This is a genomic window from Wolbachia endosymbiont (group A) of Campoletis raptor (assembly GCF_964026755.1).
Lineage (GTDB): Bacteria > Pseudomonadota > Alphaproteobacteria > Rickettsiales > Anaplasmataceae > Wolbachia > Wolbachia pipientis.
In genome coordinates this window covers 1,037,798-1,095,468 of sequence record NZ_OZ034695.1, presented here as the reverse complement: position 1 = coordinate 1,095,468, position 57,671 = coordinate 1,037,798, and the positions used below count along the sequence as shown (strand labels likewise).

Sequence of the window (57,671 nt, the reverse complement as noted above, 5' to 3'; positions counted from 1 at the left end):
CTGATCTGCTATCTTGAATATTTATAAACCCGGATGAAGGTTGGTTCATAATTTCTAGAATTTTCTCTGCTGCTAAATTCAAACTGGATACACTCCCGCTGAGGTTAATTTGTATTGGCTTGTCAGCCGACGGTCCTGGCTTTTCCTCTTGAACATTAATTATTATTCCTTTCATGTCTTGCACACTGCTCCTTATATCATTTAGTATGTGCTTAGCTTTGCGCCTGAAGCGCCAATCCATAAGTTCTAGTTGTATTCTGGCGATAACGTTGTCTGAAAATGCTCCTGATCTAGCATAAGAAACATGAATTTCTTTTTCAATGCTCAAAATGCGTTCTTCCACTTCTTTGAGTATCAGATCTCGTTCTTTGGCTGATAAGCTTTCTTTTGCTTTAACACTGATTAAAATATTATCTGAATCCACTTTCGGAAAAAACTTTACTCCAGGACCAAAAGTAAAGTACAGCACACTAAATGAAAACAAAACGAATACAGTAGCACATACGAATTTTTTAGGATTATCCAAAACCTTCTCTAGCATGCGTACGTAAGCTCTTATTATAGGCCCAGCATTTTTTATTTCACCACTTTCTATAGCACTCATTTTTTTTATTTCTTTTTTTGAAGTTATCGAAGGCTTACCAAATATTGCACCAAGTGTTGGTATAAAAACCAAAGCCATAATGAGCGATCCAGTCAAAGTTAGAATTATTGTAATTGGTATGTACTGCATGAATTTACCAACAGTATCAGGCCAGAATAATAGAGGAAAAAACACTGCTAATTTAGTTAACGTTGATGATAGAACCGGATAAAACATATCACGAACTGAAGTGTAAAAAGCTTCTACTTTATCCATTCCGCAGATCATCTTTCTATCGGCATATTCGCTGATCACAATTGCATCATCAACCAGCATGCCAACAGCCATAATTAAACTGAAGAGCACAACGATATTTAAGGTTATACCCATAAAGTAAAGAGCTATTATCCCAATGAGAAAGGAACCGGGTATCGAGAGTGCCACAAGAATAGCAATCCTTGTTCCCATAGAAAGCATCATTATGATCAATATTAACAACACAGCAAATATTATGCCGTTTTCCAAGTCATCAAGCACATCGCGGACGTTTTTTGACTGGTCGTTTAAGTACACCACTTTTAAATTTTCAGGTAATTGATCTTTTGCCTTATCCATTAAGTATTTTACTTGATTTACTGTGTCTATTATGTTTTTTCCGTTACGTTTTGAAATTTCTAGCATGACACTAGGTAATCCATTAATGCGAGCAAATCCTTGGTGATCCTCAAACCTAGGGTATACTTTTGCTATATCTTTGATTCTCAAAACTGCATCGCCTTGAGATCTAATAGGAATATTCATAATATCTTCTATATCTTTTAATAACCCTGATATTTTAATCGAATATTTACCGGCCAGTGACCCAGCTCCCACTAGTCTATTATTGCTTGATATAGCTTGGAATATTTCGTTTGATTGAATGTTATATTTTGTTAGAACTGTGGGCTCAATTATAACTTCCACTGTTTCTTTACGAATACCTGCCACTTCAACTTTGAGAACATTTGGCAGAGATTCTATTTCTTTCTTTAACTTGCGTGCTATTTCAGTTAAGGCTCTTTCTGGCAGATTACCAATTAAGCCAACATTTAATATGGGAAATAGACTCAAGTTTATTTCATTTATTATTGGAGATTCCGCTTCAACAGGTAACTTCGATTTTATGTTTGAAAGCTTTGAACGGACATTATCGAGCACTTCTTTATTATCATACTCTGTTCCAAATTCGAGTATCATGTGAGCACCATCATTAGTTGCAAAAGCTCTCAATTCTCTTACACCTTCGATGGATCTTAGTTCATTTTCTATAGGAAGCACTAATAGCTTTTCACTATCTTGAGCAGAAATCCCAGGAAGTCCAACAAACACGCTGATTATAGGAATCTGTATATCAGGATTGCTTTCCCTTGGCATTTTTACATAAACGTATGAACCGAAGATAAAAATTACTATAAGTAATAATACCACCGCCCTGTTTCGCTCTATGAGTAAGCTCTGCATGTTGAATGTTAGCTGAATATGTGTGTTTGTACAATATTATAGTCGAGATACATTGCATATTAATTAATCCTTGTGTAGCTTTAAAACTTTATGCAAATAATTAAAATTTTCGCAAAATTGCAAGTATAAGAAAATTCCTGTATAATAATTCTAGAACAGCATTTGAGAGGTTATTATGGTGGCAATTCTAAATGTAACAAAAGGCAAAAATAAAGTTATTGTGTCTGGATTAGCTGGAGCTTTATCAGCTTTAATATTTTTAACAGCAATCCACATTGCCGCAAAGATAGCCATTATCGTTTCTGCTGCTGCAGTTACTTACTTATTACTTTCGCTGATTCATAAAATAAGAACTAAAGCTGAAATTACTCGTGTTTCAGGAGATAAAGTTTCAGAAGATGAAGGTGAAGAAAAAGATACCGTAAAAGAACCAAAAAGAACTGAAACTGAGCTAGAAGAAGAATTAAAAAATAAAAGAGCAGAAGAAGAAATGAAAAATGGACTACCTAAACATATGGATTTCAAAGGTAATTCACTTTCTAAAAGCGCTGATACTAAAGATAGTCATTCCGTTTCTAGTGCTACAAATATTGTTATGGAACCTTTACCTAAACACATGGATGCGCTTGGTAATCCACTTCCTGAAGGACCAAGTGCAAATATTAGTATAGAATCTAAACCTGAGAGAAAACTATCTCCTGCAGAGTGGCTATTACAGTGCGGGAATGTAAATAATGATGTGAGGGAAGTGCTAAAACAGCCAATTATCCAACAGCCATTTAACGGGTTAGGGTTTTAGATGTAGTTGCTATATCAAACTCTCCATCTTATATTGAGGATCAGATGCAATGCCATACACTCTATTTGGCGGAGCAATTTTGTTCTCTATACCAAAAACTATACCTTCAATTATTGCTGTGAGTACTTTTTCAAGGTTGCAATCTGCTCCAGGAACACGGTGCTCTAGGCGGCATCTTTTGGAATCGTTGCCAAAATAGGGAATTCTTATTGCAGCAGTTCTGTTATTTATTCCCCAACTAATCGTAGTTGGAGTGTGAATATCCGGGTACTGAAATCTTAAATATGAATCATCATTTGGAGCAAAAAACAACATATGTTTTTTCATCATTGCACATAATCCACCAATACTATGAATCAGATAGTCACTGTACTTTTGCTCATTGATATAAAATAAGTTATCGTTATTTGAATTCACGAGATTAACATGCACATTTAATGCACTGCCTGCTCTATCCAAATAGGGCTTTGCTTTAAAAGAAATATTCCCACCTAGTTTTTGTGCTGTTTCAGTAAGTGATTGTTTTGCTAACTCAAAATGCTTAATTAAATTGTCGGAGTTCGTATAACAACCACTTTTTATCTCATACTGATGTGTAGAATTCTCCTTCTCGCAAGAAAATTCAAGAGATGCTATTTTATTTTTGATGCTATTCAGAAATAAGTATTCTTTTTCTATTCCTTCAATGTAAAACTCTAGTTCAATACCGAATACAGCATAACAACTCAAATTACTTAATATAATCATAAATTTGCTTCAGTAAATCTATATTAGGTTAGCTATATTTATATGAATACTTTACTTATTTGCCAGTAAATTTAACATCTTATTTATACATAATGTATTACTGTTTTTAATAGCATGCTTCTAATCCTCGATACAAGCGACATTTACAAATTTTTCATTTTTTTGAAATAAAAATGATCAATTTTAATGTTTTTATACCCTTTACAACCCATCAAAAAATCACCATAATTTTTAGTATGTATTAAGTAGTATTAGCTTTTCATTTTGCAGTAAGCTATTGATTATCTTGTATTTTTCTAATTATTGCTTTTTTCTTGGTGTGGTATATGAACTTAACTAGCCCTAAGGTTTCTACTGTGTTTTTTGATCAGATTATTACAGTAACGGATCACAATGTTACTTGGGAAAAAATCCAAAATTGTCTTTATAATCTTTATGGAGAAGCAACATATAATAGTTGGCTGAGTTCACTAAAATTTGTCAGTAGCAGAAATGGGGAAGTTCTTTTATCCGTGTCAACAAGGTTTATAAAAGAGTGGATTACAGTTCATTACATGAAAAAAATATTATCATTATGGCAAAGCGAAGATAAAAGTATACGTTCTATTGATATTCAAGTAATTGAGGAGAGGAATTCAAATTTTAATGTTATACTAAAAAACAGAGAGGAAAGTAATCATAATCTTGGTTCGCCGCTGGATCCAAGGTTCACCTTTGATAATTTTGTAGTGGGAAAGCCAAATGAATTAGCATTTACGGCGGCAAAGCGTGTGGCAGAATCTATAGATCCAATATTAGGCAGCAATCCTTTGTTTCTATATGGTGGAGTGGGACTTGGTAAAACACATCTAATGCATGCTATAGCTTGGCACATAGTCAATTCCCCATCAGCAAAAAGAAAAGTGGTGTATTTATCAGCAGAGAAATTCATGTACCAATATATTACAGCGCTGCGAAGCAAAGATATTATGTTATTTAAAGAGCAATTTAGATCAGTAGATGTATTGATGGTAGATGATGTGCAATTTATCAGTGGTAAAGATAGTACACAAGAAGAATTTTTTCACACTTTCAATGCATTGATAGACCAAAATAAACAATTGGTTATATCAGCTGATAGGTCTCCTAGTGATCTTGATGGAGTGGAAGAAAGAATAAAATCACGACTCGGTTGGGGGTTGGTGGCAGATATTAATGAAACAACTTTTGAATTAAGGCTTGGTATATTGCAGGCAAAAGTGGAGCAGATGAATATGTATGTTCCGAAAGATGTCCTAGAGTTTTTAGCAAGGAACATAAAATCTAATATAAGAGAATTAGAAGGAGCATTAAATAAGGTTACCCATACCTCATTAATTGGAAGAAGTATGACGGTAGAATCAGCTAGTGAAACCCTAATCGATCTTCTTAGGTCAAATCATAGGTCAGTCACAATAGAAGAAATACAAAAGAAAGTAGCTGAATTTTTCAATATAAAGGTTGCAGATATGCAATCCAATAGAAGGCTTCGCAGTCTTGCAAGGCCAAGACAAATAGCTATGTATTTTGCCAAAAAATTTACGCAAAAAAGCCTACCAGATATTGGGAGAAACTTTGGTGGCAGAGACCATGCTACTGTTATACATGCAGTAAAACAAGTAGAAAATTTTATAAAGACCGACTCAAAATTTGCTGATGAAATCAATCGATTAAAAAAAATGTTTAAGTAGCGTTTTTAAAATAGCTAATAACAAATCCTAAAATGAATCGACTATAGTTTTAATCCGTTTAAGTTTAAAATCTTCTGTTAGCTTCGCAGAATACATTTCCTTATTGTGTTGATTATAGAAGGTAAATTCGTGATCATCTAAATTTAGTATTGCAAAGCCAAAGCCAAAAAAGTTTCTAACCTCGTGTGCTAAGTAGTTTTTACCATTTAAATAGTCAAATTCTACATTTTGATAAACAGATTCTTGATCTTGAGCGTGTAATGATGCACCACCGTTTCCAACTATAATTTGGTCTGGAACATTATCCATTAATAAAATCTGGGCTATATGAATGTGGCCAGAAACTATGGTAGTAACATTGCTTGGAAATTTATCTCCAAAAGCTTCGATTTGTGTAAGATTACCATGGCTTTTTAATGTCAAAAATTCTTTTTTTGGAGATCTCCAAAGCGGTTTATGAGTTAAAAACCACATGGGCTTGTCAGAACTATTTTGTATCAATTTATCAAATTGCCTCTCAAAAGCATCAATTGTGCTTTGGGTTGTAAAAATATCCTCACCGGATGAAGAGTCGAAGATAAAAAATTTCATCGGTCCAGCATCTAAGGACCAACTAGAAACGAAGTTTCCACATTTTTCAGACGAAAAGGGGTATGAATCTAGATACCTGAACCATCCTTCATAAGCTCTATCACAACTCTCATGGTTTCCACGAACAAAAAGGAAAGGGGATTGTGATAAAATATCCTTTGCAGGCTCAAACCAATCAGCGTACCAAACTTCTTTATTATATCCATAAATATCGCCACACTTTTTTGTATTTCTACATTTTGTTTGTCTATAATGATAATCACCAACATGGATAATTAAATCTGGTTTATGAAGGGCGATTGAATCTAAATTTTTTTTTAAAGGCCAGCTATCTACCGAATTACATTCCTGCTGAAATAACATATTTATTCTACAGCCCGTGTCACCAATGAAAGCAATTTTATTAACCTTTTTTGGTAATATAGGAACCCGTAGATCCTCAATACTAATGTTTTTGGCACTTGTTTGTACTTTCAGTTCACAAACTGTTTCGTTATGATCACCATTGTTAATTGAGCTGCGATTCAGCATTTCTGTTTCCTCGCCATCAACATAAACAATGGGACACATGTCATTGTCCGTAATTGCGCGTATGCTTAGTTTATTTTCTGGGATAACTTGAGACCATGTGTATAATATTTGTGCATGGACGAAATGAAAGCTAGTTATAAGAGAGAGAGCTAAAAAAATAAAGATATTAGCTATATTCATTTGTATAAAAACCTAAGTTAAAAATTAGTAGTAAGGTTATCTTAAATGATTAAAATTTATAATCACAAAATTCATAATCAAATTATACAAACAATTTCTAAATTATTCTAGTATCAGATTGACACTCTAGATGAAAAATTCTAAAATGATTAAGTAATTTAAAATAATTATATAAAAACTAGAATATAGTGCGGCCGTGGTGGAATTGGTAGACACGCAGCGTTGAGGTCGCTGTGGCTCATAAGGCCTTGGAAGTTCAAGTCTTCTCGGCCGCACCAGTTTTTATCGCTGTTTAATATGGGTAAAAATGTTTATAGGAAATCAGAGTAGCAATAAGGTAGAAAGAGCTATCAGCGAAATCAGGCGCGGTCGGCCAATTGTAATATATGATGAAAGTAATTACCTATTGTTTGCTGCTGCTGAGGCTTTAGAAAGAGATTTATTTAATCAATACAAGTTTACATCAAGTAATGTATATGTTACTTTAACTTCAAGTAAGGTAAAATACATATCTCAGAATAAAGAACATAACAGCAAACGTCTGTTGGTGAATAATTTTGATGAACTGCTCTATTTAATAAACTGTTCAAAGGAAGATTGCATAAAAGAGTTGCAATGCTCAAAGACAATAGATGAATGTGCTATTGCCTTGCTTAAGTTGTCAGAATTATTGCCATACGCGTTAGTGGCTGATATGACTTTTGAGAATAACCATGAAATGCGAAATTGGTGCGAGAAAAATGACGTTATTGCACTGGACACGTCATTCATAAATAATTTTCAAGAAAATCAGGATGTATATGAAGTGTGCAAAACATCATTATTTTTAAAACAGACTCAAGAAGTAAATATCATATCTTATAGAACCGAAAGTGGTGGAAGAGAACATCATGCAATTATCATTGGCAATCCAGATAAAGATGACGAACCATTAGTGAGAATTCATTCTTCGTGCTATACGGGTGACTTGTTAGATAGCTTGTCATGCGATTGCAGAAGTCAGTTACATCAAGCAATTCAAATGATAGCTGACTCTGGAAGTGGTATTATATTGTATTTGATGCAAGATGGAAGAGGCATTGGTTTAACTAATAAGTTAAGAGCGTACAGTATGCAAAGAGGACATAATCTTGATACTGTTGATGCAAATAGAATATTGGGTTTTGAAGATGATGAAAGGAGTTTTGCTGTTGCAGCTAAAATGCTTAAGAAATTGAACATTAACAAAATCCAATTACTTACAAACAATGATAGGAAATTGTCAGAATTGGAAAGTAGTGGTATAGGAGTTACAAAGTGTCTACCACTTATTGTGGAACGTAATAAATATAACGATTCATATATGGAGACAAAGTTTGGTAAATTAGGCCATAGATTAAGAGTTTTTTAGCTTTTTTGCTGTAACTACTTTGTTAATTTGCTATGTTTATTAACATAAGTTAAGATTTTTAGGAATACTAAAATGCTAAGATTTTTTAAGCGAGAAAAAAATACTGAATCCTTAGATAAGGATATAAATTGGAATTCAAACCGCTACAGCACAGTTATTGCTCAAAGGAATATTCTACTTTTATTTGCATTAATATTATTAGCAACGATCTCTATCAGCATATTAGTCGTATTTAAAATTAGCACAAGTAGCACTATTGAGCCATTTGTTATAGAAATTGACAAGAAATCAGGAATAGTGCAATTGGTTGATCCTGTCACAGTAAAACAGTATTCTGCAGATGAAGCGCTAAACGATTATTTTATTTCAGAGTATGTAAAAGCAAGGGAGGTTTTTGATCCATATCATTATAATTATAACTATTATACAAAGGTGAGGTTGTTTTCCTCACCTAATGTGTATAATGAATTTAGAAATTATGTAGGATCGCAGAATATGGATGATCTTTTTAATTTATATTCAGATACCAAAAGTGAATTTAAAATTCGCTCAATTCAAAAGTTAGGTAACGATGCTCTTCAGGTGAGATTTTTTGTGGAATTTACACGGAAAGATGGAAGTTCTACGAGAAAAAATAAGATAGTTATTATGTCATATAGATATGCATCGCTTGAAATGGATGATCAGCAAAGATATATTAACCCATTAGGATTTCAAGTTATTTCATATAGAGTAGATGATGAATATGTATAGGATATTATTAGTTTTAGCTTTACTTGTAAGTGGCAATTTAAACGCATCCATTAATTATAATGAGCCTATTTCTATAGATAGTAGAATAAAGACTTTTGTGTATAGCCCTAATGAAGTATTTACGGTGGTTTTTAGTCAGGGTTACTATTCTTATATTGAATTTGCGGAAGGAGAAAAAGTTAAAAATATCGCTGTTGGTGATGCATCAAGTTGGAAAATTAATCCTTATGACAATAAATTGCTTATCATGCCATTTGAAGTTAGTAGTCGCACTAACATGATTATTACGACAACTAAAAAAAGAAATTACATTTTTGATTTAATCTCAAGGCCAAACTACGATAAATACCCGGGTACTGATGCTAAGAAAGTGGATCACGATTATTCTGCTGAAAAGGATATATCTTACGTAGTACGTTTTTATTATCCTCAAGAAGAAGGTGAATTTGATGTTGATTTAGATGAGGTTTCTTTACCTACTCAAATGCAATATACTACAGACAAGCTAGAAAAAATAATACAAGAAAATGATACGAAGTACAATTATACATATATTGATGAAGGTGGTAATGCGGATATAGTTCCGATTGAGTTATTTGATGATGGTTATTTAACCTATTTAAAATTTAGAAATAATAATAAAATACCTCAGATTTTTGTAGAAGGGGAGGATAAACCTTGTAAAAGGCTGTTATTTGATGATTATGTTATAATAAAAGGAGTACATAAAAAGCTATTTATGCGTTATGAAGATGGTGAAGTTGAAATTATAAATAGGTCACTTTAGCTGTGGTACATGCAATATGAATAAAGAAAGGCGTAACAATTCAGAAGATGAATCAGAAATAGAGAATAAGGTAGTAACAGTTGGCTCTAATCAAGGTCATAGGGCATTGATGGTCATTATTTTAGTGCTTCTGGTTGGTGGAGTGTATTATCTCTATTTTAGTCCTTCTCCTAAAGAGGGTTCAGAAGTTATTAAAAAAGAGGAAACAAAGCAAAACGTTCAAGAATTAAAAGGAAAGTTGGAACAAGTTCCAGATAATGTAATGGTTCCTGAAAGAATAATAACTGATCACTTACCACCCTTACCTCCTCTTCCTACACCACTAATCATACCAGAAATAAAACAAATTAGAAAAGAAGAAGTGATGAAAAAAGAAGAAGAGAAACCAAAAGAAACTCCTGTGTCAAATATACCTATTTTGCCAAAGCAAAATTTTCCTTCTAGTAATGTTATGGGCAATTTACCTACCTCGTTTCCTACAATAGGGGGTGGCGGTTATCCTAGAGACAGACGTAGTGCACAGATGTTGACAATTTCAGGTGGTAGTGGAGAGAACAAGGCTGCTGATGCTATTTTATCCGACACTTCAGCACAATCGAGCAAAGCTACCAGAGTAGGAAAGCTTGGTTTAATGATTACTCAAGGTAAAATTATTGATGCTGTTCTTGAAACTGCAATAAACTCTGATCTGCAAGGAATGCTGCGTGCTATGGTGAGTAGAGATGTTTATGCAGAAACTGGTGATACAGTTTTAATACCTAAAGGCTCAAGATTGATAGGCAGTTATTCATTTGACTCGAATGTTGCTAAATCTCGTGTAAATATAAACTGGAATAGAGTGATTCTGCCACATGGAATAGATATTGCAATCTCATCACTTAGTACTGACGAGCTTGGTAGAGCAGGAATAGCAGGAATAGTTGATAACAAAATGGTAAGTGCGTTATTCTCTTCAGTGACACTTGCTGGTGTTTCGATTGGTTCTGCTGTTATAGGGCAAAAGGCTTCTAATCTTGTTGATACGCTAACTATCAGAGATGCAGTAAAGTCTATCACTGCAACCGAAATAGATTTTTCTTCTCTCCAACTCATTATTGACCCAGAAAAGAAGATATCTAGTGACAAATGGAAATTAGGCCTTGGGGCTATCGGAAGAATTCGGAGTGCCAAAAGCAGACAAGATTTACTAAAAATAATGAAAGAGGAAATAGCAAAAGCACTAGGAATTGAAGAAGACGAGGTAAATATAAGCCTGGAAATTGTAAATCAACTGTTAGAACAAATTCAAAGAAAAAGCAAGTCTGTTTATGATGAAGCAATCGGGAAATCAATCGAGGATTTTTCTAAAGATATGCGGGATGTAGTGGGCAGATATACAGATAAAAAACCAACTATTTATGTTGATCAAGGCACTGCATTGAAAGTATTTGTTAACCAAGATATAGTATTTCCTCCACAGGCAATATTAAATCAATGAAATGAACTATGCTGCACTTGATACATATTTGGAGCCATTACAAGGCATATTTCAAGAAGAAGGCGTAAATGAAATATCAATAAATAAGCCAAAGGAAGTATGGATTGAAAATCGCGGTGAAATAAGGTGTGAAAAATTAGAAGTATTCGATCTTAACCATTTGAAATCTCTTGGCAGACTGATTGCTCAAGCTACAGAACAAAAACTTAGCGAAGAAGCGCCGTTACTTTCGGCAACATTACCAAATGGTTATCGTATACAGATAGTATTTCCGCCAGCATGTGAACCTGATAAAGTAGTCATGTCGATTCGTAAGCCTTCTAGCATGCAGTTAGCACTCGATGATTACGAAAAAATGGGGGCTTTTTCTGAAACTGTTACAGAAGCAACTGATAATCCAGTTGACCGTCATTTGGATTTATTGTTAAGGCAAAAAAAAATAAAAGAGTTTTTAGAATACGCTGTAATAAGTAAGAAAAATATTATAATTAGTGGTGGAACTTCCACTGGTAAGACTACTTTTACTAATGCTACTTTGCGTGCTATTCCAGCTGAGGAAAGAATTATTACTGTTGAGGATGCAAGGGAAATCGTTTTGAACGATCATCCCAATAAAGTCCATCTAATTGCCTCTAAAGGAGGGCAGGGCAGAGCAAAAGTAACCATTCAAGATTTGATAGAAGCGTGCTTACGTTTAAGGCCAGACAGAATAATAGTTGGTGAGCTCCGTGGAGCGGAAGCTTTTAGTTTTCTCAGGGCGATAAATACTGGTCACCCTGGATCAATATCAACCCTTCATGCAGATAGTCCAACAATGGCCCTTGAGCAAATAAAATTGATGGTTATGCAGGCAAATCTTGGCATTCCTCCAGACCAAATTATACCATACATTAGAAATGTGATTGATATTGTTATTCAGCTAAAAAGAACCGGTGGGGGCAAAAGAAGCATTTCTGAGATATTATTTACTAGATCTGCGAGCGAAAATGCTTAAATTTATACATAAGTTAAGGAAGAGTAGTTTATGAGTAATGGAAATCACCTACGTAATATTCTCATAGGAGGTGTAGTAGCTTTTAGCGTACTTGAGTTTTGCTTCTATCTATCTGGTATATTGTTTGTTCTGTTTGCTGATGGTCCGGATGCTGTGGATTTTAAGGCAATTAATCCTAGTTTGACGCCTTTCCCTCAAGCTCTTTGGCCAACGATTTTTGATCATATACAATATTGTTGGCATCATCCAGAGTTATATAGCCTTGAGCTCAAAATCACATTAATTATATCTTCTGCACTGCCTATCATTGTTTTAATGATTATCTTATGGAATTTAAGAGAAAGGATAATTGAGTGGCGACCATTTAAAAAGAAGGAATCACTTCATGGAGATTCGCAGTGGGCATCAGAGAAAGACATACGAAAAGCAGGATTAAGAAGCAAAAAGGGATTATTGCTTGGTAAAGATAAAAGAGGATACTTCATTTCTGATGGGTTTCAGCATGCATTGTTATTTGCACCTACAGGTTCTGGTAAGGGTGTTGGCTTTGTAATTCCTAATTTATTATTTTGGACTGACTCGGTAATTGTACACGACATAAAATTAGAAAACTATGAAATAACAAGTGGTTGGCGAGAACGACAAGGACAAAAAGTATACGTATGGAATCCAGCGCAGCCAGATGGAATAAGTCACTGTTACAATCCATTACAATGGATTAGTGAAAAACCTGGGCAGATGGTTGACGATGTGCAGAAAATAGCTAACCTAATCATGCCTGAACAAGACTTTTGGCAGAATGAAGCAAGAAGCTTATTTGTTGGAGTGGTATTATACTTACTTGCTGCACCAGAGAAAGTTAAATCTTTTGGTGAAGTTGTGCGTACGATGCGTAGTGATGACGTGGTTTATAATCTTGCTGTTGCTCTTGATACAATGGGTAAAATACTACACCCTGTAGCATATATGAATATTGCAGCTTTTTTACAAAAAGCTGATAAAGAAAGGTCAGGTGTTGTATCAACCATGAACTCATCACTTGAATTGTGGGCAAACCCATTGATTGATACTGCAACTGCGTCAAGTGATTTTAATATTCTAGATTTTAAAAAGAAGAAAATTACAGTTTATGTTGGTTTAACTCCTGACAACTTGACTAGGCTCAGGCCTTTAATGCAGGTTTTTTACCAACAGGCAACTGGGTTTTTATGTAGAAAATTGCCATCGGATGACGAGCCTTATGGCGTATTGTTTTTAATGGATGAGTTTCCTACACTTGGAAAAATGGAGCAATTTCAAACAGGTATTGCATATTTTCGTGGTTATCGAGTTAGGTTATTCTTAATTGTTCAAGATACTGAGCAGCTCAAAGGAATATACGAAGAAGCAGGGATGAACTCCTTTTTGTCAAACTCGACTTACAGAATAACTTTTGCAGCCAATAATATTGAAACAGCTAATTTAATATCGCAACTTATAGGAAACAAAACTGTACAACAAGAATCGTTGAATAAGCCTAAATTTTTAGATTTAAATCCTGCTTCAAGGTCATTACATATCTCCGAAATACAGAGAGCATTGCTATTGCCTCAAGAAGTTATTATGTTGCCACGTAACGATCAGATAATTTTAATAGAGTCGACTTACCCAATTAAATCAAAGAAAATTTTGTACTACAGTGATACCACCTTCACAAGAAGGCTGCTCAAACAAACTCGTGTGCCTACACAAGAACCATATGACCCAAACAAAGTTCTTTCTGCCGCTGCGAGCAAAGATAAGGTTAATAACGAGGGGAATAATGTTCTTGAGGGACCTAATTCAGTTGATTATCCTGCTGAAACTAAAACCGAAGATGCAGTATATGATGAATCAGATGAATTTGCAGACGAAGATATTGATGATGAAGATATCGACGATAAGTTTGAAGATGATGACGAGGAAGATGAGGATAGGAGCGATGATGGGTTTGATGACGAAGAAGAGGAGGATGAATTTGAAGATGAGGATAAATTAAAAAATGACGAGAAGTAAGGTTAACTTTGCCTATTTTTAGCTCAGAAAAGTGCAAGTTATGCAAATAATTAGGTTTTTCATATTAAGCCATTTTTAATTAATTAGTATTAGATTAGCTATTTTAACTAGGGGAGTAGTAATGATTAGTAAAAAAACATTAGCGGTTACAGCACTTGCTTTATTGTTGTCACAACAATCTTTTGCGAGTGAAACAGAAGGGTTTTACTTTGGTAGTGGGTATTATGGTCAATTTTTTAATGGCATGGGTGAACTAAAAACAAGCACTACAGATATCAAAAATTTGTCTATAAATGACAGGGATGCTCGGAACACAAAAGGTCAGTCACTAAGTGAGTATAAAGGAGATTATAATCCACCTTTTGCTGCAAATGTGGCATTTGGTTACACAGGAGAATTGGGTAACAACAGCTATAGAGCTGAATTGGAAGGGATGTATTCTTCTGTAAAAGTGGATAATGTTGGTTTAACAAGTAGTCAAATAACTGTTTCATACCTAAAGGACATTGGTAAGGATGCTGGTAAAAAAACTTATATCTATAGTGCTACAGTTAATCATGACCAAATTGAAAACATGTCTCTAATGGCAAATGTTTATCATCATTGGAAGAGTGACCGTTTCTCTTTTTCTCCTTATGTTGGGGTTGGAGTCGGTGCAACAAGAATGACAATGTTTGAAAAATCGTCAATAAGACCCGCAGGTCAATTAAAAGCTGGCCTTGATTATCACATAAACGAAGATGTAAATATGCATATCGGATATAGAGGTTTTGGTGCTATTGGTGGTGTTATTGGTGATGGTCTTAAACTTACAACGGATGCGCTTGGAGAAATTATAGATGATCCTAATAACAGGGGTGAAAAGAAGCTTGATGATCAGAGTAAACCAGCAAATGCAGCAAAAGAAGATATAAATATAGGTAATACATTGTTTTACACACACGGTATAGAGGCTGGCCTTACTTTCCACTTTGCCAGCAAAGCTTAAACATGTTGCCCTTTTAAAAAATGCATAAAACCGTTCCTGTCATCCTATGCCTTGACCATAGTAAATATAGATCCAAGTAGTCACGCTACTTGGATGACTAGCTAGAGGGTGCTGGGATGACATAGGATAATATGGGATGAAGGAAGAAAACATTAGCTATGTTTTTTGCATAACAATGCACCTCTTCATTCCTGCCAAATCATGTACATATTCCTGAAAAGCTAATTTGTATGAGGGTATTATTTTGTCAATATCATTTTGATCTTCACCTATCTCCAATATTGCAAACCCATTTTTTTTAAGGCACTTTTTCAATATTGGAAAAATACTCAAGTAACAGTTTAAACCATCAATTCCACCATCAAGAGCAATTCTTGGCTCTTTTTGCACTTCGGCTTGTAAGTCTTTTAATTTGCTTCTTTTAATATATGGAGGATTGCTAATTATCAGATCAAATGAACCTCTGCACTCTGTCCATGAGCTTGGAAATATTTTGGCTCTGCTGAGAAGATCATGTTTCTTTGTGTTCTGATAGGCAACTTTGTATGCTTCCAAGCTTTTTTCAAAACCGATACCAACGGCATATTCATACTCACTAAGTACGGATATCAATAAACAACCTGTGCCTGTACCAAAATCTGCAATTTTTAGTCTCTGCTTTTTATTTGGGTAATATTTTAACACTGTTGAGATTAATGTTTCACTATCTGGTCTTGGATCCAAAACATGCTGGTTAACTATAAAATTTTTACTCCAGAATTCACGATTACCTATTATTTGCGATATTGGATATCTTTCCGCTCTTTTTTTTGTTAATTTCCAAAATAAAAGTTCTTTCTCCATCGGCACTTGATCAGCATGGTTCATAATTATGAATGATCTTTCCACTCCAAGTACGTGCTGCATGATGATTTCACAATCTAAATGTGGTGATTCAACTTTATGTGACGATAATAACTCCGATCCTTCTTGAATTAAAGTGCTGATTGTTTTCATTATTCTAAAAATATGTTCCTTTCAGCCAAGAATAGCAAGATGAGCTTCCAGTTTAGGGTAGCTGCACTAAATCCCGGTGTCAAGCACGCAGCTGTACGAACATTGCAATTTGCAGATCCAAGTAGCTTGACTACTTGGATCCAGCTAAGTTGGTGAGCATAAAAGTATAGCTAACGCGAGCTTTACGTCATTCCGCCACGAACCGTCATACCGCGATTCATTCGCGGTATCTTAGCCGCTAACACGTAGCGGAATGACAGCAGTCCACGTCATACCGCCGCGGTATCTCTAGATCCCGCTAACACGTAGCGGGATGACGATTGTCGTTTAGCCATAAATATTTAAGAAATTTACCAAATAAAAAAAAGGCAAAAGAAGCCCCGTGGTTGGCTAATTACTTACATTATACTTTCAAGTATGGCGTTTTTTTATTCTAAACACTTAATAACCGCGATTTGGCTGCTTTTAAACCGCAACTAATCTAAATTATAAACGTTAAGAAATTTACTAAACAGAAAAAAAGGCAAAAGAAACCCTAGGGTAGCTAGTTATTCACTATCCATTTTTAAGTTGGCGTTTTTTAATGTTTTAAATGCTTTATAAGCGCATTTCAGCTTATATTAGGTAAAAACCTAGAAATTTTATAAAGACATAGACTGCACATAGTGCAAAAAATTAAACATGATACGCCAGATACGTGAGTTTTTTTGTCATTTAATCTGTACAGAGAAGATAAATAAACAGCTTCAGTTTCATGATAAGGGGGCTGGCGAAGCTTGTAAAGTAATTTTTTCGTTTCTACTGAATGACAGTTGTGGCTTGGGAGGTAGTGCAAGAAGTCTACTGATGGCTTTCAAGGCAGTTGAGCTTAATTATTAGAGTAGTAATGTTTATTTTTATATTGACTATTGAGGTTTATTATTTTATAACTAAAAACTTAGTTATTTTAATGAGCTTGAGTTTATAACATATGCCTACGATAAATCAATTAATACGTAAGGGTAGATTAGGATTGACCCATAAGAAAAAGGTACCAGCTTTGGGAGAAAGCAACCCTCAAAGGAGAGGTGTTTGCACTAAGGTGTATACTACAACTCCTAGAAAGCCTAACTCAGCACTCCGTAAAGTAGCCAGAGTAAAAATTAGTGGGTATGGTGAAGTGACGGCTTATATACCTGGTGAAGGTCATAATTTACAAGAACACTCTGTTGTTTTGATACGTGGTGGGCGGGTTAAAGATTTGCCAGGTGTGCGTTATCACATAATAAGAGGTGCCCTTGATCTGCGTGGTGTGCAAAATCGAAAGAAAGCTCGTTCAAAATATGGTGTAAAGAAATCTGGTTAAAGTTTATGGCTCGTCGGAATAAAGCAAAAAAAAGAGAAATAAGTCCTGATTCGCGTTACGGCAGTGTTTTGCTGATGCGTTTCATTAATACAATCATGAAATGTGGTAAAAAATCTACTGCAGAAAAGATTATCTATGACGCTTTGTCTTTAGCTGAAAAGAAAATAGGCGAAGGTGGGTTATCAATTTTTGAGACAGCAGTAGGAAATGTTACTCCTTCTATAGAAGTGCGTTCTCGACGCATTGGTGGTGCAACTTATCAAGTACCTGTTGAAGTTCGACAAGGTAGAGCGGTTTCTTTAGCGTTAAGGTGGATTGCTAAAGCAACTTCTGCTGCTCGAAAAAAGAGTGGAAAAACCACTGTTGATTGTTTGCAATCTGAAATACTGGATGCTTATAATAAACGCGGTGGTGCGTTTAAGATGTGCGAAGAAAAATATAAAATGGCTGAAGCTAATAAGGCATTTTCTCATCTTCGTTTTTAATGTTAGCTAATTAATTGTGATATGGAAATTGGAATATCTAAATACAGAAATATAGGGATAATGGCTCACATAGATGCTGGTAAGACTACCACAACAGAGCGTATTTTATTTTATACTGGTAAGCAAAATAGAATTGGTGAAGTGCACGATGGTGCAGCTTCTATGGATTGGATGGAGCAAGAAAAAGAGCGTGGTATTACAATCACATCTGCTGCAACAACATGTTTTTGGAATGATCATAGGGTCAATATAATAGACACTCCTGGTCACGTTGATTTCACTATTGAAGTTGAGAGATCTTTAAGGGTTTTGGATGGTGCAGTTGCTGTATTTGATGGAGTTGCTGGAGTTGAACCTCAATCTGAGACAGTGTGGCGTCAAGCTGATAAATATAGCGTTCCTCGTATCTGCTTTGTTAATAAGATGGATAGAATAGGGGCAAATTTTTATCGATGTGTTGATATGATAAAGACGAAGCTTGGTGCAGCACCTTTAGTTATTCATTTACCAATAGGGAGTGAGAAAGATTTCAAAGGTATAATTGACCTTATTTCTATGAAAGCCATTATATGGCAAGAAGAAACGTTGGGCGCTAAATTTTCTTATGAAGATATTCCTTCTGATTTGCTTGATAAGGCTCAAGAATATCGAAATCTTTTATTAGATGCTGCAGCTGAGATGGATGATGAAGCGATGAATACTTACTTTGAGTCTAATGATCTGCCAGTGGATTTACTGAAAAAATGCGTGAGAAATGGGACCATTAAAGGAAAATTTGTTCCTGTGTTGTGTGGATCAGCTTTTAAAAATAAAGGCGTACAACCACTTTTAGATGGTGTGGTTGACTTTTTACCTTCTCCTATTGATGTTGATGTAATTGTTGGAATTGATCCTAAAGATTCAGAAAAGAAAATTGAGGTCAAACCTTCAGAAAAAGAGAAATTTGTTGCTCTTGCATTTAAAGTGATGACGGATAAATTTGTAGGCAGCTTGACGTTTATCCGTATTTATTCTGGTAAATTAAAGTCTAAATCTACCGCTTCAAATGCGTTAAAAAACGAAACTGAAGGGATTGGCAGAATGTTACTTATGCATGCAAATAACCGAGAAGATATAACTGAGGCTAGGGCTGGAGATATAGTTGCTTTAGTTGGGCTAAAGAAAACAACCACCGGAGATACTTTATGTTCTGTTGATTTTCCTGTATTATTGGAGCGTATGGAATTTCCTGAGCCTGTTATTGAAATTGCTGTGGAACCTAAAACCACTTCAGATCAGGAAAAATTAGGTATTGCTCTAAATAGGTTGGTTGCAGAAGATCCTTCTTTGAGAATGTCAGTAAATGCGGAAAGTGGCCAGACTATATTGAAAGGCATGGGTGAGCTCCATCTTGAGATTATTGTTGATAGAATGAAGCGCGAATTTAACGTTGAGGCTAACGTCGGTGCTCCTCAGGTTGCATATCGTGAAACTATCACTAAATCTGTTGAAATTGATTACACTCATAAAAAACAATCTGGTGGAGCTGGTCAGTTTGCTAAGGTTAAAATAAAATTTGAACCTCTTGAGCCTGGTTCTGGGTTTCAATTTGAAAGTAAAATTGTAGGTGGTGCTATTCCAAAAGAGTATATTCCTGGGGTAGAAAATGGCTTGGAGTTGATAAAAGAAGGTGGTATAATTTCGGGATTTCCGTTGATTGATTTTAAGGCTACCCTTCTTGATGGTGCTTTTCATGAGGTTGATTCTAGTCCTTTAGCTTTTGAACTTGCTGCTAAAGGTGCTTTTAAAGAGATGGCAAATAAAGCTGGTCCAAAAATGCTGGAGCCTATAATGAAAGTTGAAATCATTACTCCTGAAGAATATATGGGTGATGTTATGGGTGATATAAATAGTAGAAGAGGAAATGTTGCTGATATGCTCGATTTAGGTAATAATAGTAAAATAATTACTGCTTCGGTACCTCTTGCAAATATGTTTGGTTATATCAACGTTTTGCGTTCTATGTCTCAGGGAAGGGCGCAGTATAGTATGCATTTTTCTTGTTATGAGCAAGTGCCACAATATGTGGTTGATGAGTTAAAGTTAGAGTATAATTAAGGGTAATAATTATGACAGCAGTAGTGGAAGCATTTGGAAAGCCGCATGTAAATGTGGGAACAATAGGGCATGTGGATCATGGGAAGACGACGTTAACAGCGGCGATAACGAAGCATTATGGAAATTTTGTAGCGTACGATCAGATAGATAAAGCGCCAGAAGAAAGGAAGAGGGGGATAACGATAGCAACAGCGCATGTTGAGTATCAGACGGAAAAAAGGCATTATGCACACGTTGATTGTCCTGGACACGCTGACTATGTAAAGAACATGATAGTAGGTGCAGCACAGATGGATGCGGCGATATTGGTAGTGTCGGGGGTTGATGGGCCAATGCCACAAACGAGAGAGCATATATTGCTGGCGAAGCAGGTAGGTGTTGGATATATCGTGGTGTATATAAATAAAGCTGATGTTGCTGATGCTGATATGATAGATTTAGTAGAAATGGAAGTGAGGGAATTACTGAGTAAATACGGATTTCCAGAGGATGAAGTGCCTGTGGTGGTTGGTTCAGCACTCAAGGCGCTGGAGGATGACAGCAGCGAATATGGAAAGAAATCAATAGACAAATTGATGGAAAAGTTAGATGAATATGTAGCGGTTCCACCAAGGCCTGTGGATTTACCATTTTTATTGCCAATCGAAGATGTATTTTCGATATCGGGGCGAGGAACAGTGGTAACAGGAAGAATAGAGAAGGGAGAGATAAAGACGGGAGAAGAGATAGAGATAATAGGTCTGCAAGCGACGCAAAAGACGATATGCACAGGTGTTGAGATGTTTAAGAAGTTGCTGGATAAGGGAAGTGCAGGGCTCAATGTAGGAATATTGTTAAGAGGAACAAAAAGAGAAGAAGTGGAGAGAGGGCAAGTATTAGCGAAACCGGGGACGATAACACCGCATAGAAAGTTTAAGGCGGAGGTTTATATATTAAAGAAAGAGGAAGGGGGAAGGCATACACCATTTTTTGCGAATTACCAGCCACAGTTTTATTTAAGGACAACGGATGTAACTGGGAGCATAAAATTGCTAGATGGGAAGGAGATGGTAATGCCAGGAGATAATGTGAGTGTAGAAGTAGAATTGCAAGTACCGATAGCAATGGATAAGGGATTGCGTTTTGCGATAAGAGAAGGCGGTAGAACTGTTGGTTCTGGTGTTGTTTCTGAAATTTTGGAGTGAGAGTTTGAGTTATAGGAGTGTAGCTCAATTGGTAGAGCGCTGGTCTCCAAAACCAGAGGTTGTAGGTTCAATTCCTATCGCTCCTGCATTAATGTTGTGGTGGAAATGTTAAAAAGTTTGTGTGGTTTTTTCTGTGATATAAAGCAAGAAATACGAAGAATTGCTTGGGTAAAGAAACAGGAGGTGTTGTCATCTCTATTTGTTGTAATGATTGTTATATTATGCTTTTCGATTTTCTTCTGTTTTGTGGATTTTATGTCTCTTTACGTAATTAAGGCTTTATTTGGAATTATTTATGGAATGTGAATATAAATGGTATATCATTAAAGTTGATTATGGATATGAGCAAGGTATACGCGAATTGGTAAGTAATGCTGTTTATTTTAAGGAAGTGTTTATTCCTTATCAAACGGTATGTAATTCAAAGTCTGATATAAAAGAATTATGTGAAGTGTATGTATATATGCATCTGTGTGATGAAAGCAAAAATATTTTGAATCAAACGCCTGGATTCTGCAGTGGCGAATCTGGTAATTTTGAGATGATTTTAGATGATGAGATAAGTTTAAAGTGTAAAGAATTTAATAGGTATAAATGGTATATCTTGAGAGTTGCTTCTAATTGTGAAGAGAAAGTGCGCCAACATATATTAGAAAATTCTATGAGATTGGGTGTTAATGATTACTTTAAGGAAGTTTTTATTCCATATGAAGAGCTAAGTGAAGTAGAGTTGAAATCTAAGAAAATTGCTACACGAAGGAAATGCTTTCCTGGTTATGTCTTTTTATACGTGAATTTATGCGATGAAGTATTGAATTTTATCAATAATATACCAAAATCTCTTAAGGTTTATGGATTTTTGAAAAACGGTAATATTCCAAAGGTGATTTTGGATGATGAGATTCACTCAATGTGTAATGCACTTTATAATGCTCAAGAGACAAAGAAGTTAGGTTATGGTTATGAAAAAGGTGAAAAAGTGAAAATTAATGATGGTCTTTTTCAAAATTTTACTGGTAAGGTAAATATGGTAAACGATGAGAAAAAAATTATTAATGTGGAAGTATCGATTTTAGGTAAGCCGACAATAATAGAGCTTGATCTGGCTCAAGTAGAGAAAATAGAGGATTAATTATGAGTGTTATAGTTGCTAAGATTAACTTACTTATGGAAGCTGGGAAAGCAGTTCCAGGACCGAAAATTGCTTCAGTACTTGGTCCACGTGGTATACCTGTTCCTAAGTTTTGTGAAGCTTTTAATAAAGTTACTAGTGCTGCTAACGCTAATTATAAAGTAGGCGATTTAGTAACAGTGCGAATTTCCATAAAGGATGATCGCTCTCATGATTTTACTGTCAGCGGTCCGCCTGTGGCTTATTTACTTAAGCAGGAGGCTAAATTAAGTAAAAGTTCTGGTAATCCTGGTAAAGAATTAGTGGCTAAATTACCTATGTCTGCTATAATTAAAGTAGCAAAGTGCAAGATGGTTGATATGAAAGTGGATAATGAAGATTCAGCAGTGAAAATGGTTGTAGGCACTGCAAAATCTATGGGTATAGAAGTTGTGGAAGGTTAGGTAAATGAATACATATAATGATAATCCTAAGCAGTGTTTGAGGAAGATTGTTGAGTCTGCTTCAGCAAAATTTAATGAATCAGTTGATATTGCGGTCAATTTAGGCGTAGATTCACGTAAATCTGAAGAGCAGGTGCGTGGTACAGTAGTTTTGCCTAAAGGTATCGGGAAGAATATTAAAGTAGCTGTTTTCGCTCAAGATAAACATTTATTAGAAGCTGAAAAAGCTGGTGCTGATATTGCAGGAGGAGAGGATTTAGTTGAAGAAATAAAAAAAGGTAGAAAGTTAGATGTTGATTGGTGCATTACTACTCCTGATTTTATGGCAAAAATCACTCCTATTGCAAAAGTATTGGGTGCTAAAGGGCTGATGCCTAACCCTAAATTTGGTACTGTGACTTCTAACATTGCAGAAGCTATTAAAACCATTAAGTCTGGTCAGGTAAAATTTAGAACAGATAAAAATGGTGTTATTCATGGTAAATTAGGAAATATTAAATTTGATATTGATGACTTGCTAGAAAATTTAAAAGCCTTTCTTAAAGTAATTAAAGATAATAAGCCTATTTCTGCGAAAGGAATTTACTTTAGGGGTGTTTTTTTAAATTCAACTATGGGTAAAGCTTATAAGATAGGCAAAGTGGAAGATATAATTTAAGGGAGTGATACCGTGAAGCGTAAAGATAAGGATGAATTTATACAGAGCACAATAAACGTATTTGTAAATAATGATTTCTTGATATTAGTAAATTTTAAATCTATAAATGCTAATGATTCATTAACTCTGAGGAATAGTCTGAAGTCTATAGCAGGTGGGGTATTAGTAGTTAAAAACACTCTAGCGCGCTTGGCTTTGGAAAGGACTGGTAAATTCTCTTATTTATCAGGCAAATTTTCCGGTCCTGTTGCTATTATATACTCTAGTGGCATAGTAGAAGCTGCAAAATTAATAGTTGATTTTACTAATGCTAACAAAGAAAAAATGTCTGTGATTTGCGCAGCTCATTTAAATGAATTGTTAACAGTGGAAGATGTTAATAAACTGGCTAAATTGCCTTCTCTGGATGAATTGCGTGTTAAAATTATGCGTTTAATATCTTATGATATTCCTGCTCGGTTAGCGTTGTCTATTAATTCATCTTCTATGAGGCTTATGAGAGTTTTGGATTATTATAGTTCTAAAAAATAAATTTGTTGTTAAGTAAGGTGGTAATTATGAGTAATGTAACAAGTGATTTGGTTGATAAAATATTATCTTTAAACCTATTAGAGGCTTCTGAACTTGTAAAAGTTTTAGAAGAGAAAATAGGGTTGCCTGCTGGTTCTTTTCTTGGTGGAGCTGTTGGTGCTGGGGCGCCTATTGGTGATAATGCTGCTGCTCCTGCTGCTCAAGAAAAAGCTGAGTATAAAGTTGTGATTAAAGAAATTGATGCGAGTAAAAAAATAGGAGTTATTAAAGCTGTGAGAGAGGTTAATTCTACATTGGGTTTAAAAGAAGCAAAAGAGTTGGTTGAATCTTTACCTAAAGATTTGACTGCTAATGTTCCTAAAGACGAAGCAGAAAAAATCAAGCAAAAACTTATTGAAGCAGGAGCAACTAAAGTGGAGCTTGAATAATATTTAATGTATTAATTTTATATTGATATAGCTCTTTTAATTAGTTTGGGGTATTTTAATGGTTGATTCTTCTTATATGTACGCTTCTGGTGCTTTTGTTCCTAGAGTTTCTTATTCTAGGTCGATTGATTTAAAAGATTCTTTATTGGATTTGGTTAAGGTTCAAAAAGAATCATATGATTCTTTTACTCCTAAGAATAAGGGTAATGAAAGACTTGAAGTTATCTTTCATACAATCTTTCCAATAAATGATCCTTTGCGTAGGGCTACTATTGAGTTTATAAGTTGTAGGGTAGATGATCCTAAGTATGATGAATCTGAGTGTATAAAGCGTGGTGTAACTTTTTCTGCTCAGGTTATTGCTTCTATACGTCTTGTTGTTATGCAGGATGGTATTTCTCTTGATGAATATAAATCGATTAAAGAGAGTGGAGATCATTCTAAACTTGCAACCGTTGTAAAATCTATAGAAGAGCAGAAAGTCCACTTTTGTGGGTTGCCTATGATGACTGATAAAGGCACTTTCATCATTAATGGTGTGGAAAAAGTTATCGTCTCACAAATGCATAGGTCTCCTGGTGTATTTTTTGATAGCGATAAGGGAAAAACTTACAATTCTGGTAAATTGATCTATTCTGCTAGAATTATTCCTTATAGGGGTTCTTGGCTTGATATTGAATTTGATGTTAAAGACCATTTGTATTTTCGTGTTGATAGAAAAAGAAAATTGCCAATTTCAGTTTTATTAAAGGCGTTGGGTCTATCAAATAATGATATACTCGATAGATTTTATGAGAAAATAAAGTATGTAAAACATAAAGATGGTTGGAAAGTGCCTTTTGTTCCTGATAAATTTAAAGGAGTGAGGCTGCCTTTCGACTTAATGGATATTGAAGGTAATGTGCTGCTTAAAGCTAACGTTCGTATTACCTCAAGACTAGCTAAAAAGCTATATGATAATGAATTGAAAGAGTATCTGGTTCCTTTTAATTCTATATGTGGTTTATTCCTCGCAGAAGATTTAATGGATAGTGCTAGCTCTACGAAAATTTTATCTGCTGGTGAATCTATAAAGCTGGAAGACATAAAGAAGCTTGAGTTATTATCTGTAGATGAAATATCAGTGTTGAACGTAGATAATTTGTTTGTTGGACCTTATATATTAAATACGCTTTTCTTAGATGAAAACATGTCTTATCAGGATGCACTATATGAAATATATAGAGTTTTGCGTCCTGGTGAAGTTCCTGTTTTAGAGATAGTAGAAGAGTTTTTCCGTAATCTTTTCTTCAGTCCGGAATATTATGATTTGTCTAACATTGGTAGGTTGAAGCTTAACTCTTACCTTGGATTAAATTATGATGAGGATTTAACTGTTTTAACGCATGAAGATATTATTGAAATTGTGAAAAAAATAGTATTGTTACGTGACGGTCAAGGATCTGTAGATGATATTGATCATTTAGGAAACAGAAGAGTAAGATCAGTTGGAGAGTTTATAGAAAATCAATTTAGAACTGGGTTGTTGAAATTGGAACGCGCAATAGTTGATTCTATGTCCACTTCTAGTTTAGATAAAGTTTCTCCATCTGATTTTATTAATCCAAAAGTGTTAACTAATGTTTTAAGAGATTTCTTCAATTCTTCTCAATTATCTCAATTTATGGATCAGACTAATCCGTTATCTGAAATAACACATAAAAGAAGGTTATCCGCGTTAGGTCCTGGCGGTTTAACAAGAGAACGGGCAGGATTTGAGGTGCGTGATGTTCATCCAACTCATTATGGAAGAATTTGCCCTATTGAGACTCCTGAAGGGCAAAATATAGGGTTAATCAACAGCTTAGCTATATACGCGCGTATTAATAAATATGGTTTCATTGAAAGCCCTTATAGAAAAGTAGTCAATAGGGTTGTTACTGATCAAATTGAGTATCTTTCTGCTATAGACGAAGGCTCACATCATATAGCTGACACTAGCGTAAAGCTTGATGAAAATAATTGCTTTGTTGATGACATGCTATACTGTAGATATGCTGGTAGCTTCGTCATGGTAAGTAGCGACCAAGTTAGTTACATTGACGTATCTCCTAAGCAGGTAATATCAGTTGCAGCTTCCTTGATTCCATTTTTAGAAAATGATGATGCTAATAGAGCATTAATGGGCTCAAATATGCAACGTCAGGCCGTACCTTTATTGAAGCCTACCGCTCCTCTGGTTGCTACTGGTATGGAGTCTTTTGTAGCTTCTGGCTCTGGTGCTGTAGTTTTAGCAAAACGCGATGGCATAGTTGATAGTTCTGATAGTAACTCTATAGTTATACGTGCTTTTGATAAAGAAAGGGTTAACTACTTGGACGTAGATATTTATCATCTAAGGAAATTTCAGCGTTCTAACCATAATACTTGTATTAATCAAAGACCGCTAGTGTGCGTAGGTGATTATGTTAAAAAGGGTGATGTAATAGCTGATGGTCCTGCAATTAACAGTGGTGAGTTGGCGCTTGGTAAAAATTTGCTAGTCGCTTTTATGTCTTGGCAAGGTTATAATTTTGAAGACTCTATTATTATTTCTAGTGAAGTTGTTAAAAAAGATCTCTTTACTTCTATTCATATAGAAGAATTTGACTGTGTTGTACATGATACCCCTTTAGGATCAGAAAAAATAACTCGTGCTATACCTGGTGTTAATGAAGAAAATCTATATCACTTGGATGATAGTGGTATAGTGAAAATTGGTACAAGAGTTGGTCCAGGCTATATTCTGGTAGGTAAAGTTACACCTAAACCTTCTCTTTCATTGCCTCCTGAAACGAAGTTATTGATGACAATTTTTGGTGAAAAGTCATTCGATTGTGCGGATTCCTCTTTATATACATCTCCAGATGTTGAAGGGACAGTAATTGATGTACAAGTCTTTACACGCAGGGGGGTTGAAGAAAATGAAAGGGCATTACTCATCAAACAAAAAGAGATAAATGACTTTGAGGAAGAGCGAGATTATATAATCAATGTTACTAGTGAATATTTCTATGATGAACTGAAGAAACTTCTTATTAATTCTGGTTCTCAAGATCGAGAAAAACTTGACTCTATTGAACGTGAGCAATGGTGGGGTATAGGATTAAAAAACCAATCCATTTCTGAGCAAGTTAAGAGCTTAAAAAAAGATTTTGATGAAAAAGTATCACATGCAATAGCACAGTTTAAGCGAAAAGTAGAAAAATTACATGAAGGTTATGACCTGCCTCAAGGTGTGTCGATGTCAGTAAAAGTTTTCATTGCTGTGAAACATAGTCTGCAACCAGGGGATAAAATGGCTGGTAGACATGGAAATAAAGGTGTGATTTCTCGAGTTGTGCCAGTGGAAGATATGCCTTATTTGGAAGATGGTACTCCTGTTGATATTATTCTTAACCCTCTTGGTGTTCCTTCACGAATGAATGTAGGGCAAATACTGGAAACGCATGTAGGTTGGGCTTGTAGAAAATTAGGGGAAAAAGTAAGTAATATTCTCGATGAGATCAATAAGATCAAAAGTGCTTTTTGCAAGGGAATTAGGTCCCTTAACGATGATAATTTTACACAATTTGCAGTAGCATACCTTGATAATAAAAAAATTGAAAATATTGATGATGATGAAATAACGGCTTCTGTTTTAAATACACCTAATAAGAATGCACTAAATGACGAGTTGAATGAGTTAGTAGAGAACTATTTGAACTCTTGTAAAAGTTCATACAGCAATTTACGTAACTTCCTGATTGAGGTTTATAGCTATGGCAGTAACGTATCTATCTGTAATGATATTCGTAATATTAGTGATAATAATCTCATTGAATTTGCACGCAAATTACGTGATGGCGTTCCTGTTGCTGCACCTGTATTTGAGGGTCCAAAAGATGAACAAATAGCAAAATTATTTGAACTTGCTGGTTTAGATAACTCTGGACAAGCTGTATTATATGACGGTTGCAGTGGTGAAAAATTCGACCGCAAGGTTACAGTTGGTTACATGTACATGCTTAAGTTGCACCACTTGGTTGATGGTAAAATTCATGCGCGTTCAGTAGGGCCTTATAGTTTGGTTACTCAACAACCTCTTGGAGGAAAATCTCATTTTGGTGGTCAGCGTTTTGGTGAAATGGAATGTTGGGCATTACAAGCCTATGGTGCTGCTTATACTTTGCAGGAAATGTTAACTGTGAAGTCTGATGATATTAATGGTAGAGTTAAGATTTATGAATCGATAATAAAAGGTGACAGTAATTTTGAATGTGGAATTCCTGAATCCTTTAATGTGATGATAAAAGAACTACGTTCTTTATGTTTAAATGTAGATTTAAAGCAAAATGATGTAGTGATTGAAGATATATCTCACACTAACATTGCACAACCTTTTAATGAGGTTAGCATATCGATTGCTAGCCCTGAAAGTATTAAGCGTATATCTTGTGGTGAGATAGAAGATGTTTCAACTGCAAATTATCGTACGTTCAAAGTTGAGAAAGGTGGATTATTTTGCCCTAAGGTTTTTGGCCCTGTCAATGACGATGAATGTTTATGTGGAAAATACAAAAAAAGAAGACACAGAGGTCGCATATGCGAAAAATGCGGAGTAGAAGTTACATCTTCTAAAGTAAGAAGAGAAAGGATGGGTCATATAGAGCTTGCATCTCCTGTTGCTCATATATGGTTTTTGAAATCGCTTCCTTCAAGAATTGGAGCATTATTGGATATGTCTCTCAGAGATATTGAGAATATTTTATATAGCGATAATTATATCGTAATAGATCCTCTTGTTTCGCCTTTTGAAAAAGGTGAGATTATTAGTGAAAAAGCTTATAATGAAGCTAAAGATAGCTATGGGATCGATAGTTTTGTAGCTATGCAAGGTGTTGAAGCTATAAGAGAGTTGCTAACGCGCCTTGATTTACATGAAATTAGGAAGGATTTAAGACTAGAATTAGAATCTGTTGCTTCTGAGATAAGAAGAAAGAAAATTATAAAGAGATTGCGTATTGTTGAAAACTTCATTAAATCTGGAAATAGGCCTGAGTGGATGATACTTACAACTATACCTATTTTACCACCTGATTTGCGTCCTTTGGTATCGCTTGAGAGTGGTCGTCCTGCAGTTTCTGATCTGAATCATCATTATAGGACTATTATTAATAGAAATAACAGGTTGAGGAAATTGTTGAGCTTAAATCCTCCTGAGATTATGATTCGTAATGAAAAAAGGATGTTACAAGAAGCAGTTGATTCTCTTTTTGATAATAGTCGTCGTAATACTTTGGTAAATAAAGCTGGTGCTGTTGGATATAAAAAGTCCATTAGTGATATGTTAAAAGGAAAACAGGGTCGTTTTCGCCAGAACCTCTTAGGAAAAAGAGTAGACTACTCTGGACGTTCTGTAATAGTTGTTGGTCCAACTTTGAAACTAAATCAGTGTGGATTACCAAAAAGAATGGCTCTTGAACTATTCAAACCTTTTGTTTACTCAAAGCTTAAGATGTATGGTATGGCTCCAACTATTAAGTTTGCTAGTAAGTTGATAAGAGCAGAAAAACCAGAAGTTTGGGATATGCTTGAAGAGGTAATAAAAGAGCATCCTGTTTTGTTGAATAGAGCGCCTACGCTACATAGACTTGGTATTCAGGCTTTTGAGCCAATCCTTATTGAAGGCAAAGCAATACAGCTTCATCCGCTTGTCTGTACGGCGTTTAATGCTGATTTTGATGGTGATCAAATGGCAGTGCATGTGCCAATTTCATTGGAAGCTCAGCTTGAAGCTAGGGTGTTGATGATGTCCACTAATAACGTTTTAAGTCCTTCTAATGGCAGACCGATTATAGTTCCTAGTAAAGATATAGTACTTGGTATATATTATCTGACTTTACAAGAACCTAAGGAAGATAATTTACCATCTTTTGGTGCTTTTTGTGAAGTTGAGCATTCCTTGAGTGATGGTACTTTACATATTCATTCTAGTATAAAGTATAGGATGGAGTATATTAATAGCAGCGGTGAAACTCACTATAAAACTGTTTGTACAACTCCTGGCCGTTTAATATTATGGCAAATTTTTCCTAAGCATGAGAATCTAGGCTTCGATCTAATAAATCAGATATTAACAGTCAAGGAAATAACTGGTATAGTTGATTTGGTATATCGTAACTGTGGTCAAAGTGCTACAGTGGCATTTTCTGATAAATTAATGGTACTTGGCTTTGAGTATGCCACATTTTCTGGTGTCTCTTTTGGTCGTTGTGATATGGTTATACCTGAAACTAAAGCTACACATGTTGATCACGCGAGGGGTGAAATTAAGAAATTCTCTATGCAATATCAAGATGGGCTAATAACTAGAAGTGAGAGGTATAACAAGGTTATAGATGAATGGTCTAAGTGTACGGATATGATAGCTAATGATATGTTAAAAGCAATATCTATATATGATGGAAATAGTAAGTACAACTCAGTGTATATGATGGTTAACTCTGGTGCAAGGGGTTCTACTTCACAGATGAAACAGCTAGCAGGAATGCGAGGGCTCATGACCAAACCTTCTGGTGAGATTATAGAAACACCTATAATTTCTAATTTCCGTGAAGGATTGAACGTATTTGAATACTTTAATTCTACTCACGGTGCGCGTAAAGGTTTAGCTGACACTGCACTTAAAACTGCAAACTCTGGATACTTAACTCGTCGTTTAGTTGATGTATCTCAAAATTGCATAGTTACAAAGCATGACTGTAAAACAAAAAATGGTCTTGTTGTGAGAGCTACAGTTGAAGGAAGTACTATAGTTGCATCTCTAGAGAGTGTTGTGCTGGGTAGAACAGCTGCAAATGATATATATAACCCAGTGACAAAAGAATTATTAGTAAAAGCAGGGGAATTAATTGATGAGGATAAAGTAAAGCAAATCAGCATTGCAGGTCTTGATGTTGTAAAAATTAGATCGCCTTTAACTTGTGAAATAAGTCCTGGTGTATGTTCTTTATGTTATGGAAGAGACCTTGCAACTGGTAAAATTGTTTCAATAGGTGAAGCAGTTGGTGTTATAGCTGCTCAATCTGTTGGAGAGCCAGGTACTCAGTTAACGATGCGTACTTTTCATATAGGTGGAGTAATGACTAGAGGCGTTGAATCCTCGAATATTATAGCTTCTATTAATGCTAAAATAAAGTTAAACAATAGTAATATAATTATAGATAGAAACGGAAATAAAATTGTGATAAGCCGTTCCTGTGAAGTCGTGTTGATTGATAGCCTTGGTAGTGAGAAGTTGAAGCACAGTGTACCTTACGGCGCTAAGCTTTATGTAGATGAGAGTGGGTCAGTAAAAATTGGCGATAAAGTTGCGGAATGGGATCCTTATACATTGCCTATTATCACGGAGAAGACTGGTACAGTGTCTTATCAGGACTTAAAAGATGGAATTTCGATCACTGAAGTGATGGATGAATCTACAGGAATATCAAGCAAAGTAGTAAAAGACTGGAAATTGCATTCTGGTGGAGCTAATTTACGTCCTCGTATTGTGCTGCTTGACGATAATGGTAAAGTAATGACACTCGCAAGTGGCGTTGAAGCATGTTATTTTATACCAATCGGTGCAGTGCTCAATGTACAAGATGGCCAGAAGGTTCATGCAGGTGATGTTATTACAAGAACACCAAGAGAGTCAGTTAAAACTCGTGATATTACTGGTGGTTTACCGAGGGTTATAGAGTTATTTGAAGCACGTCGTCCTAAAGAGCATGCTATTGTTAGTGAGATAGATGGCTATGTAGCGTTTTCTGAAAAAGACCGTAGAGGAAAACGCAGTATATTAATTAAACCTGTAGATGAACAAATTTCTCCAGTTGAATATTTGGTATCAAGAAGTAAGCATGTAATAGTCAATGAAGGTGATTTTGTACGTAAAGGTGATCTATTGATGGATGGTGACCCTGATCTCCATGATATTTTACGTGTGCTTGGGTTAGAAGCTTTAGCGCACTATATGATTTCTGAAATACAGCAAGTTTATAGATTGCAGGGTGTTCGTATAGACAATAAGCATTTAGAGGTGATCTTAAAACAAATGCTACAAAAAGTGGAAATTACTGATCCTGGTGATACTATGTACTTGGTTGGCGAAAGCATTGACAAGCTGGAAGTTGATAGGGAAAATGATGCTATGAGTAACTCTGGCAAACGGCCTACTCATTATCTTCCTATTCTGCAGGGGATTACTAGGGCAAGTCTTGAAACTAGCTCCTTTATTTCTGCTGCCTCTTTCCAAGAGACAACAAAAGTACTTACAGAAGCAGCATTCTGCGGGAAGAGTGATCCTTTAAGTGGATTAAAAGAAAATGTTATAGTAGGAAGATTAATTCCTGCTGGTACAGGTTTGATTATGAATAAGATCAGAGCACTTTCACTTTGTGATAATGTGGATAAATATGAAAAATATTTTGATATTGAAACTTATGACGAGGAATGGTTGATGGATAATGGTTGTCATTTACACTCTGGTGAGGAAGAGAGCGTAGTGGCATACGATCAGTCGAATTGAGTACAGCTAGTGTGTCTCTTGACCAAAAAAGCCAATAATATTTTCTTTCACTTCTGTGCTATCTGTCATGTTATTTACTCTCACACGAAATTCAGATGAGCCTTGAAGCCCGCTACTGTACCAACCTATGTGTTTGCGGGCCATCTTTATTCCTGTGTCATTTCCATAGTACTCAAGAATATTGTCGTAATGCTCGAGTATGATGCTTAATCTCTCTGAAGCTGTTGGCTCAGAAGTTTCACTTCCACTGAGAAAGTTCATTGCTTGATTAATCAGCCAAGGTTTACCGTAGGCACCACGACCTATCATCACTCCGTCTGCTCCAGATTCTTTGAGAGCATTCTGAATATCATTTAAATTTTTAATATCGCCATTTACTATAACTGGGATTTTTACTTGCTCTTTAACATTTCTAACGAATTTCCAATCTGCTTGACCGTTATAAAGCTGTGCCCTTGTTCTTCCATGTACAGTAATCATCTTTGCTCCTAAGTCTTCGGCAATTTTCGCAAGTCTCGGTGCATTGCGATTTTCATCGTTCCACCCGGTGCGCATTTTCACTGTAACTGGCACATTCACTGCCTTGGCCACAGCTTCAATTATCTCAGCGGCTTTTTTCTCATCACGCATTAGCGCTGATCCTGCATAACCGTTTACAACTTTTTTAACAGGGCAACCAAAGTTTATGTCTATAATTTTTGCTCCCATGTCCTCGTTTAATTTTGCAGCCTCCGCCATAACATCTGGCTCACACCCAGCAAGCTGCACAGCAGTTAATGCATCGACTTTTGCTTTTTGCAGACTCTGATGAGTTTGCATAATCATAGCTCTGCTTGCAATCATTTCTGAAACTAACAAACTTGCACCAAGTTTCTTCACAATACTTCTAAACGGATAATCAGTCACTCCAGACATTGGAGCTAAAATAACTGGAGAATCAATTGTCAAATTTCCTACTTGTAGGGACATATATTCTATGTGTTCAAACCTAGCGCATTTACACATACTGTTACAACACTTTGTATAGCCGAACTTACTTTTTCCATAAGAGAAGGCTCTACCTCTACTATCTCAGCTCTCTCATAATGACCAGGTGCCAAGTATACCGTTTCTTGTTCTTTATTTCCCCATAGCTCGTTGTTCTGCTGATAACCTTCATTTATCATTCCCGCATTTGGCAGAAACAATGTATTTACATCATTACCATTATTTTTATAGTAGACGTCAATTTCAATATTAGCCAGCGAAGCTAAGATAGAAATTTCTTCTATGAAAACATGGTAACTTTGGCTGCTGATTGCCTCTAGATAAGATCTATAAATGGATTTGCCATTGAGAAAAGAATTTGCTGCAGTATCACTATTATAATTTCTATCATATTTTCTTTCACTAATATTGAGATTACTAGCACTAATGCTTCTTAAATCACCTATAACTTCATTTTCTTTTAATGTCGTAAGACAACATAACTTTTTTATTAATTTATTAGTCTTTTTTTTGATCTTCTCTACCCGTCTGTTTGTATGCTGAACCAAATCTTTTATTGAGTCCGACATACCAATCAAATGATTTGGATTTTCTAAGAATGCACCAAAAACTTTCTGCATCTGTCCCTTCAATAACTCAGGCATCCTTGGATTATTCAAAGAGTTAAATTGACTTAAAAATTTGTGCCATTCCATTCTCATATCTTGTGCTTTTTCAGTTTTATATTGACCAGAGCTATTATCACCAAATACCGCATGGAAAAAGCAGTTGCCATCACCTGTAGTATTATATTGAACAATTTTTGTTTGCTTACTTTCTACTGAATCTAAACTTACTCCGCTATCTTTACGACTTATATTTCCTGGACCACCTAATACAGGGCTTGGCGTGCCAGCCCTGCTTTGTTCATCCTTTTTCAACGCTTTTGCAAATTCTTTTCTCTTCTCTATTAATTGCTCTGAACTAAGTTCATATTTTAGCTGATCATCAATTTCATCAAACGATTTGCCTGCTTTCAGCATATCTGTAATTTTCTTAGCATTCTCTAAGGCAAATATTCCACAATTATACTTATCATCTTGTTGTTTAGCTTTTGAGTTTCTAATACTACTATTGTCTATTCCTAGAGTTTTCTGTAGCGCACTTGATACCTCTTCTGGTAATGGTTCACCAAATGAATCGCAATAGCAAGCTCTAAACTTTTCACTCTTTTCGTCGTAAGAAACACCCAGTGTTACCCAATGGTTTCCATTTAAATTAAGGATTGAAGTGAACACTAAATCACTACCCTCTCGTTCTACTTTATTTTTATATTCTTTTAGTTCTTGCTCTAAAGATGATGTAGAGTCAGGACAAGCAAAAATCACACCTTCAGAAGTATCTTTTAAGCCTTTTTTATTTTTGTGTGCTATCCACCCATATTTGCTTTTTACAATATCTCTAATATCAGTAGTAGTTAATTTGTAATTATAATTCTTTTCTTTCTCTGTTTGATGTAAAAAAGAATTATTATCTATAGCTATTTCCGATGTAATAACACCACTATCCCTATCAGGAGTTTTCGGTCTTGCTTGCTTTTCTGGAGTCTTGCCTTGCAAATCTTGTAGTTCTGTATCTTTTTCTTCACTCTTTTCCCCCTTTGAAGCTCTTTTTCCATTAATATAGTTCTTCGCTAAGTAAAATAAAGGTTCAACAACCATTTTGTATGCTACTGTAAGAATTATTCCCATTAAAACCCAAACTACGGGGTTAGAGATGAGCATAGCAAGTGGAAAGGTCAATAGAGGGGATCCTATTACCGCCCCTAAACAGCCAGCAGCGAATGTGGCTGCTAGGCATACACAAGTAGCGTAGATAACGAATTCCTCACCAGCAAAGTAAGTGCTCTCTTTCTGATTATTTTTTGTAATGCCCAACATACTACACCCTATGAACGCTAAGTTAATTAAATTTTAACAAATTCTAACAAAAAAATCAACCATAATAATTTTAGTAGTATGAGAAAATATTGAATATTAAGAGCTTTTGGAGTACAGTAACAATGTTAGTAATAGCACAATATATGCACGATATAGAATATATACGTAAAAACCCTGAAGGATTTGAAAAGGCAATGAAAAGCAGGGGAATTAGAGAATCTACTGCGGAAGAGATATTAGAAATCGATCACGAGAAAAGATCATTAACCACTAAACTGCAGGATTTGAATAGGCAGCGCAATGAAATCACAGAGGAAATAAAAAAGCTTAAAATGAGCAAGAGCCCCTGTGAAGAGCAAATAGAGTTGTCAAAAAGCATCACAAATGAGATAGAGGCAATCAGCTTAAAAGAACAAGCAGAAAAGGATAAGTTAGTGAATGTTTTATCTAACTTGCCGAATATTCCTGCGCAAGATGTGCCAATAGGCGCAGATGAGAACTCTAATTTAGAGGTGAGAAGATATGGAGGAAAAAGACAGTTTGATTTTGTACCAGAATCTCATTATGAACTCGGAGAAAAATTAGGTTTAATGGACTTCGAACAAGCGGCGAGAATTTCCGGATCAAGATTTACGATATTAAAAGGACAGTTAGCTAAGCTTGGACGAGCGCTAATAAATTTTATGCTTGAAATGCATGTTAATGAATTTGGCTATACTGAGCTGTACCACCCGACTTTGGTGAAAAACGAGGCTATGTATAATGTTGGTCAGCTACCGAAATTTTCTGACGATTCGTATTTAACTACCGACGAATTGAGGTTGATTCCCACAAGTGAAGTGTTTTTAACAAATTTAGTTGCTGACAAAATAATGGAAGAAAAAGAACTGCCTATTCGCTTTACTGCATATTCGGAGTGCTTTCGTAAAGAAGCAGGCAGCGCAGGGCGAGACACGAGAGGTATGATAAGGCAACACCAATTTGGTAAAGTGGAATTGGTTAGTATCACAACTGAAGACCAATCAAATGATGAACTTGAGCGCATGACGAGTATTGTTGAAGAGATATTAAAAAAACTAGAATTACCGTATAGAGTAATGCTACTCTGTAGTGGTGATATGGGTTTTGCTGCACAAAGGACTTATGACATAGAGGTATGGTTACCTGAGCAAGATAAATATAGAGAAATATCAAGCTGCTCAAATTGTGGTGCATTTCAAGCAAGAAGGATGAACACTAAATACTCTTCAGAAACTGATAAAAAGATGAAAAAATATATTCACACTTTAAACGGCTCAGCTTTAGCTATAGGAAGAACGATTATTGCCATAATGGAGAATTATCAAAATTCTGACGGGTCGATTGCAATACCAAACGTGTTGCAAAAATACATGAGTAATGATACTGTTATAAGCAAATAATAATTTTGACATATAGAAAAGCGAGGAAATAAAGATGAAGGTTCTGGTTATAGGTTCTGGTGGGCGTGAGCACGCTCTACTTTGGGCTCTAAAAAAATCTCCTATCTTGACTGAGTTATATGTAACTCCTGGTCGCCAGGCCATGGAAAATTTGGGAGTTCTTGTGGATGTAAATATTCAAAATTCAGTGGATGTTACACAATTTTGCAAGAGAGAAAATATAGAGTTGGTTGTTATTGGTCCAGAACAACCAATAATTGATGGGCTTGCTGATGATTTAGTTGCAGAGGGAATAAATGTTTTTGCTCCAAGTCAAGCAACTGCAAAACTTGAGGGATCGAAGTCTTTCACCAAGGGACTATGTAAACGATATGGTATACCAACTGCCAAGTACGAGTGTTTTGTTGATGAAGGGTTAGCTAAAGATTTTGTACGTAGCAATAAAATAAAGTTTCCACTTGTAGTGAAAGCAAATGGAATTGCAGCAGGAAAAGGGGTGTTTATATGTAATACAGAAAGCGAAGCTTTTTCAGCAATAAATTCAATGCTAGTGGAGAAAAAATTTGGTGAATCAGGTGAAGAAATAATCATAGAAGAGTTTTTAGTTGGAAAAGAAGTAAGTTTTTTTGCTCTTATTGATGGGTTGAAAGTAGTAACTCTTGGGTGTGCAAAAGATTATAAGAGAGTTGATGAAAGTAATGAAAGCCAAAATACTGGAGGTATGGGGTCGTACTCATCACCTTCAATTATAAGTAAGGACATGGAGCAAAAAATTATCCAAAAAATAATATACCCTACAGCTCAAGCATTGGTTAACATGGGTACGTCTTATAAAGGAGTACTCTTTGCTGGTTTAATGATTTGCAAAGATAGCCCAAAACTTCTCGAGTATAACGTTAGATTCGGTGATCCAGAAACGCAATCTATATTACCTAGATTTGATTCAAATTGCGATTTGTTAAAATTGATGTTGTCAGTTGCAGAAGGAAAGTTAAATGTCAAAATGGTGGAACTTAACAACAAATCTACAGTTTGTGTAGTTGTTGCAAGTAAAGGCTATCCGGGTGATTATCAAAAGGGAGAAGTAATTAAAGGATTAGATAAGATTGAAAGCAATCCTGGTGTGTTGGTGTTTCATGCTGGTACTAAATTCGATGAAAGTGGTAACTTAGTTTCCGATGGCGGAAGAGTGCTAAATATAGTAGCAGAAGGGAGCACTATAGAGGAAGCCAAAAGTAAGGTGTACTCAGCATTAAATTTTTTAGAATGGCCAGGGGGCTTCTTCAGATACGATATCGGTAGTTAATGTTAGCTGTCGGTTAGCAGGTGGTTCACAGAAACGAAAAACTTCCTTGACAAACTCCGCCAGCCCCCTTATCATGAAACTGAAGCTATGTATGGTCCCAGAGAGTGATGGTATACTATCATCATCATTTAAGGAGTCATTATGGGACAGATATTACATGGGTGCGCCAAAACAACACAGACGATTCGTAGAGCAATACAAAATAGAAAAGAGAGCATAGCAAAACTCTCCAAGCATTATAACCTTAATCCAAAAACTATTATTAAGTGGAGAAAACGTTCATTTACGAAAGATGCTGATATGGGTCCAAAGCATCCAAGATCAACTGTTTTAACGCTAGAAGAGGAAGCTATAATAGTTACATTTCGCAAGTATACACTACTGCCACTAGATGATTGCCTTTACGCTCTGCAGTCTACAATTCCGCATTTGACTCGCTCTAGCTTGCATCGTTGTTTACAAAGACACAACATTAGCAGATTACCAACTGTTGATGGAGAAGTTAAGTCAAAAAAGAAATTCAAACAATATCCTATCGGTTACTTTCATATTGATATTGCTGAAGTTAGAACTGAGGAGGGCAAATTACATTTGTTTGTTGCTATTGATAGGACATCCAAATTTACCTATGTTGAGTTGTGTAACAGTGCTACAAAACCCATAGCTGCTGAGTTCTTACGTAATTTGATTAGAATTTTACCGTATAAAATCCATACTATTTTGACAGATAACGGTATACAATTTACAAACCAGAAGCGTCATAAGTATGCTTTCCAACATATATTTGATAGAGTTTGCGAAGAGAATGTTATTGAACATCGTTTGACAAAAGTTAGCCATCCTTGGACGAATGGGCAAGTCGAGCGTATGAATAAAACTTTAAAGGATGCTACAGTTAAGAAGTATTACTATCAATCGCACCAGCAACTTAAAGAACACCTTTATAACTTTGTTATGGCTTATAATTATGCAAAGAGACTCAAAACTCTTAAGGGTCTTACTCCTTATGAATTTATATGTTATCAGTGGACACAGTCTCCAGAATTATTTATACTAAATCCACACCATCACACTCTGGGACCATACATCTAAGTCACTTCCCGGCTATCTAAATGTTTTATAGTTATTGTTGTGTCAAGAATATCTCTCAGAATACCGTTTTCTTTAGCTACTCTTAACACTTTCTCAACAGCTATACTATCTCTACGTAGTATAACATAAGCAAGTGGTGTGTAAGTCACTTCCCGGTCTAGATATTTCATGGTTGTTGTTGTGTTAAGAATATCTTTCAGAATACTGTTCTCTTCAGCTGCTACTAGAATTTCTTTAATAGCTTTGCTATCCTTCCAGAACATAGCATAAGCAAGTGGCGCGTAAGTCACTTCCTTGTTATCTGGATATCTTATAGTTGCTGTTGTGTTAAGAATATCTTTCAGAATACCGTTCTCCTTAGAGACTTTTAAAATTTCTTCAATAGCTATACTATCTTCATATAGTATAGCATAAGCAAGTGGTGTAACAGTTGCTCTCCGACCACCTGGATATTTTATAGTTGTTGTTGCGTCAAGAATGTCTTTCAGAATACCGTTTTCTTTAGCTACTCTTAACATTTTCTCAACAGCTATACTATCTTTACGTAGTATAGCATAAGCAAGTGATATAATAGTTGGTTCTTTACCCCGATGTTTGCTTACTTCCGTAGTAAGAATCCTTTGTTTTTCCTTTTTAGATATTTTTTCTAGTTCTTCAGCAATGCTACTTTTTTTGCCTTTTATTTTTGATGCTAATTTTAAAATACTTTTTTCATCTTTCTCTTTCAATTTCGAATCGTTTACCTGATGAGTCATTTTTTTTCTCAAGGTCTTTCTTATTAAACTAAGCATAACATTTTCTCTCTTCGTGGTTATAATATTTGCTTTTATGAATCAGTTGTGTTGATAATGTATTAATTGCATAGTTCAGACATTGTTTTATAAAGCAAAATTTTAGTAGACCACCTTACAAGAACGTTTCTTGCTAATTCTGAATCCGAAAAAAGGACGCAGTAAAGTTATTTGTAAGGGAAGAATGAAACTTGTAGCTATAGCTAAACTGACTTACGATAATTTGAAAAACCTTCATCCCGCTGCTTGTTAGCGGGATCTAGAGATACCGCGGCGGGATGACGATAAGCTCGTCATCCCGCTACATTAATATTGTATTAATAAAAACTTAATAATAATCCTTAATAATATATGAACTAACATGTTCGCAATTTCGTATGACAGAGGAAACAAAAGATGGATATGCTTCCTTATACGTTGCAATTCAGGAAGGTAATATTGAAGCTGCAGAACTACTAATAAAATGTGGCACAAACGTCAATGATCATTATGAACGCAATCGTACGCCACTGCATATTGCCATCGGACGCAAACAATTAGAAATAGCAAAATTGCTGATAAAAAATGGAGCAAACGTTAATGCAAAAACTCAAAATCATGGTAAAGATGATCTAACACCAATGCACTTTGCAGTTTTTGCAAATACGCCAGAATTTATAGAATTACTAGCTAGCCATGGTGCATTGATTAATGAAAGAGAAAGTACCGAAGGGTATACTCCTCTTCACTTTGCTGCTTTATATGGGAACAAAAATATAATACAAGCCTTAATTGATAAGGGACAAGATATTGAAGATGTGGACAATAATGGGCGAACAGCTCTGTTTTTAGCTGCTAGGCAGTGCACTGAAGCAGAAGATGATAGCAGAATAGAAATTATCAAGTATTTGATAGACAAGCTCAAAGCAGATGTAACAAAGAAAGACAATAATAACAATGCAGTACTCTTTCCTGCCGCTAATAATTGCCCTGGAAAAGTGGTAGAATTCATCATTGAGCAATATATAAAAATCTTTGAGTTAGAGAATTTTATCAACCACAAAAATAATGATGGAATGGATGCTTTGGATATTGCGCTGAATAGTGGAAACGAGAAAGCTATTGAAGTATTAAGATCATATGGAGCAGATATCAAGAATAAGGTAGATGGTAGCATTCAAAAAATTACTGCAGAAAAACCAAGTAGTACCCTAGACAGAGCAGAAAGTGCAGAGGTAGCGCCTCCAATTAAGCAAAGAGTATAAAGCTTTTTATAAAGCGATTATAAATTTCAGTAAGTTGCAGAGGCTCTACAATGGGAAGTGTAGTATGTTATACCAATTCTCATTGTTGTCCAGTCAAATAGGAAACATTGCAGAGTTGTTTAATTGTGGAGCTGGCAAGAGAAGTAATAAATTTGCACAAAGCACCCTCAAGTAGAGCAATTGTATCGTATATTTTATTGCGCAAAATGTTCTGTTTTATATATAACCAAAGCCTCTCAACAGGATTTAGCTCAGGTGAGTATGGAGGTAGGTATATAATGTCGATATTTTTAGGTACCTTTAAATTTTTTGACCTATGCCAACTAGCACAGTCCATAACGAGAAAAGCCTCTCGTGTTTCTAGATATTGCGAAATTTGCTCAAGAAATATGTTCATGCAATCAGTGTTGACATTTGGTGCAAATAAGCTAGAACTCTCTCCATTTCTAGGATTAACTGCACTATAGAGATAGAAATTTTGCCTACCTAATTTTGTTTTAACCTGTGTTCTAATCCCCTTTTTAAACCACCCATGTCCAACTTTTGAATGTGTGCCAAACCGTGATTCATCAAAGAAAAATAGCTCTTTTTCTGGATACTTGCTAATAGCTCCATTGAGATTTTTTTTTGAATTCCTCTTGTTTGCTTTTATCTTGTCCATTATGAACTGGTCTTGGTGTAATATATGAGAATTTCATCTTTTGCATATGGCGGTGTACTGTAGATTTGCTGATATTTAATCCGAACTTTTCCTGGATTCTTATTCTCATTTCTTTAATGGTGATATTAGGATTTTCTTCTATCCACTCTTCAATTTGCTGTAGTTGAGCCTGATTTAATTTAGTTTTTCTACGACGTTGTGAAGGAGCAAACAGTTTTTCTTCTCTGCCAATTTTCAAGAGTTTTACCCACGAAGTTAGTGCGCTTCTTGAAATGCAATATATTTTTGCTACAGCCGTTATACTGTACTTTTTTGCTGCAATTACAGCATTTAGTTTTTTTGAAACATATGCATTATTCCTTACTTTCTTCAGCATTTCTTTTGCTGATTCTACTACTTTTTCATCCAATAATTTTGATCTTAATGCCATTTAAACCTCGCTATTTTACTTACTTCAGTATGGCTTTTCTTCCATCATTGTCCATCTGTTTGCCCTGTAATGGGAATTGGTATTAGTACGGGGTAAAGATGAGAAAAAAGTATCCAACAGATCTAAGCGAAAGGGAATGGGCAAGAATAGAAAAACGCTTCAGAGTATCATACAAGAAAGGAGGAAGGCCGCCAAAGTATAGCAAAAGAGAAATATTAGAAGCAATTTTCTATGTATTGCGTACAGGGTGTCAATGGCGGTATTTACCAAATGATTTTCCGCTATGGAAGACTGTGTATGAGCAGTTCAGGCAATGGAAGAAGCAGGGAATTTTTGAGAAAATGAATTATGAAATTACAAAATATAGTAGAAGAAAAATAGGAAGGAATGAGCAGCCGAGTGCCTGTATAGTAGATAGTCAATCTGTAAAGACTACAGAAAAGGGGGGATCAAAGGCTATGATGGAAGTAAAAAAGTAAAGGGTAGAAAAAGGCATATAATTACAGACACTCAGGGTTTTATACTAGGTTGTTACGTAGGCGCTGCTAACGAAAATGATAGAGATGGTATTAAAATAGCATTAAACAATATGAGAACAAAATATACTAAAGTTAAAAAAATGTGGGCTGACATGGGATACCAAGGAAGAAATTTAAAGAATCACATAAAGGAAGAATATGACATAGATATTGAAATTGTTACAAGGCCTCCATGTAGATTTTGGGTGCACAAAGATACGCCACCTGAGCTACTACCAACAAGAGAACAAGGGTTTAAAGTACAGCCAAGAAGATGGGTTGTAGAAAGGACTTTTGCTTGGGTTAATAGGAATAGAAGGCTATCGAAGGAGTATGATTTACTCACAACATCCACTGAGAATTTCATATACCTAGCTATGAGTAGGGTTATGTTAAAGAGGGAATATGCTTGAATTTACTAGTTTCCGGACAACCTCTTAGCAGATACAAATGACTAGATAAATTATATTTCATTAAAGTCATTTATCTTGAAACATAAGCAGGATTTTGTATAGTTGTTTCAATTTGGGTCTGTATATTGAAACAACGCGTGAAAATGACAGGTCATTGTACAAGAGGTACCTAATTCACCGACAAGAATGCTAGATAAAGACACTTACATTTCAATTATTTCACAATTTCTGTATAATCTTAAAAACTCAATTAGTGCGTTATGAAGATAATAATAGGTAATGCTAGTAAGGAATTAGGGGAATCAGTAGTTAACCGGCTAGATGTTCAACCATCCTCTGCTTGGATATCAAAGTTTACCGATGGCGAGGTAAATGTAGAAGTAGCAAATGATCTATATAATCAAGAAGTATATATAATACAATCTCTTTCTCCCCCTGTGAATGATAACCTTATGGAGCTTCTGCTCATAATTGATGCAGTAAATAGATTAGGAGCCAAAAGGATAGTAGTAATTATCCCTTATTATGGATATAGCAGGCAAGATAGAATTATCAAGAACAATAATGTGCAGTCTGCTTTAAGTGCCAAATTAGTTGCAAATCTTATTCAAACTGCAGGTGCAAGTAGTGTTGCAGTTATTGATTTGCACTCAAGTCAAATTGAAGGATTCTTTGATGTACCGATAACTAATTTGAACTGCTTTGAAGCATTTGTTGACTCTATACACACGGAAAATTTGGCAATTGTTGCACCTGATGTTGGAGCAATTGGTAGAGCACGTGCTTTTGCAAAGACTTTAGAGGAAAAGTACAAGATAGGGTTAAGTGATAAGATTATTGTAGTAGATAAATATAGGGAGAAAGCAGGCACATCTCAAGTAATGAACATAATAGGAGAAGTTGCAAACAAAAATTGTGTCATTGTTGATGATATAGTTGACTCTGGTGGAACATTGTGTAATGCAGCTCTTGCTTTAAAAAGTTACGGAGCAAAGTCCGTAACTTCATGCATCACACACGGTGTGCTTTCAGGAAGTGCAGTTGAGAAAATCTCTTCCTCTTCTTTAGATAAATTAGTGATTACGGATACCATACTTCACAAATTTGAAAAAACTGGTAAAATAGAAGTTGTTTCGGTCGTAGATATTTTAACTCACTTTATCCAAGGAGGTAAAGATGCCAGCTAAGTCAACAGAAGACGTTATTACTTCACTAATAGAATTTGCAAATAAGAGAAAAATAACAATTACCAAGGAAGAAATGCTTAAAATTGCACAGCTTGTAAGGATTAAGTTATCAAATGACGAGATTGATCACTACTCCAAAGAACTGACAATGCTGGATTGGATACACGATACTTTATTGCAAGTTAATACTGAAGGTGTTTCTCCTATGCGTTATGGCAGTATAGACAAGGACATTCATGTACGCGATGATGTTATAAATTCTCAAAATATTAAAGAAGAGATATTGTCCAATACAAAACCTGAGCATGGGTATTTTGTAGTGCCAAAGGTTATAAGCGATTAAAGTAAAATAAGGCTCATATCAAACCTATAATAGATCTACTTTCAAAAATAAGACCAATCCGGTAAAGAAGCATTTGTGGGAGTGGAAACCATTTTTTGATTTTTCTTTACTAAGTCTACTAAATATAGTTTAGAGTTGCTTGGTGATTCTGTTCTTGTAAAAATGATTTCTCTACCATTTGGTAGCCATGCCGGGGATTCAATTTTATGCCCCTCTGAAAGCAGACGTTCTTCTTTGCCATCTGGCTTCATAACTCCTATGTAAAATTTTCCTGACTGAATCTTTGTAAAAGCTATCAGATCTCCTTTTGGCGACCAAACAGGCGTAGCATATCTTCCACTTCCAAAACTAATTCTTTTAGGTTTTTTACTTTTGTTAGTAAAATCGATAACGTACAGTTGCTGACTCCCACTTATATCAGAACTAAAAGCCATATACTTTTGATCTGGAGAAAAAGAGGGAGAAGTGCTTATAGCTGAACCTTTAGTAATTTTTTCTGTCCGTTTACTACTTAAATCTAAAGATAATATATTCGTTTCACCACCCAATGAGTGGGAAATTAAAAGAGATTTACCATCAGGAGAAAATCTTGGTGCAGAAACAACTCCTTCAAATGCGCTGATTATTGATTCAGTGTTATCTTTTAAATTTTTTAATATTATATAACTTTTACCATTTGCGTACGAGATATAAACAATACCCTTTCCATTTGGTGAGAATCTCGGTGTTGACACAAATCTATCGCCATTTGTTAAGTATTTTATATTACTTCCATCTTGATTCATCACAGCAATTTTACGCACAGATCTGTAGTTGCTATCTTTTTCTTCAGCGATATACGTGATTTTTGTGTTGAAGTGCCCTTTCTCACCAATCAATCTATCATGTATCACATCCGAAACGAGGTGACCAATTTTTCTCCAGTCTTTTGCTGGAAAAACAACTGACTGAGTAAGTAATTCTCTTTTTGTAAAAGCGTCAAATAAACGAAATGATAGCTCTAATGCACTACCAGATATTTCGCTTAAACTTACTGTGACTACAGTATCGCTTTTCCAAGATTTAGATTCAGCTTCCGCGCCACGTTTTACATTAAATAAGCCACAATTAGATAAATTTGTTCCTATTACCTTTGCAATATTTTCGCTTAATTCGCTTTCCAACGCTGTTTTACATGTACATTTAGATACAACAAGACCAATGTTACCAACACTGCTTTTTTTTATATCAACATATAAAGCAGCTTTTGTAAAATAAGGAATAAATAACGAAATAAATAACACCAGATGAACGAATAGCTTCATTCATTTCATACCTGTTCTATCTGAACCTCAATTATAGGTCTTTTTAGTAAATATTCCTTTAAGATACTCAATATTGAACTTTCAATCTTATTTTTAATTTTTTTTGTTGGCTGCAAACTAAACAACGACTCAACTTTCTTGACAATTTTCTGTATGGTAGCTGCATCTTCTAGCACTTCAAAAACACCAGGTACAAATACTTTTGGTTTAGCAAGCAATTTATTTTTCTTGTTTACAACTGCTGTTACCACAATAACTCCGGCATCTCTCATTCTTTTACGCATTTTTATAACACTGCTCTCCGGATGACGTAGCAACATACCATCAATACCAAAGTAGTCAACATCAATTGAATCAACCTTTTCTCCGTTCTCCAAATTAACAATATCACCTGGTGCAATCATTATTGCTTTTGCCACACCGCACTCTTTAGCAAATTTTACATGTGCATGCGTGTGAATATATTCGCCGTGAACTGGAATAGACATCTTCGGTTTTATTAAAGAATACATTTCCTTTAGCTCTTCTCTTGTTGGATGCCCAGAAGCATGAACATGCTCTGTTTTTTCAGTAATAACTTCTACCCCCATCTCAATAAAGGCATTGAGCATGTTGTGCGCACGAGTTTCATTTCCAGGAATGATTTTTGACGAAAAGATCATGGTATCACCTTGCTGCATTTTAAATGCTTGATGACTCTTAGCAGCAAGTCTTGCGGTAGCTGCCAGTGGCTCACCTTGACAACCTGTGCAAAGTAGCACCAGTTCTTCCCTTGGAAAATTTACTGCTTCCTTTGCTTCAAGAAACTGAGGAGAATCAGTTAAATAACCACTATCTTGCGCAACTTTCACTATTCTCCATAAAGATCTACCAAGTAAAACTACTTTTCTATTTAGTGCTTTTGCAGCTTGGCTTATCGTTTCAATTCGTGCCACATTTGAAGCGAATAGCGAAACAGCAACTAATTTTTTAGACCGCTTTATTATGTTATAAATATTATTATAAATTTCACCTTCTGACTCAGGGTGATGCTTGCTTAATATATTGGTTGAATCGCAAATTGCTGCAAGCAGGTCACCTTTATCGCCAATTTCTTTTAGACGCTCCATATTAGAAGTTAATCCAACAACAGGTTTTGGATCAAATTTCCAGTCTCCGGTATGGAGTGCACTACCCATTTCAGTGCTAATTAATATTGAATTTGCCTCAGGAATTGAATGAGTTACATTTATAAACTCGACGGTAAAAGGACCCAAATTTATGCTGCCATTTATGTCTACCTCTTTCACAGGCACTATACCTTCCAATCGAAATTCTTTTAGTTTCTCTTTAAGAAAATTAACCGTAAACTTTGTTGTATATATGGAGCACTGCAACTCTTCCCACAAGTGGGGCACTGCACCGCAGTGGTCCTCATGTGCATGTGTAATTATTATTCCAAGTAAATCTTTTTTTCTTTGAGCAATAAAATCTATATCAGCAATGAGCAGCTCAACACCTGGCATAGTTTCATCTGCAAAACCAACACCAAGGTCGATCATAATCCACTTACCTTGGTAATGATATAGGCTAACATTCATCCCGATTCTTCCTACTCCCCCAAGCGGAAGAAATAAAAACTCATTTTTGTTTATATTCATTAAATTTAAATTATTAAAACCTGAGAATAGCAAAACTTCGACCTTAAATAAAGAAATTTATTGCTTTTACATAGTTTTAAGGAACTAAGAAGTTTCTGTTGGCTAATAATAACACTATTGTTAAGTTTTCCATTAATAAGGTCAAAGAATTGCAGGATTAAATGAAAACCCGTAAACAGTTACCCCTTTATGTCATTTAGCAGATTTCTTATTTTTTTTTTACTTTACTAAAAAACCCTTCAGATTGCTGTTGTACACTTGCATTTTCCTCTTCTTCAAGCGCTTTTAATAGTTCAATTTGCTTTTTAGTTAAATTTTTTGGATTTAAAGTCTCAACTATTACCTGTACGTATAAATCACCACGAGCATGTGAGTTCATATATGGCATACCCTTTTCCCTACAACGTAGTTTGGTACCAGTTTGAGTGCCTTCAGGGACCTTTACTTTTATTTTAGCTCCATCAATTGATTGAATATCGATTTCACCACCAAGCACTGCTAGTGTCATTCTTATAGGCACTTTACAGTGTAAATCTGCTTTATTTCTAGCAAAGATTTTATGGAAAATTATTTTCACGTATACGTATAAATCTCCACTTTTTCCACCTTTTGTTCCAGCTTCTCCTTTACCACTTATCCTTACCTTAGCTCCTTCTTCTATGCCTTTTGGAATTGAAACGGATATATTTACTTCATCTCTTCTACGTCCACTTCCACCACATTTCTTACATTTGTTTTGTATTATTTCTCCTTCCCCATAGCATGTAGTACATGTTCTTTCGATGGTAAAAAAGCCTTGTTGAGTTCTAATCCTACCGCTTCCCTGGCATGTGTGGCACTGAACTGGTTTAATTGCTCCTTCGCCACCTGTGCCTTGGCATGTATCACATTTTACATTTGTCACATAATGTATAGGCGCTTGTATTCCTTTAAATGCATCTTCTAAGGTAATTTCAAGATCATAACGTAGGTCTGCTCCAGATACTCCTGTTGTACTTCTTTTTGCTCTCGATCTACTTGCACCACCACCGAATCCTCCACCAAAGAAGTCATTGAATATGTCGCTAAAATCTCCTGCAGAGCTAAAGCCTTGAAATCCACCAGAAGCACCTTCGTGGCCATAACGGTCATAGCCTGCCCTTTTCTCAGAGTCAGACAGAACTTCATATGCAGCTGTTACTTCTTTAAATTTTTCCTCTGCTTCTTGATTGCCAGGATTTCTATCAGGATGATATTTTAATGCTAATTTTTTATACGCTTTTTTTATCTCATCAATACTGGCATTTCTGCCTACTTCCAGCAGATCATAGTAGTCTTTTTTGCTCATATATAATAGTTTAGTGCTTAACCCTTAAAGATAGGTATTACATATATTAATTTCAAGTATGACTTCTGTTTCCTATAAAATGTGGTGCACCCTGAGCGACTTGAACGCCCGACCTTTTGATCCGTAGTCAAATGCTCTAATCCAACTGAGCTAAGGGTGCTTTCACAAAGTTAACTTTAGCAGGTTTTGTAGCTTGATTCAATTAATTTGGCTAAAAATAAAACTATTCATTTCTATCATACGTGAACCCCTCACAATTCTCAGACTGCCGTTTCGCATTAGGATTATCAAATTCACTACAAGGAGGAGCAGTTGGAGTAGTATTAGGATCTTGAGAAAAGTAAGGAGGTGGTGCATCATAACGAGAAGGATCTCCATAACCATGCCCTTGTCTAAGACAGCTATCTACCGCTCCTTTAGCTTTCTCGATATTTTCTGATTCTTCCTCATGCTTCATATGAAAAGCTAAACCACCAGCAAAACATACGAGAGAATTAACGCCAAGGATAGCTAAACCCCACACTGGTAAGACTGGGTAAACAGCACAAGCTACCAAAGCTGCCAAAGAAATAACGCCAACCGCAAATTCTATATTTCTGAACGTTTTAAATTTACTATCCAGGTAATCTATTTTTTCTTCTTTTCTAGCCACTTTTCTGCTGCTGTTATACCAAAAACACATACCAGCATGGAAAGCAACACACACAACTGCAGCTACTATACCCAAAGCTAATAGCTTTCTACTGTCTTCTGATTCTTTTTTATTCTCTTTTCTCCCTTGATGAGTGGTATTACCATTGTTAATATTCGTTATATTATTAACCGTAGTGTGACCACGTCCACCGAATAAAGAATCCATCCAGCATTGTAATAGCAAATAATCCCAAAAGTCTAAACCTCTATTGTGTACATGTATATGTGTAATCTGAGAGCCTGTAGGTTGTGCGTTATTCCCTGCGTTATATTGATCATTTCTGCTTCCTGTATCGTGCCTATTGCTTGAATTTGGATGTGTAAATTTTTCATACGCATTTTTAAAATTCTCCTCACTCCAATTTGTGGTATTTTGCGTATTACAAAATTGTAAAAACTCTTTAACATCACTGTTACTACCAGATTTCTTTATATAGGCTAACGCATACCTTTTTAAAACACTATCACTTGCTACCATAAATACCCTCTTAAGTTAAGATTAAATTAATAAATACTTACTTACTTATTATAACAAGATAACATCTACTTGTCAACTTGAGCCTGATTCAAATATCCGTTCAGAGTGTGGCAGAAGAACTTATTCAAATAAAGTAGGTGGTAAAATATAAACATTTTATAAAGTGAAAAATGGACTTTTCAGACCACTGCCGAGCTAAAAAAGCCCTAAAAACCGTGATACTTAGGCCACTTCTTGCTTAAGCTGTACAATTTCAGCTTGAGAAAGGCCAGTGGATTCAGCTATTAAATTAACAGATACACCAGCTTTAAGTAAATTTTTTGCAACTTCGATTTTTCCTTTCTCTATACCTTCCTCAAGTTTGTATTCAAGAATGGCTTCTTCCTTACGTAGATCCATTATTCTTTCTTCATATGCTACTAAATCTTTTTCATTCCAGCTAAACCTGTCTAATTCATCGTAGGCTAACTTTATTATTGGTGCTTTTTCTGCTATTGCCTTAGATGGAAAATAGAGATATTACATAAAATTTTAAATTCGGTCTCAAAGTTGAAGAATGTAGGCTTGGAATAGCAGAAAGACTAATGAGATATCTAACAGTTGTGAGTATTATTGCTTGGAGGATCTTCTTTATTACATCAATTGCAAGAACTAACCCAACATTACCATGTACTACTTTATTAGCTGAAGAAGAATGGAAAGTTTTATACGTTAAAATACACAGAAAACCATGTCCAAGTGTAGTTCCCAACATAAAAGAAGCTGTTTCATGAACTTGGAGGCCATTTAGCAAGAAAAAATGACCCAAAACCAGGACCAATTACTCTTTGGAAAGGATATAAACGTCTCTTTGATTTAGCAGAAGGATGGCGACTTGCTCACGAACCTCATATTTGTGGGTAATAGTAAGATTTGATATGCTGCCAACACTTATGTTCAAATTAAAAATGTCATTTATGATACTAGCCACTTCACGCTTTGAGTTTTTGTAAAATCCGCTGAGTGCTGCAATTATAGACTTAACCCTTGGACCAAATGTATCTGGCGTAACACCTTCTGGTAACTTGCTACTTTTTCTTTTTCTGCATCTCCAACAACGACCATGTTCCAATTACTACATAAGGCCTAATTTCCGGAAGATCAACTTTTTGGTGAACATAAGGTTTTTCGCATATTACAAGCTCTCCTCCGCATTCGCAAATATTAGGCAACTCTATTTTTACTACTTTATCCGCTTCCATTGTGGCATGAAAATTTCCTTTATGCCCAACCTGATCGCCAACATTCCTTTCGCTTTTTGGCTTGTCCTTTTTTATTTTGTATAGCTCTTTTGAGCTGGGCAGGGATGAGTTTTTTGAATTTAAACCGAGCCTTTCCTTTAATTCAGCGTTCTCTATCTTTAAAGCTTTATTTTCTGCTTTTAAGTTTTCTATCTCTGCTTTCAGTTTTTCTATTTTTTGCTGTAAATTTTTGCAAAGTTCTCAAAGGTTTACCACATTACCTCACTTTTGCTCTATGATTATCTTTATTATCTTGCTTTGTCTACCTTATTCTACCACTCCGCTGAACGGATACAATTTACTAAACAGAAAAAAAGGCAAAAGAAACCCTAGGGTAGCTAGTTATTCACTATCCATTTTTTAAGTTGGCGTTTTTTAATGTTTTAAATAGCGCGTTTCAGCTTGTGTAGGTAAAAACCTAGAAATATTGTGAAGACATAAGGTGCACATAGTGCAAAAAATTAAAAATAAGACGCCAACTACGTTGTTTTCTTGCTGTTTAATCTGCACAGATGAATATAACTGAATACCTTCAGTTTCATGATAAGGGGGCTGGCGAAGGGTGTCAAGCAAGTTTTTTCGTTTCTATTTCCAATAAAAGTTTGTTATATGGTTATGCAAGAAGTCTATTATAAATGAAATGAATGTGAAAAATATCTTATTAGCGTTTTTAGTACAAATGGTATTCAGTTTGCCGCTATTTGCAGCTGATCCTGTTTTGCTCAACTGCATTGAAACTCCAGAAATATATGACCTTGATGCAAGGCCAAAAAATTTTAGCTCTTCAAACAATTTAAGAAGGAAACCTGGTTCTCCAAATAGTGCAACAGGAGAATTAATACACATAGTGGGTAGAATTACTGATATAAACTGTTTACCAATACAAAATGCTGTAGTTTCTATATGGCACGCGAATTCACGCGGCGTGAACCATTACGATAAGAATATAGAGGATGATCCGAATTTTGCTGGATCAGGAAGGTTTGTAGTGAATAATCTTGGCTATTATAATTTTATTACGATAGCACCTGGTAAAATTGGTGATAGAGCTCCACATATCAACTTTCTAGTTCAACATCCGGATTTTCCGGAATTCACAACGCAAATGTTTTTTGCTGACCATAATTGCGATAATTGCGCTGATCCTGTTCTTGAAGATTTTGTTAGTAATGGGCTTGCAAGCCTTCTCATAACACCATTTACTTACAGTGATCAGGTCATAAAAACCTATACGTTTAACATTACCTTGGGCGGATATAATAAGTTCTCTAATAAAAGATAAAAAACCTTGCATGTAAGGGAGTCCATAGTAAACTTAAGTGTTATTGTACTTAGGATGTATATGAAAAATATCTTACTGATGTTTTTGCTATGTTTTATGTACAGTTTACAATTATTTGCAACGGAGATACCAGCAATGAAAATAACAATTTCTAAAATTTCGCCCGATTTTAAAACAATAGTAATGGGTTTATTTGAAGACAACGAAACCGTAAATGATGGCGGAGTTTTGCAAGGAAAACAGGTCATAGATAATATAAAGCAATTTAGCGATTTCAATGGAAGTTTTGGTGAATTTTTCTCTACTGCTTTGCCAGAAGAAAAAAATGTTATAGTTGTTGGACTGGGTAAGAAGGATGAATGGAATGAAAATAAAGAATTAAATATTGGTGGTAAAATATATTGTGAGCTAAGTAGATTAAAAATTAAAAAAGCAGCGGTTTTAATCGAAGGTAGTGCAGCAAATGTTGCATATGGTGCGTTTCTGCGTAGTTTTGAGTTTGATAAGTATAAAACTAAAAAGGATGAGAAAATTACAGAGGTAGAGGAGATTACCGTATTAGTAAAAGATGAACAATTAAGTAATGCTGAAAGATCATTTGAGCACTTAAGGCAAGAAGGTGAGAGTATATTCCTTGCGCGCTCTTTTATAACAGAGCCTCCTAACATTCTATATCCAGAATCCTATGCTGATCATATAAAAAAAGAACTTACTAAGCTTGGCCTTGAAATCGAGGTGCTTGATAAAAAGCAGATGGAAGAGAAAAAAATGGGAGCCTTGCTTGGAGTTGCACAAGGAAGTAGTAAAGAACCAAAATTAGTAGTGATAAAATGGAATGGGGCTTCTAAAGAACAAAAGCCTATAGCTTTTGTTGGTAAAGGTATAACGTTTGACACTGGTGGAGTATCACTCAAACCTTCACGTGGTATGGAGTCGATGAAATATGACATGGCAGGCTCTGCTACTGTGGTTGGGGTGATGCATGCTTTAGCAGGACGAAAAGCAAAAGTAAATGCAATTGGCGTGGTCGCACTTGCAGAAAATGCAGTGGGTGGTAATGCTCAAAGACCAAGTGATGTAGTAACTTCAATGTCTGGACAAACAATAGAAGTGTTGAACACCGATGCAGAAGGAAGGCTCATACTTGCAGATGCTTTATGGTATACGCAAGATAGATTCTCACCAAAATTTATGATTGATCTTGCAACTTTAACTGGTGCTATAGTGGTTGCACTTGGAAATAACGAATATGCTGGTCTTTTTTCAAATAATGATGAATTAGCAAACCGTCTGATTGATGCAGGAAATGAAGTAAATGAGAAGTTATGGCGTTTTCCTATGAATGAAACTTATGACAAAATTATTGATTCACCGATTGCTGATGTTCAAAACATCGCTCCTGCAGGCTCTGGTGGAGATAGCATAATGGCTGCACAGTTTTTACAGCGTTTTGTGAATGAAACTTGCTGGGCACATTTAGATATCGCAGGCACTGCTTGGCACGAGAAAGGTACTGACATTTGTCCAAGAGGAGCAGTAGGTTTTGGTGTAAGGTTACTTAATAAGTTGGTTGAGAAGTACTACGAAGCCAATGATTAAAGGTCTTTATACTGGATTTATGGCTTAGCTACATGAACGTTTATTTTCGAGGCGCAGCAAATGAAAGTAGCTGATACATATTTCTTTTTTTCTGGATTCCAGTGTCAGCTACTTTCATGACACCCTGACAACCGTCATCCCGCTACTTGTTAGCGGCTGAGATACCGCGAATGAATCGCGGTATGACGGTTCGTGGCGGCGTGACGATAAGCTCGTCATCCCGCTGCTTGTTAGCGGGATCTAGAGATACCGCGGCGGTATGACGTAGGACTGCTGTCATCCCAGTGCTCCTTTTTTTGTCACCCAAGTAGCCTCCTATGGTGTCATCCCAGTGCCCAGACACTGGGATCCAGTTGAGCTATTTCAACAAAAATACTGCATTTTGAGATGAACGTTTATTTTCACCAGATTATTTACAAGTATAACAATTAAAGTCTGGATTCCAGTGGGCTTTGTTGCATAGCAACTGAAAAATCTGGTGGCTACTGACAAAATTCATTATAAAATAGCCATTTAACCTTGAAAGAAAAAATATGCCACAAAAAATGAGGGTCAGTAACCATAGCGAATATAACAAATTTCTAGAAAAAAGAGGAAATATTTTTCATTATATCAACGAAGCCATAGAAAAGTGGTACGAGAATGGTCCAAAAATACCAGGTGGCAACAATATTTATAGCGATAAAGTTGTAATTTTGGTGCACATAATAACTTGTTTATTTAGAATAGGCCTGAGGCAAACAGTTGGGTTTATAGCAGGATACCTTGAGCAAATTGGGAAAAATTTGCAAGTTATCAGCTATTCACAATCATCAAGAAGGTTTAAGAAACTCAATATTAAGATCAATGATTGCAGAAAATAATATGGAAGATATCGAAATTGCTATAGACAGTACAGGAATTAGTATATACAACAACACTTCTGGTCATAGCAAAGAAAATAGCGAAGATAGAAAGTATCGCAGCTATGAACAGACAAGAAAATTGCATGTAATGTTGAATACAAACAGCAAAAAAGCCATAGCTGTAAAATACAGTAACGGTGTCTACTCTGATCACTATGGAGCTTGTGATTTGCTAAAAGAAGTCGATTTTCAGTATGTCATAAAAGTACTATATGCAGATAGGGCATATGACAGAGAAAAGCTCTATAAGCTGTGTAATCAATATGGTATAAAAACGAAAATTCCTCCGAAAAACAACGCAGCAGAGCATCCAAAATTGGATTATATGCTTGATAGAAATGCCGCTATTCAGTTAATGAAATTACATGGTGAGAATGGTATAAAAAGATGGAAAGAAGAAGTAAATTACGGAAAAAGATCGTATATTGAAGGATTTTTCTCAAGGTTGAAGCGAATATTTGGGTTTAGTTTTAGGAGCAAATCTGAAATTAATCGTGAGAAGGAACTGCTACTCAAGTGTTATTTGCTTAACAAATTTACTGAAATAGGCATGGCTAAGTTTGAGATAGCTTCATGAATTTATTGTACGTTACCTACTATCCGAAGAGCGATGCAACAAAGCCATTCCAGTGTCAAGCACTGGAATGACACCGTCTTGGATGGAAACCAGTGTTGGCTACTCGGATGACATCATAGGGGCGCTAGGATGACACCCTGACAATCGTCATCCCGCTGCTTGTTAGCGGCTAAGAGATACCGCGGCGGCATGACGTAGGGAAACCGTTTTTTGGGTTAGCTATAACAGTAGTCAGGAAACAATAGCTTAAAAAGAGACTTAGTGTTAAATTTCTAATAGATTACTTATAAAAATAAATCTTATGGAAAGCAGAGCTAAGGCTTGGTTCATTTGGCTGATTAGTAACTTGGTTGTTATATTCAGCAACATGCAGATAATTTATACCTTTATAAGTGTAAATCTCGAAAAGGAACTTGGACTTACAATCGCGCAAGTTGCACTGGCTAATTCAGTATATACTTGGACTTTCGCCATCTTACAATTTTTTAGTGGAGCAACGTTTAATGTTTTTTCCAGTAAAAAAATTTATTTTTTCTCGTTATCAACTATGATCTTGGGGTTTTTTGTCCTTATTAATAGTGACAATTTCTCCCATTTGATTTTGTCTCAAGTGTTGATTGCAACTGGAGCATCATTTGGTTTTATTGGTGCTGCTCACACAAGTAGCATATGTTTTTCCGCTGCCCAATTTGGACTAATGTTTTCACTAGTGCAGACAATTTCAAGCCTTTCTGCTTTGGTAATTCAAATACTGTTCTCTAACTTGCTTGCCGAAGATGCATATTGGAAAAATCTGATTGTATGCATAATACTATTTGGTGTGTTGATATTTGTACTTACGCTTTTTTGTCCAAACACACTTCCGGAAAGCAGCTCAGAAAAGCGCACAATAAAAAGCTCTATGAAGACAGTAATGTGCTCTATATTAACAGTGCTAAAATTAAGAGATATCTGGATAACTTCAGTGGTGGGTGCTATTACTTTTGGAACATTTTTAGCACTTAATACCTTGTGGGCTCCAAGGTTACTGGGCAACTCAGAACTCAATGCAATGGAGTCAGGTATAGCAACTGCAATACTATGGCTTGGTCTTGCAGTTGGTGCTCCAATTGCAGATCGAATCTCAAACTTATTTAAAAATAGGAAACATGTAATTTCTGCTTTTGCTTTATTGCAAGGCGTCTCAATTATTATTTTACTATACAGCCATTTAACAGTCCACGTTGCGTACTTTTGTATGTTAATGTTCGGGTTTTTTGCGGGAGGACATATGCTTAATTTTACTGTCGGCAGCGAGATTGTGAAACGAAAATACATCAGCACATCATCATCCATTATCA

General features: G+C 35.5%; 44 protein-coding genes, 3 tRNA genes and 3 pseudogenes (2 of these 50 running past the window's edge). 35 read left to right on the top strand and 15 right to left on the bottom strand.

The features are described from left to right. Positions 1-2,083, bottom strand: the 5' portion of a protein-coding gene (locus AAGD74_RS05500; RefSeq protein WP_320157274.1) for an efflux RND transporter permease subunit. 983 nt of this gene lie to the left of the window's left edge; 2,083 of the gene's 3,066 nt are visible here — the first part of the coding sequence; it begins with the start codon at positions 2,081-2,083; its stop codon lies off the left edge, out of view. 175 nt (positions 2,084-2,258) lie between these two features. Here AAGD74_RS05500 and AAGD74_RS05495 point away from each other — a divergent pair, with 175 nt between their 5' ends. Continuing rightward, positions 2,259-2,882, top strand: coding sequence for a hypothetical protein (locus AAGD74_RS05495; RefSeq protein ID WP_338976932.1), 624 nt, complete (start codon positions 2,259-2,261; stop codon positions 2,880-2,882). 9 nt (positions 2,883-2,891) lie between these two features. Here the strand turns inward: AAGD74_RS05495 and AAGD74_RS05490 are convergent, their stop codons facing one another. Continuing rightward, positions 2,892-3,629: a glutamine synthetase gene (locus AAGD74_RS05490; RefSeq protein ID WP_006279775.1), complete on the bottom strand. Its 738-nt coding sequence runs from the start codon at positions 3,627-3,629 to the stop codon at positions 2,892-2,894. 326 nt (positions 3,630-3,955) lie between these two features. On the opposite strand from AAGD74_RS05490, the gene dnaA reads away from it, so the two are divergent. After that, a complete protein-coding gene (gene dnaA / locus AAGD74_RS05485) occupies positions 3,956-5,338 on the top strand; it encodes a chromosomal replication initiator protein DnaA (RefSeq protein WP_338482679.1) in 1,383 nt (460 codons plus the stop codon). Positions 5,339-5,365: 27 nt separating this feature from the next. Here dnaA and AAGD74_RS05480 read toward each other — a convergent pair whose 3' ends face one another. Further along, positions 5,366-6,640 carry a metallophosphoesterase gene (locus AAGD74_RS05480; protein WP_338482680.1) on the bottom strand — a complete coding sequence of 425 codons (1,275 nt, stop codon included), beginning with the start codon at positions 6,638-6,640 and terminating at the stop codon, positions 5,366-5,368. A 190-nt stretch (positions 6,641-6,830) separates the two neighbouring features. Here AAGD74_RS05480 and AAGD74_RS05475 point away from each other — a divergent pair. The 8 genes from AAGD74_RS05475 to AAGD74_RS05440 all read left to right on the top strand — a co-directional run bounded on the left by AAGD74_RS05475 (position 6,831) and on the right by AAGD74_RS05440 (position 15,063). Continuing rightward, positions 6,831-6,918 (top strand) — tRNA-Leu (locus AAGD74_RS05475). Between the two features lie 29 nt (positions 6,919-6,947). After that, positions 6,948-8,030, top strand: a complete 1,083-nt coding sequence (locus AAGD74_RS05470; protein ID WP_338482682.1) for a GTP cyclohydrolase II — start codon at positions 6,948-6,950, stop codon at positions 8,028-8,030. A 72-nt stretch (positions 8,031-8,102) separates the two neighbouring features. Next, positions 8,103-8,783 (top strand): type IV secretion system protein, encoded by a 681-nt coding sequence (locus tag AAGD74_RS05465; protein ID WP_338976936.1) that lies wholly within the window; start codon positions 8,103-8,105, stop codon positions 8,781-8,783. Beyond that, a complete protein-coding gene (gene virB9 / locus AAGD74_RS05460; protein WP_410529901.1) occupies positions 8,776-9,570 on the top strand; it encodes a P-type conjugative transfer protein VirB9 in 795 nt (264 codons plus the stop codon). The genes AAGD74_RS05465 and virB9 overlap by 8 nt, the downstream gene beginning before the upstream one ends. Positions 9,571-9,586: 16 nt before the next feature. Then, positions 9,587-11,047, top strand: a complete 1,461-nt coding sequence (locus tag AAGD74_RS05455) for a TrbI/VirB10 family protein (protein WP_338482684.1) — start codon at positions 9,587-9,589, stop codon at positions 11,045-11,047. A 1-nt stretch (position 11,048) separates the two neighbouring features. Next, positions 11,049-12,041 (top strand): P-type DNA transfer ATPase VirB11, encoded by a 993-nt coding sequence (virB11, locus tag AAGD74_RS05450; protein WP_338482685.1) that lies wholly within the window; start codon positions 11,049-11,051, stop codon positions 12,039-12,041. Between the two features lie 30 nt (positions 12,042-12,071). Further along, positions 12,072-14,075, top strand: a complete 2,004-nt coding sequence (locus AAGD74_RS05445) for a type IV secretory system conjugative DNA transfer family protein (RefSeq protein ID WP_341810599.1) — start codon at positions 12,072-12,074, stop codon at positions 14,073-14,075. A 121-nt stretch (positions 14,076-14,196) separates the two neighbouring features. After that, positions 14,197-15,063 (top strand): P44/Msp2 family outer membrane protein, encoded by an 867-nt coding sequence (locus AAGD74_RS05440; protein WP_341810598.1) that lies wholly within the window; start codon positions 14,197-14,199, stop codon positions 15,061-15,063. Between the two features lie 156 nt (positions 15,064-15,219). Here AAGD74_RS05440 and prmC read toward each other — a convergent pair whose 3' ends face one another. Then, on the bottom strand, positions 15,220-16,059 hold the full coding sequence (gene prmC, locus AAGD74_RS05435) for a peptide chain release factor N(5)-glutamine methyltransferase (RefSeq protein ID WP_077188468.1): 840 nt from the start codon (positions 16,057-16,059) through the stop codon (positions 15,220-15,222). A gap of 970 nt (positions 16,060-17,029) precedes the next feature. Between prmC and rpsL the strand changes: the two genes are divergently transcribed. From rpsL to AAGD74_RS05375, 12 genes are all read left to right on the top strand, one after another. Further along, on the top strand, positions 17,030-17,404 hold the full coding sequence (gene rpsL, locus AAGD74_RS05430; RefSeq protein ID WP_006279787.1) for a 30S ribosomal protein S12: 375 nt from the start codon (positions 17,030-17,032) through the stop codon (positions 17,402-17,404). Positions 17,405-17,409: 5 nt separating this feature from the next. After that, positions 17,410-17,889, top strand: coding sequence for a 30S ribosomal protein S7 (rpsG, locus tag AAGD74_RS05425; RefSeq protein ID WP_338482687.1), 480 nt, complete (start codon positions 17,410-17,412; stop codon positions 17,887-17,889). A 21-nt stretch (positions 17,890-17,910) separates the two neighbouring features. Continuing rightward, positions 17,911-19,986 (top strand): elongation factor G, encoded by a 2,076-nt coding sequence (gene fusA / locus AAGD74_RS05420; protein WP_338482688.1) that lies wholly within the window; start codon positions 17,911-17,913, stop codon positions 19,984-19,986. Positions 19,987-19,997: 11 nt separating this feature from the next. After that, positions 19,998-21,170, top strand: coding sequence for an elongation factor Tu (gene tuf, locus AAGD74_RS05415; RefSeq protein WP_341810597.1), 1,173 nt, complete (start codon positions 19,998-20,000; stop codon positions 21,168-21,170). 13 nt (positions 21,171-21,183) lie between these two features. After that, positions 21,184-21,256, top strand: a tRNA-Trp gene (locus AAGD74_RS05410). Between the two features lie 19 nt (positions 21,257-21,275). After that, on the top strand, positions 21,276-21,476 hold the full coding sequence (secE, locus tag AAGD74_RS05405; RefSeq protein WP_022626186.1) for a preprotein translocase subunit SecE: 201 nt from the start codon (positions 21,276-21,278) through the stop codon (positions 21,474-21,476). Then, the gene (gene nusG, locus AAGD74_RS05400; protein WP_065094731.1) at positions 21,466-22,302 is read left to right on the top strand and encodes a transcription termination/antitermination protein NusG; all 837 of its coding nucleotides are present in this window, start codon (positions 21,466-21,468) and stop codon (positions 22,300-22,302) included. The genes secE and nusG overlap by 11 nt, the downstream gene beginning before the upstream one ends. 2 nt (positions 22,303-22,304) lie before the next feature. Then, complete coding sequence (locus AAGD74_RS05395) at positions 22,305-22,745, top strand: 50S ribosomal protein L11 (protein ID WP_006279541.1); 441 nt, start codon at positions 22,305-22,307, stop codon at positions 22,743-22,745. Positions 22,746-22,749: 4 nt separating this feature from the next. Then, positions 22,750-23,403, top strand: a complete 654-nt coding sequence (gene rplA / locus AAGD74_RS05390; protein WP_341810596.1) for a 50S ribosomal protein L1 — start codon at positions 22,750-22,752, stop codon at positions 23,401-23,403. A 12-nt stretch (positions 23,404-23,415) separates the two neighbouring features. Then, positions 23,416-23,934 (top strand): 50S ribosomal protein L10, encoded by a 519-nt coding sequence (gene rplJ, locus AAGD74_RS05385; RefSeq protein ID WP_006279539.1) that lies wholly within the window; start codon positions 23,416-23,418, stop codon positions 23,932-23,934. Between the two features lie 26 nt (positions 23,935-23,960). Beyond that, positions 23,961-24,362 (top strand): 50S ribosomal protein L7/L12, encoded by a 402-nt coding sequence (gene rplL / locus AAGD74_RS05380; protein ID WP_007551887.1) that lies wholly within the window; start codon positions 23,961-23,963, stop codon positions 24,360-24,362. Between the two features lie 58 nt (positions 24,363-24,420). Continuing rightward, the gene (locus AAGD74_RS05375; protein ID WP_341810595.1) at positions 24,421-32,934 is read left to right on the top strand and encodes a DNA-directed RNA polymerase subunit beta/beta'; all 8,514 of its coding nucleotides are present in this window, start codon (positions 24,421-24,423) and stop codon (positions 32,932-32,934) included. A 6-nt stretch (positions 32,935-32,940) separates the two neighbouring features. On the opposite strand, the gene dusB is transcribed toward AAGD74_RS05375, so the two are convergent. Both dusB and AAGD74_RS05365 read right to left on the bottom strand, forming a co-directional pair. Further along, positions 32,941-33,903: a tRNA dihydrouridine synthase DusB gene (gene dusB, locus AAGD74_RS05370; protein ID WP_338482690.1), complete on the bottom strand. Its 963-nt coding sequence runs from the start codon at positions 33,901-33,903 to the stop codon at positions 32,941-32,943. Between the two features lie 5 nt (positions 33,904-33,908). Further along, positions 33,909-35,840: a Ulp1 family isopeptidase gene (locus AAGD74_RS05365; RefSeq protein WP_077188476.1), complete on the bottom strand. Its 1,932-nt coding sequence runs from the start codon at positions 35,838-35,840 to the stop codon at positions 33,909-33,911. Positions 35,841-35,983: 143 nt separating this feature from the next. Here AAGD74_RS05365 and serS point away from each other — a divergent pair, with 143 nt between their 5' ends. The 3 genes from serS (at position 35,984) to AAGD74_RS05350 (ending at position 39,659) form a co-directional block, all read left to right on the top strand. Beyond that, positions 35,984-37,261 (top strand): serine--tRNA ligase, encoded by a 1,278-nt coding sequence (gene serS / locus AAGD74_RS05360; protein ID WP_077188478.1) that lies wholly within the window; start codon positions 35,984-35,986, stop codon positions 37,259-37,261. Between the two features lie 34 nt (positions 37,262-37,295). After that, positions 37,296-38,567, top strand: coding sequence for a phosphoribosylamine--glycine ligase (gene purD / locus AAGD74_RS05355; RefSeq protein ID WP_341810594.1), 1,272 nt, complete (start codon positions 37,296-37,298; stop codon positions 38,565-38,567). Between the two features lie 141 nt (positions 38,568-38,708). Further along, positions 38,709-39,659: an IS481 family transposase gene (locus AAGD74_RS05350; protein ID WP_338482200.1), complete on the top strand. Its 951-nt coding sequence runs from the start codon at positions 38,709-38,711 to the stop codon at positions 39,657-39,659. Here the strand turns inward: AAGD74_RS05350 and AAGD74_RS05345 are convergent. Further along, the gene (locus AAGD74_RS05345; protein WP_341810593.1) at positions 39,656-40,426 is read right to left on the bottom strand and encodes a hypothetical protein; all 771 of its coding nucleotides are present in this window, start codon (positions 40,424-40,426) and stop codon (positions 39,656-39,658) included. The two genes, AAGD74_RS05350 and AAGD74_RS05345, sit on opposite strands and share 4 nt — an antisense overlap. Positions 40,427-40,827: 401 nt before the next feature. Between AAGD74_RS05345 and AAGD74_RS05340 the strand changes: the two genes are divergently transcribed. Continuing rightward, the gene (locus AAGD74_RS05340; RefSeq protein ID WP_006280296.1) at positions 40,828-41,694 is read left to right on the top strand and encodes an ankyrin repeat domain-containing protein; all 867 of its coding nucleotides are present in this window, start codon (positions 40,828-40,830) and stop codon (positions 41,692-41,694) included. A gap of 79 nt (positions 41,695-41,773) precedes the next feature. On the opposite strand, the gene AAGD74_RS05335 is transcribed toward AAGD74_RS05340, so the two are convergent. Then, a protein-coding gene (locus tag AAGD74_RS05335; protein WP_265029767.1) for an IS630 family transposase occupies positions 41,774-42,785 on the bottom strand; the annotation gives its coding sequence in 2 pieces (ribosomal slippage) (positions 41,774-42,322 and positions 42,324-42,785; 1,011 coding nt in all). Positions 42,786-42,883: 98 nt separating this feature from the next. On the opposite strand from AAGD74_RS05335, the gene AAGD74_RS05330 reads away from it, so the two are divergent. The 3 genes from AAGD74_RS05330 (at position 42,884) to gatC (ending at position 45,246) form a co-directional block, all read left to right on the top strand. Then, positions 42,884-43,716, top strand: a protein-coding gene (locus tag AAGD74_RS05330; RefSeq protein ID WP_341810592.1) for an IS5-like element ISWpi1 family transposase whose coding sequence is annotated in 2 segments (ribosomal slippage) — positions 42,884-43,253 and positions 43,253-43,716 — 834 coding nt in all. Because the reading frame shifts where the segments join, the coding sequence is not laid out codon by codon here. Positions 43,717-43,976: 260 nt separating this feature from the next. Further along, positions 43,977-44,903, top strand: a complete 927-nt coding sequence (locus tag AAGD74_RS05325) for a ribose-phosphate diphosphokinase (protein WP_006279728.1) — start codon at positions 43,977-43,979, stop codon at positions 44,901-44,903. Next, positions 44,893-45,246 (top strand): Asp-tRNA(Asn)/Glu-tRNA(Gln) amidotransferase subunit GatC, encoded by a 354-nt coding sequence (gene gatC / locus AAGD74_RS05320; RefSeq protein ID WP_006279727.1) that lies wholly within the window; start codon positions 44,893-44,895, stop codon positions 45,244-45,246. Before AAGD74_RS05325 ends, gatC begins: the two co-directional genes overlap by 11 nt. A 41-nt stretch (positions 45,247-45,287) precedes the next feature. Here gatC and AAGD74_RS05315 read toward each other — a convergent pair whose 3' ends face one another. The 6 genes and pseudogenes from AAGD74_RS05315 to AAGD74_RS05290 form a co-directional block, all read right to left on the bottom strand. Then, positions 45,288-46,550 carry a protein TolB gene (locus tag AAGD74_RS05315; RefSeq protein ID WP_338482695.1) on the bottom strand — a complete coding sequence of 421 codons (1,263 nt, stop codon included), beginning with the start codon at positions 46,548-46,550 and terminating at the stop codon, positions 45,288-45,290. A gap of 5 nt (positions 46,551-46,555) precedes the next feature. Further along, a complete protein-coding gene (locus tag AAGD74_RS05310) occupies positions 46,556-48,190 on the bottom strand; it encodes a ribonuclease J (RefSeq protein WP_012673044.1) in 1,635 nt (544 codons plus the stop codon). Between the two features lie 208 nt (positions 48,191-48,398). Beyond that, complete coding sequence (gene dnaJ, locus AAGD74_RS05305; protein ID WP_012673045.1) at positions 48,399-49,517, bottom strand: molecular chaperone DnaJ; 1,119 nt, start codon at positions 49,515-49,517, stop codon at positions 48,399-48,401. An 82-nt stretch (positions 49,518-49,599) separates the two neighbouring features. Then, positions 49,600-49,677 (bottom strand) — tRNA-Arg (locus AAGD74_RS05300). 63 nt (positions 49,678-49,740) lie between these two features. Continuing rightward, the gene (locus AAGD74_RS05295; protein ID WP_338482697.1) at positions 49,741-50,688 is read right to left on the bottom strand and encodes a hypothetical protein; all 948 of its coding nucleotides are present in this window, start codon (positions 50,686-50,688) and stop codon (positions 49,741-49,743) included. A gap of 222 nt (positions 50,689-50,910) precedes the next feature. Beyond that, a pseudogene (locus AAGD74_RS05290) lies at positions 50,911-51,189 on the bottom strand (hypothetical protein); the annotation flags it as partial. On the opposite strand from AAGD74_RS05290, the pseudogene AAGD74_RS05285 reads away from it, so the two are divergent. Next, positions 51,181-51,591 (top strand): annotated as a pseudogene (locus AAGD74_RS05285) (IS4 family transposase); the annotation flags it as partial. The pseudogenes AAGD74_RS05290 and AAGD74_RS05285 sit on opposite strands and share 9 nt — an antisense overlap. Positions 51,592-51,598: 7 nt before the next feature. Here AAGD74_RS05285 and AAGD74_RS05280 read toward each other — a convergent pair. Beyond that, a pseudogene (locus AAGD74_RS05280) lies at positions 51,599-52,142 on the bottom strand (DUF6444 domain-containing protein); the annotation flags it as partial. Positions 52,143-52,608: 466 nt separating this feature from the next. Between AAGD74_RS05280 and AAGD74_RS05275 the strand changes: the two are divergent. The 5 genes from AAGD74_RS05275 to AAGD74_RS05255 form a co-directional block, all read left to right on the top strand. Beyond that, complete coding sequence (locus AAGD74_RS05275) at positions 52,609-53,250, top strand: protocatechuate 3,4-dioxygenase (protein ID WP_006279956.1); 642 nt, start codon at positions 52,609-52,611, stop codon at positions 53,248-53,250. Positions 53,251-53,346: 96 nt separating this feature from the next. Beyond that, positions 53,347-54,849: a leucyl aminopeptidase gene (locus AAGD74_RS05270; protein ID WP_338482802.1), complete on the top strand. Its 1,503-nt coding sequence runs from the start codon at positions 53,347-53,349 to the stop codon at positions 54,847-54,849. A gap of 533 nt (positions 54,850-55,382) precedes the next feature. Further along, positions 55,383-55,712 (top strand): transposase, encoded by a 330-nt coding sequence (locus tag AAGD74_RS05265; RefSeq protein WP_007548762.1) that lies wholly within the window; start codon positions 55,383-55,385, stop codon positions 55,710-55,712. Further along, entirely contained in the window at positions 55,696-56,331 is a 636-nt protein-coding gene (locus AAGD74_RS05260; RefSeq protein WP_341810591.1) for a transposase, read from the top strand. The genes AAGD74_RS05265 and AAGD74_RS05260 overlap by 17 nt, the downstream gene beginning before the upstream one ends. Before the next feature lie 301 nt (positions 56,332-56,632). Next, a protein-coding gene (locus AAGD74_RS05255; protein ID WP_341810590.1) for an MFS transporter crosses the window boundary here: on the top strand, positions 56,633-57,671 show its 5' portion. It continues 149 nt past the right edge of the window; 1,039 of the gene's 1,188 nt are visible here — the first part of the coding sequence; its start codon is at positions 56,633-56,635; its stop codon lies beyond the right edge, outside the window.

Excerpts from the sequence above, each read along its gene's own strand:
- dusB (WP_338482690.1), bottom strand. The coding sequence starts at position 33,903 with ATGTCCCTACAAGTAGGAAATTTGACAATTGATTCTCCAGTTATTTTA.
- AAGD74_RS05275 (WP_006279956.1), top strand. The coding sequence starts at position 52,609 with ATGAATGTGAAAAATATCTTATTAGCGTTTTTAGTACAAATGGTATTC.
- AAGD74_RS05265 (WP_007548762.1), top strand. The coding sequence starts at position 55,383 with ATGCCACAAAAAATGAGGGTCAGTAACCATAGCGAATATAACAAATTT.
- AAGD74_RS05455 (WP_338482684.1), top strand. The coding sequence starts at position 9,587 with ATGAATAAAGAAAGGCGTAACAATTCAGAAGATGAATCAGAAATAGAG.
- AAGD74_RS05365 (WP_077188476.1), bottom strand. The coding sequence starts at position 35,840 with ATGTTGGGCATTACAAAAAATAATCAGAAAGAGAGCACTTACTTTGCT.
- AAGD74_RS05470 (WP_338482682.1), top strand. The coding sequence starts at position 6,948 with ATGTTTATAGGAAATCAGAGTAGCAATAAGGTAGAAAGAGCTATCAGC.
- AAGD74_RS05310 (WP_012673044.1), bottom strand. The coding sequence starts at position 48,190 with ATGAATATAAACAAAAATGAGTTTTTATTTCTTCCGCTTGGGGGAGTA.
- AAGD74_RS05325 (WP_006279728.1), top strand. The coding sequence starts at position 43,977 with ATGAAGATAATAATAGGTAATGCTAGTAAGGAATTAGGGGAATCAGTA.
- AAGD74_RS05350 (WP_338482200.1), top strand. The coding sequence starts at position 38,709 with ATGGGACAGATATTACATGGGTGCGCCAAAACAACACAGACGATTCGT.
- gatC (WP_006279727.1), top strand. The coding sequence starts at position 44,893 with ATGCCAGCTAAGTCAACAGAAGACGTTATTACTTCACTAATAGAATTT.
- nusG (WP_065094731.1), top strand. The coding sequence starts at position 21,466 with ATGGAATGTGAATATAAATGGTATATCATTAAAGTTGATTATGGATAT.
- rplA (WP_341810596.1), top strand. The coding sequence starts at position 22,750 with ATGAATACATATAATGATAATCCTAAGCAGTGTTTGAGGAAGATTGTT.
- dnaJ (WP_012673045.1), bottom strand. The coding sequence starts at position 49,517 with ATGAGCAAAAAAGACTACTATGATCTGCTGGAAGTAGGCAGAAATGCC.
- AAGD74_RS05270 (WP_338482802.1), top strand. The coding sequence starts at position 53,347 with ATGTACAGTTTACAATTATTTGCAACGGAGATACCAGCAATGAAAATA.
- rpsL (WP_006279787.1), top strand. The coding sequence starts at position 17,030 with ATGCCTACGATAAATCAATTAATACGTAAGGGTAGATTAGGATTGACC.
- rplL (WP_007551887.1), top strand. The coding sequence starts at position 23,961 with ATGAGTAATGTAACAAGTGATTTGGTTGATAAAATATTATCTTTAAAC.
- secE (WP_022626186.1), top strand. The coding sequence starts at position 21,276 with ATGTTAAAAAGTTTGTGTGGTTTTTTCTGTGATATAAAGCAAGAAATA.
- AAGD74_RS05465 (WP_338976936.1), top strand. The coding sequence starts at position 8,103 with ATGCTAAGATTTTTTAAGCGAGAAAAAAATACTGAATCCTTAGATAAG.
- AAGD74_RS05480 (WP_338482680.1), bottom strand. The coding sequence starts at position 6,640 with ATGAATATAGCTAATATCTTTATTTTTTTAGCTCTCTCTCTTATAACT.
- purD (WP_341810594.1), top strand. The coding sequence starts at position 37,296 with ATGAAGGTTCTGGTTATAGGTTCTGGTGGGCGTGAGCACGCTCTACTT.
- AAGD74_RS05445 (WP_341810599.1), top strand. The coding sequence starts at position 12,072 with ATGAGTAATGGAAATCACCTACGTAATATTCTCATAGGAGGTGTAGTA.
- AAGD74_RS05315 (WP_338482695.1), bottom strand. The coding sequence starts at position 46,550 with ATGAAGCTATTCGTTCATCTGGTGTTATTTATTTCGTTATTTATTCCT.
- fusA (WP_338482688.1), top strand. The coding sequence starts at position 17,911 with ATGGAAATTGGAATATCTAAATACAGAAATATAGGGATAATGGCTCAC.
- tuf (WP_341810597.1), top strand. The coding sequence starts at position 19,998 with ATGACAGCAGTAGTGGAAGCATTTGGAAAGCCGCATGTAAATGTGGGA.
- AAGD74_RS05495 (WP_338976932.1), top strand. The coding sequence starts at position 2,259 with ATGGTGGCAATTCTAAATGTAACAAAAGGCAAAAATAAAGTTATTGTG.
- AAGD74_RS05260 (WP_341810591.1), top strand. The coding sequence starts at position 55,696 with ATGATTGCAGAAAATAATATGGAAGATATCGAAATTGCTATAGACAGT.
- virB11 (WP_338482685.1), top strand. The coding sequence starts at position 11,049 with ATGAACTATGCTGCACTTGATACATATTTGGAGCCATTACAAGGCATA.
- AAGD74_RS05295 (WP_338482697.1), bottom strand. The coding sequence starts at position 50,688 with ATGGTAGCAAGTGATAGTGTTTTAAAAAGGTATGCGTTAGCCTATATA.
- AAGD74_RS05340 (WP_006280296.1), top strand. The coding sequence starts at position 40,828 with ATGACAGAGGAAACAAAAGATGGATATGCTTCCTTATACGTTGCAATT.
- serS (WP_077188478.1), top strand. The coding sequence starts at position 35,984 with ATGCACGATATAGAATATATACGTAAAAACCCTGAAGGATTTGAAAAG.
- AAGD74_RS05490 (WP_006279775.1), bottom strand. The coding sequence starts at position 3,629 with ATGATTATATTAAGTAATTTGAGTTGTTATGCTGTATTCGGTATTGAA.
- prmC (WP_077188468.1), bottom strand. The coding sequence starts at position 16,059 with ATGAAAACAATCAGCACTTTAATTCAAGAAGGATCGGAGTTATTATCG.
- AAGD74_RS05395 (WP_006279541.1), top strand. The coding sequence starts at position 22,305 with ATGAGTGTTATAGTTGCTAAGATTAACTTACTTATGGAAGCTGGGAAA.
- dnaA (WP_338482679.1), top strand. The coding sequence starts at position 3,956 with ATGAACTTAACTAGCCCTAAGGTTTCTACTGTGTTTTTTGATCAGATT.
- rpsG (WP_338482687.1), top strand. The coding sequence starts at position 17,410 with ATGGCTCGTCGGAATAAAGCAAAAAAAAGAGAAATAAGTCCTGATTCG.
- AAGD74_RS05375 (WP_341810595.1), top strand. The coding sequence starts at position 24,421 with ATGGTTGATTCTTCTTATATGTACGCTTCTGGTGCTTTTGTTCCTAGA.
- AAGD74_RS05440 (WP_341810598.1), top strand. The coding sequence starts at position 14,197 with ATGATTAGTAAAAAAACATTAGCGGTTACAGCACTTGCTTTATTGTTG.
- virB9 (WP_410529901.1), top strand. The coding sequence starts at position 8,776 with ATGTATAGGATATTATTAGTTTTAGCTTTACTTGTAAGTGGCAATTTA.